The organism is Pseudomonas wadenswilerensis (genome assembly GCF_024749185.1).
GTDB classification, from domain to species: domain Bacteria; phylum Pseudomonadota; class Gammaproteobacteria; order Pseudomonadales; family Pseudomonadaceae; genus Aquipseudomonas; species Aquipseudomonas wadenswilerensis.
In genome coordinates, this window is sequence record NZ_CP087191.1 from 1874408 (window position 1) to 1930999 (window position 56592).

Annotated in this window: 51 protein-coding genes, 5 tRNA genes and 1 riboswitch (2 of these 57 only partly in view); of the genes, 34 read left to right on the forward strand and 22 right to left on the reverse strand. The window is 62.3% G+C overall.

What is annotated here, in order from left to right:
* The 8 genes from LOY45_RS08615 to LOY45_RS08650 form a co-directional block, all read left to right on the forward strand.
* Window positions 1-153, forward strand: partial view of a DUF4389 domain-containing protein gene (locus tag LOY45_RS08615; protein ID WP_010224647.1) — the end only. 195 nt of this gene lie to the left of the window's left edge; only the last 153 of its 348 coding nucleotides appear in the window; its start codon lies off the left edge, out of view; it ends in the stop codon at window positions 151-153.
* Window positions 150-605, forward strand: coding sequence for a phosphohistidine phosphatase SixA (sixA, locus tag LOY45_RS08620; protein WP_258578966.1), 456 nt, complete (start codon window positions 150-152; stop codon window positions 603-605). The genes LOY45_RS08615 and sixA overlap by 4 nt, the downstream gene beginning before the upstream one ends.
* 37 nt (window positions 606-642) lie before the next feature.
* Window positions 643-1086 (forward strand): hotdog fold thioesterase, encoded by a 444-nt coding sequence (locus LOY45_RS08625; protein WP_115087921.1) that lies wholly within the window; start codon window positions 643-645, stop codon window positions 1084-1086.
* 91 nt (window positions 1087-1177) lie between these two features.
* Complete coding sequence (locus tag LOY45_RS08630) at window positions 1178-1525, forward strand: hypothetical protein (protein ID WP_115087920.1); 348 nt, start codon at window positions 1178-1180, stop codon at window positions 1523-1525.
* A gap of 92 nt (window positions 1526-1617) precedes the next feature.
* Window positions 1618-2412, forward strand: a complete 795-nt coding sequence (locus LOY45_RS08635) for an alpha/beta hydrolase (RefSeq protein WP_115087919.1) — start codon at window positions 1618-1620, stop codon at window positions 2410-2412.
* Window positions 2409-3263 (forward strand): alpha/beta hydrolase, encoded by an 855-nt coding sequence (locus tag LOY45_RS08640; RefSeq protein WP_233674514.1) that lies wholly within the window; start codon window positions 2409-2411, stop codon window positions 3261-3263. Before LOY45_RS08635 ends, LOY45_RS08640 begins: the two co-directional genes overlap by 4 nt.
* Before the next feature lie 145 nt (window positions 3264-3408).
* Window positions 3409-4176, forward strand: coding sequence for a DUF4892 domain-containing protein (locus LOY45_RS08645; protein WP_115087917.1), 768 nt, complete (start codon window positions 3409-3411; stop codon window positions 4174-4176).
* 12 nt (window positions 4177-4188) lie between these two features.
* Window positions 4189-5241, forward strand: coding sequence for an AI-2E family transporter (locus LOY45_RS08650; RefSeq protein WP_115088498.1), 1053 nt, complete (start codon window positions 4189-4191; stop codon window positions 5239-5241).
* A gap of 8 nt (window positions 5242-5249) precedes the next feature.
* Here the strand turns inward: LOY45_RS08650 and LOY45_RS08655 are convergent, their stop codons facing one another.
* The 10 genes from LOY45_RS08655 to LOY45_RS08700 all read right to left on the reverse strand — a co-directional run bounded on the left by LOY45_RS08655 (window position 5250) and on the right by LOY45_RS08700 (window position 14711).
* Window positions 5250-5744, reverse strand: a complete 495-nt coding sequence (locus LOY45_RS08655) for an Lrp/AsnC family transcriptional regulator (protein ID WP_010224632.1) — start codon at window positions 5742-5744, stop codon at window positions 5250-5252.
* A 12-nt stretch (window positions 5745-5756) separates the two neighbouring features.
* The gene (locus tag LOY45_RS08660) at window positions 5757-6608 is read right to left on the reverse strand and encodes an ABC transporter ATP-binding protein (protein ID WP_233674513.1); all 852 of its coding nucleotides are present in this window, start codon (window positions 6606-6608) and stop codon (window positions 5757-5759) included.
* Window positions 6609-6611: 3 nt separating this feature from the next.
* The gene (locus LOY45_RS08665) at window positions 6612-7325 is read right to left on the reverse strand and encodes an ABC transporter permease (RefSeq protein ID WP_134063483.1); all 714 of its coding nucleotides are present in this window, start codon (window positions 7323-7325) and stop codon (window positions 6612-6614) included.
* Window positions 7322-8047 carry an ABC transporter permease gene (locus LOY45_RS08670; protein WP_258578967.1) on the reverse strand — a complete coding sequence of 242 codons (726 nt, stop codon included), beginning with the start codon at window positions 8045-8047 and terminating at the stop codon, window positions 7322-7324. Before LOY45_RS08670 ends, LOY45_RS08665 begins: the two co-directional genes overlap by 4 nt.
* A 75-nt stretch (window positions 8048-8122) precedes the next feature.
* A complete protein-coding gene (locus LOY45_RS08675) occupies window positions 8123-8902 on the reverse strand; it encodes an ABC transporter substrate-binding protein (protein WP_115087914.1) in 780 nt (259 codons plus the stop codon).
* A gap of 248 nt (window positions 8903-9150) precedes the next feature.
* Window positions 9151-10197 (reverse strand): ornithine cyclodeaminase, encoded by a 1047-nt coding sequence (locus tag LOY45_RS08680; RefSeq protein ID WP_258578968.1) that lies wholly within the window; start codon window positions 10195-10197, stop codon window positions 9151-9153.
* 20 nt (window positions 10198-10217) lie between these two features.
* Window positions 10218-11135, reverse strand: a complete 918-nt coding sequence (gene ctlX / locus LOY45_RS08685; RefSeq protein ID WP_233674512.1) for a citrulline utilization hydrolase CtlX — start codon at window positions 11133-11135, stop codon at window positions 10218-10220.
* Window positions 11136-11268: 133 nt separating this feature from the next.
* Window positions 11269-12201 (reverse strand): ABC transporter substrate-binding protein, encoded by a 933-nt coding sequence (locus LOY45_RS08690; protein WP_258578969.1) that lies wholly within the window; start codon window positions 12199-12201, stop codon window positions 11269-11271.
* The gene (locus LOY45_RS08695; protein WP_051636725.1) at window positions 12198-12584 is read right to left on the reverse strand and encodes a (2Fe-2S) ferredoxin domain-containing protein; all 387 of its coding nucleotides are present in this window, start codon (window positions 12582-12584) and stop codon (window positions 12198-12200) included. Before LOY45_RS08695 ends, LOY45_RS08690 begins: the two co-directional genes overlap by 4 nt.
* Window positions 12585-12690: 106 nt before the next feature.
* A riboswitch (cobalamin riboswitch) is annotated at window positions 12691-12894 on the reverse strand.
* A 5-nt stretch (window positions 12895-12899) separates the two neighbouring features.
* Window positions 12900-14711 carry a sigma-54-dependent Fis family transcriptional regulator gene (locus LOY45_RS08700; protein WP_258578970.1) on the reverse strand — a complete coding sequence of 604 codons (1812 nt, stop codon included), beginning with the start codon at window positions 14709-14711 and terminating at the stop codon, window positions 12900-12902.
* 244 nt (window positions 14712-14955) lie between these two features.
* On the opposite strand from LOY45_RS08700, the gene LOY45_RS08705 reads away from it, so the two are divergent.
* From LOY45_RS08705 to LOY45_RS08730, 6 genes are read left to right on the forward strand one after another with little or no spacing between them, the layout of a single operon-like run.
* Entirely contained in the window at window positions 14956-16050 is a 1095-nt protein-coding gene (locus LOY45_RS08705; protein WP_258578971.1) for an ABC transporter ATP-binding protein, read from the forward strand.
* Window positions 16050-17147 (forward strand): ABC transporter ATP-binding protein, encoded by a 1098-nt coding sequence (locus LOY45_RS08710; protein WP_258578972.1) that lies wholly within the window; start codon window positions 16050-16052, stop codon window positions 17145-17147. The genes LOY45_RS08705 and LOY45_RS08710 overlap by 1 nt, the downstream gene beginning before the upstream one ends.
* On the forward strand, window positions 17144-18007 hold the full coding sequence (locus tag LOY45_RS08715; protein WP_115087909.1) for a carbohydrate ABC transporter permease: 864 nt from the start codon (window positions 17144-17146) through the stop codon (window positions 18005-18007). The genes LOY45_RS08710 and LOY45_RS08715 overlap by 4 nt, the downstream gene beginning before the upstream one ends.
* A gap of 9 nt (window positions 18008-18016) precedes the next feature.
* Window positions 18017-18817, forward strand: a complete 801-nt coding sequence (locus LOY45_RS08720) for a carbohydrate ABC transporter permease (RefSeq protein ID WP_010224614.1) — start codon at window positions 18017-18019, stop codon at window positions 18815-18817.
* Window positions 18818-18827: 10 nt separating this feature from the next.
* Complete coding sequence (locus LOY45_RS08725) at window positions 18828-19100, forward strand: DUF2160 domain-containing protein (protein ID WP_115087908.1); 273 nt, start codon at window positions 18828-18830, stop codon at window positions 19098-19100.
* A gap of 50 nt (window positions 19101-19150) precedes the next feature.
* Entirely contained in the window at window positions 19151-20890 is a 1740-nt protein-coding gene (locus LOY45_RS08730; RefSeq protein WP_036994421.1) for an ABC transporter substrate-binding protein, read from the forward strand.
* 109 nt (window positions 20891-20999) lie between these two features.
* On the opposite strand, the gene folD is transcribed toward LOY45_RS08730, so the two are convergent.
* Window positions 21000-21854 carry a bifunctional methylenetetrahydrofolate dehydrogenase/methenyltetrahydrofolate cyclohydrolase FolD gene (gene folD / locus LOY45_RS08735; protein ID WP_115087907.1) on the reverse strand — a complete coding sequence of 285 codons (855 nt, stop codon included), beginning with the start codon at window positions 21852-21854 and terminating at the stop codon, window positions 21000-21002.
* 284 nt (window positions 21855-22138) lie between these two features.
* Between folD and LOY45_RS08740 the strand changes: the two genes are divergently transcribed.
* From LOY45_RS08740 to LOY45_RS08760, 5 genes are all read left to right on the forward strand, one after another.
* Window positions 22139-22215, forward strand: a tRNA-Arg gene (locus LOY45_RS08740).
* 41 nt (window positions 22216-22256) lie between these two features.
* Window positions 22257-22332 (forward strand) — tRNA-His (locus LOY45_RS08745).
* 53 nt (window positions 22333-22385) lie between these two features.
* Window positions 22386-22470: transfer RNA gene (locus tag LOY45_RS08750), tRNA-Leu, on the forward strand.
* Window positions 22471-22553: 83 nt separating this feature from the next.
* Window positions 22554-22629 (forward strand) — tRNA-His (locus tag LOY45_RS08755).
* Window positions 22630-22682: 53 nt separating this feature from the next.
* Window positions 22683-22767, forward strand: a tRNA-Leu gene (locus LOY45_RS08760).
* A gap of 183 nt (window positions 22768-22950) precedes the next feature.
* Here LOY45_RS08760 and LOY45_RS08765 read toward each other — a convergent pair.
* Complete coding sequence (locus LOY45_RS08765; RefSeq protein WP_115087906.1) at window positions 22951-23355, reverse strand: hypothetical protein; 405 nt, start codon at window positions 23353-23355, stop codon at window positions 22951-22953.
* A gap of 263 nt (window positions 23356-23618) precedes the next feature.
* Between LOY45_RS08765 and LOY45_RS08770 the strand changes: the two genes are divergently transcribed.
* The 7 genes from LOY45_RS08770 (at window position 23619) to LOY45_RS08800 (ending at window position 32669) form a co-directional block, all read left to right on the forward strand.
* On the forward strand, window positions 23619-23918 hold the full coding sequence (locus LOY45_RS08770; protein WP_115087905.1) for a DUF6388 family protein: 300 nt from the start codon (window positions 23619-23621) through the stop codon (window positions 23916-23918).
* Window positions 23919-24191: 273 nt separating this feature from the next.
* The gene (gene tig / locus LOY45_RS08775; RefSeq protein WP_134063468.1) at window positions 24192-25505 is read left to right on the forward strand and encodes a trigger factor; all 1314 of its coding nucleotides are present in this window, start codon (window positions 24192-24194) and stop codon (window positions 25503-25505) included.
* Between the two features lie 91 nt (window positions 25506-25596).
* Window positions 25597-26238, forward strand: coding sequence for an ATP-dependent Clp endopeptidase proteolytic subunit ClpP (clpP, locus tag LOY45_RS08780; protein ID WP_010224369.1), 642 nt, complete (start codon window positions 25597-25599; stop codon window positions 26236-26238).
* A 108-nt stretch (window positions 26239-26346) separates the two neighbouring features.
* Window positions 26347-27630, forward strand: coding sequence for an ATP-dependent Clp protease ATP-binding subunit ClpX (gene clpX / locus LOY45_RS08785; RefSeq protein WP_010224368.1), 1284 nt, complete (start codon window positions 26347-26349; stop codon window positions 27628-27630).
* A gap of 151 nt (window positions 27631-27781) precedes the next feature.
* The gene (gene lon / locus LOY45_RS08790) at window positions 27782-30178 is read left to right on the forward strand and encodes an endopeptidase La (RefSeq protein WP_115087903.1); all 2397 of its coding nucleotides are present in this window, start codon (window positions 27782-27784) and stop codon (window positions 30176-30178) included.
* A gap of 148 nt (window positions 30179-30326) precedes the next feature.
* On the forward strand, window positions 30327-30599 hold the full coding sequence (locus LOY45_RS08795; protein ID WP_115087902.1) for an HU family DNA-binding protein: 273 nt from the start codon (window positions 30327-30329) through the stop codon (window positions 30597-30599).
* A 198-nt stretch (window positions 30600-30797) separates the two neighbouring features.
* Window positions 30798-32669: a SurA N-terminal domain-containing protein gene (locus LOY45_RS08800; protein WP_115087901.1), complete on the forward strand. Its 1872-nt coding sequence runs from the start codon at window positions 30798-30800 to the stop codon at window positions 32667-32669.
* A 134-nt stretch (window positions 32670-32803) separates the two neighbouring features.
* Here the strand turns inward: LOY45_RS08800 and LOY45_RS08805 are convergent, their stop codons facing one another.
* From LOY45_RS08805 to gloB, 7 genes are all read right to left on the reverse strand, one after another.
* Window positions 32804-34411 carry an ABC transporter ATP-binding protein gene (locus LOY45_RS08805; protein WP_258578973.1) on the reverse strand — a complete coding sequence of 536 codons (1608 nt, stop codon included), beginning with the start codon at window positions 34409-34411 and terminating at the stop codon, window positions 32804-32806.
* A gap of 1 nt (window position 34412) precedes the next feature.
* On the reverse strand, window positions 34413-35432 hold the full coding sequence (locus LOY45_RS08810) for an ABC transporter permease (RefSeq protein ID WP_258578974.1): 1020 nt from the start codon (window positions 35430-35432) through the stop codon (window positions 34413-34415).
* Between the two features lies 1 nt (window position 35433).
* Window positions 35434-36507, reverse strand: a complete 1074-nt coding sequence (locus LOY45_RS08815) for a microcin C ABC transporter permease YejB (protein ID WP_134063464.1) — start codon at window positions 36505-36507, stop codon at window positions 35434-35436.
* Window position 36508: 1 nt separating this feature from the next.
* Window positions 36509-38362, reverse strand: coding sequence for an extracellular solute-binding protein (locus LOY45_RS08820; protein ID WP_258578975.1), 1854 nt, complete (start codon window positions 38360-38362; stop codon window positions 36509-36511).
* The gene (locus tag LOY45_RS08825; RefSeq protein ID WP_205125915.1) at window positions 38359-40191 is read right to left on the reverse strand and encodes an extracellular solute-binding protein; all 1833 of its coding nucleotides are present in this window, start codon (window positions 40189-40191) and stop codon (window positions 38359-38361) included. The genes LOY45_RS08820 and LOY45_RS08825 overlap by 4 nt, the downstream gene beginning before the upstream one ends.
* A 123-nt stretch (window positions 40192-40314) precedes the next feature.
* Entirely contained in the window at window positions 40315-41736 is a 1422-nt protein-coding gene (locus tag LOY45_RS08830) for a transglycosylase SLT domain-containing protein (protein ID WP_258578976.1), read from the reverse strand.
* Between the two features lie 99 nt (window positions 41737-41835).
* Entirely contained in the window at window positions 41836-42615 is a 780-nt protein-coding gene (gene gloB / locus LOY45_RS08835; protein ID WP_115087895.1) for a hydroxyacylglutathione hydrolase, read from the reverse strand.
* A gap of 79 nt (window positions 42616-42694) precedes the next feature.
* Between gloB and LOY45_RS08840 the strand changes: the two genes are divergently transcribed.
* From LOY45_RS08840 to LOY45_RS08855, 4 genes are all read left to right on the forward strand, one after another.
* Complete coding sequence (locus LOY45_RS08840) at window positions 42695-43453, forward strand: class I SAM-dependent methyltransferase (RefSeq protein ID WP_258578977.1); 759 nt, start codon at window positions 42695-42697, stop codon at window positions 43451-43453.
* 50 nt (window positions 43454-43503) lie between these two features.
* A complete protein-coding gene (rnhA, locus tag LOY45_RS08845) occupies window positions 43504-43950 on the forward strand; it encodes a ribonuclease HI (protein ID WP_115087893.1) in 447 nt (148 codons plus the stop codon).
* 37 nt (window positions 43951-43987) lie between these two features.
* The gene (gene dnaQ, locus LOY45_RS08850) at window positions 43988-44785 is read left to right on the forward strand and encodes a DNA polymerase III subunit epsilon (protein WP_134063460.1); all 798 of its coding nucleotides are present in this window, start codon (window positions 43988-43990) and stop codon (window positions 44783-44785) included.
* Between the two features lie 78 nt (window positions 44786-44863).
* The gene (locus tag LOY45_RS08855) at window positions 44864-47119 is read left to right on the forward strand and encodes an Orn/Lys/Arg family decarboxylase (RefSeq protein WP_134063458.1); all 2256 of its coding nucleotides are present in this window, start codon (window positions 44864-44866) and stop codon (window positions 47117-47119) included.
* Between the two features lie 6 nt (window positions 47120-47125).
* Here LOY45_RS08855 and LOY45_RS08860 read toward each other — a convergent pair whose 3' ends face one another.
* Window positions 47126-47344 (reverse strand): hypothetical protein, encoded by a 219-nt coding sequence (locus LOY45_RS08860; protein WP_115087890.1) that lies wholly within the window; start codon window positions 47342-47344, stop codon window positions 47126-47128.
* A gap of 150 nt (window positions 47345-47494) precedes the next feature.
* On the opposite strand from LOY45_RS08860, the gene LOY45_RS08865 reads away from it, so the two are divergent.
* Entirely contained in the window at window positions 47495-48049 is a 555-nt protein-coding gene (locus tag LOY45_RS08865; RefSeq protein ID WP_115087889.1) for an NADPH-dependent FMN reductase, read from the forward strand.
* Between the two features lie 65 nt (window positions 48050-48114).
* On the opposite strand, the gene phnX is transcribed toward LOY45_RS08865, so the two are convergent.
* Together phnX and LOY45_RS08875 are read right to left on the reverse strand one after the other, a co-directional pair.
* Window positions 48115-48942, reverse strand: coding sequence for a phosphonoacetaldehyde hydrolase (gene phnX, locus LOY45_RS08870; RefSeq protein ID WP_134063456.1), 828 nt, complete (start codon window positions 48940-48942; stop codon window positions 48115-48117).
* Window positions 48943-48998: 56 nt separating this feature from the next.
* Window positions 48999-50105: a 2-aminoethylphosphonate--pyruvate transaminase gene (locus LOY45_RS08875; protein ID WP_258578978.1), complete on the reverse strand. Its 1107-nt coding sequence runs from the start codon at window positions 50103-50105 to the stop codon at window positions 48999-49001.
* A 112-nt stretch (window positions 50106-50217) separates the two neighbouring features.
* On the opposite strand from LOY45_RS08875, the gene LOY45_RS08880 reads away from it, so the two are divergent.
* The 3 genes from LOY45_RS08880 to LOY45_RS08890 form a co-directional block, all read left to right on the forward strand.
* Window positions 50218-51081 (forward strand): LysR substrate-binding domain-containing protein, encoded by an 864-nt coding sequence (locus LOY45_RS08880; protein ID WP_258578979.1) that lies wholly within the window; start codon window positions 50218-50220, stop codon window positions 51079-51081.
* Window positions 51082-51154: 73 nt separating this feature from the next.
* Window positions 51155-52192, forward strand: a complete 1038-nt coding sequence (locus LOY45_RS08885) for an AraC family transcriptional regulator (RefSeq protein ID WP_258578980.1) — start codon at window positions 51155-51157, stop codon at window positions 52190-52192.
* 44 nt (window positions 52193-52236) lie between these two features.
* A protein-coding gene (locus LOY45_RS08890; RefSeq protein WP_258578981.1) for an NEL-type E3 ubiquitin ligase domain-containing protein crosses the window boundary here: on the forward strand, window positions 52237-56592 show its 5' portion. It continues 183 nt past the right edge of the window; the window shows 4356 of its 4539 coding nt (coding positions 1-4356); its start codon is at window positions 52237-52239; the stop codon falls past the right edge of the window.

Below are 56592 nucleotides of genomic sequence, written 5' to 3' on the forward strand. Positions count from 1 at the left end.
CTGGCCCAGATCGGCCGCTTCGGCAGCTTCCACAGCGACCAGAAGCCCTGGCCGTTCGCCGACTGGCCAACCCCGCGCGCGCCGGAAGGCGAAGCCGCGCACAGCGTACCGCCTGCGCCGCATCCGGTACGCGACGAAGAGCCGAAGCTGTGAAGCTCTGGGTTCTGCGTCACGGCGAGGCCGAGCAGCGGGCCAACACCGATGCCGAGCGCCGGCTCACCGCCCATGGCCGCGAGCAGGTGCTGCGCAGCGCGGCGGTGTTGCTTGGGCAGCCGCTGCAGGTGATCCTCGCCAGCCCCTATGTACGTGCCCAGCAGACCGCTGCCCTGGTCCATGAAGCGCTCGGGTTTGCCAAACCGGTGCAGACCGTGTCCTGGCTGACCCCCGACAGTGACCCGCAAGCGGTCATCGCCGAGCTGGACAAACTGGGCGTGGAGGAGGTGCTGCTGGTCAGTCACCAACCGCTGGTGGGCAACCTGGTCGGCTTGCTGGAACATGGTAACTACCGGCACCCGGCGGCAATGAGCACCGCCAGCCTGGCGCAGCTCGAAGGCGAATGGCCGCTGGCCGGGCTGATGACCCTGAGTAACCTGCATCACCCATGAATCACCCGCTACAACAATGACAAGAAGGATTGATCCCATGAGCCTGTGGCACACCCAGCCTGATATCGATCACCTCAACGCGTTGCTGAAAAACACCATCGGCGAAGTGCTGGACATCCGCTTTGAGGCCTTCAGCGAGGACTCACTCAGCGCCAGCATTGTCGTCGATCACCGCACCCACCAGCCTTACGGCCTGCTGCACGGCGGCGCCTCGGTGGTGCTGGCCGAAACCGTCGGCTCGATGGCCAGCTACCTGTGCATCGACCCGCAGAAGTTCTACTGCGTGGGCCTGGAAATCAACGCCAACCACCTGCGCGGGATCCGCAGCGGGCGGGTGACGGCGACGGCCAAGCCGGTGCACATCGGCCGCAGCACCCACGTCTGGGATATTCGCTTGAGCAGCGACGAGGGCAAGGCCAGCTGCATTTCGCGTCTGACTATTGCCGTGATTCCCCTGGGCCAGGACGCACCGAGCCGCTGATCGACCTGACATTTTTACCAGTTGTCGTGCTCCGTGCAGCTTGTTAGCGTGCGTTGAAGTTGCGGGGCAGGGTGTCCCAGGGAATTCGACTATGAGCAGTAGACATCTGGATCTGGTGTACTCGGCCGATGTGCAGCCGACGCTCGACAAGGTGCGCAAGCACCAGGCGCTGGATTTTGCCGAGTACCGCATGCTGCAGGACAGCGCCGACGCCAAGCTCGACTACCTGCTGCGCAAGTTCGAAGGCCAGTACGAGCTGGAGCAGCTGCGCCAGGCCAGCATCCGTATGTCACACCTGCTGCAGACCAGTTGCCTGGCCTTGCGTCGGCTCGAGCTCGATGCCGAAGACAAACGCCGTGCCCGCGAAGCCCTGGAGCAGCAGCTGGCCTATATGCAGGCCTGCCTGCGCCGCTCCATGGCCAGTTTCGGCGAGTATTGACCTGATTGCCGTCGCCGATGGCCTTTCCGGACATTGCCGCAGCGGGTGCGGTTGCCGACAATGAGCCATCACTTCCCTCTGGATTGGCGGCCATGTCGCAGCAGATCTTCTTCGCCCATGCCAATGGCTTCCCCTCGGCCACTTACGGCAAGCTCTTTGCTGCGCTGGCCCCCGACTATCAGGTGACCCACCTGGCCCAGCACGCCCACGATCCGCGTTTTCCGGTCAATGACAACTGGCAGAACCTGGTCGACGAACTGATCCATCACCTGGAGCAACAACCCGGCCCGGTCTGGGGCGTCGGTCATTCCTTGGGTGGCGTGTTGCACCTGCATGCGGCCATGCGCTGCCCGCAGTACTACCGTGGTGTGGTGATGCTCGATTCGCCGGTATTGACCCGGGTCGATCAGTGGCTGATCCAGGCAGCCAAGCGCATGGGTTTCATCGATCGCATCACCCCGGCCGGGCGCACGATGGGTCGCCGCGAAGCCTTTGCCGATCGTGACAGCGCGCGGGCCTACTTTGCTGGCAAGACGTTGTTCCGGCATTTCGACCCGGAATGCCTGGACGCCTACCTGGAGCATGGACTGCAGCCTGACGAAGACGGCTTGCGCCTGCGCTTTGATCCGGCCACGGAGATCAGCATCTACCGCAGCCTGCCGCACACCAGCCCAAGCCCGGCCAAACAGTTGCAGTTGCCCCTGGCCATGGTCCGTGGCAGTCATAGCCGAGTGGTCAAGCGTCATCACGCCCTGGCCGTGCGTGGCATGCCGAAAGGCGAATACCACAGTCTGCCCGGCGGCCATATGTTTCCGCTGGAGCACCCCACCGATACCGCGAGCCTGATCAAGGACCTGTTCGACCGCTGGCAGGACACCCCGGCATGAGTAGCGAAATGGAAGAAGTTCGCCTGAACCTGGGTCATATCGAGCTGGCCGCACACTTGTTCGGGCCCGCCGATGGCCTGCCGGTAATCGCCTTGCACGGCTGGCTCGACAACGCCAACAGCTTTTCCCGCCTGGCGCCCCGGCTCAAGGGCCTGCGCATCCTGGCCCTGGACCTGGCCGGCCATGGCCATTCCGACCATCGCCCGGCTGGCGCCGGCTATGCCCTGGCCGATTACGCCCACGATGTGCTGCGGGTCGCCGAGCAGATGGGGTGGGCGCATTTTGCCCTGCTCGGGCATTCGCTTGGGGCGATCATTTCGGTGCTGCTGGCCGGTTCGCTGCCCGAACGGGTCACTCGCCTGGCCTTGATCGACGGGGTGATCCCGCCCACCAGCGGCCCTCAGGATGCCGCCGAACGCATGGGCATGGCCCTGCAGGCGCAACTGCGCCTGGACAGTAAACGCAAGGCGGTGCACCCGACCCTCGACCAGGCAATCGAGGCGCGCATGAAGGGCCTGGTGGCGGTCAGCCGCGAAGCCGCCGAGCTGCTCGCCCAGCGTGGGCTGATGCCGGTACCCGGTGGTTTCAGCTGGCGCAGTGACAGCCGCCTGACCCTGCCATCGCCCACCCGGCTCAACGAAGCCCAGGCCATGAGCTTTGTGCAGCGCATCGCCTGCCCGGCGAAACTGGTGGTGGCAGCCGAGGGCATGCTGGCGCGCCACGGCGCGTTGCTTGAGCAGCTACCCTTTGAGCGAGAACAACTGCCGGGCGGCCATCACCTGCACCTGAATGACGAGGCCGGCGCAACCCTTGTTGCAGACTGTTTCAATCGCTTCTTTGGCATTCCTTGACTTGTGGCGGGCAACTGTCGAGGCTTGGCGGGTTGAACAGGGAGACAACCATGAACGAGCAAGACAACGCCACATCCGTTGACCACCTTGACGCCCCGCGCTCGGTGGCGTGCCTATGAGGCTCAAACCTTTTATCCAGGCGGTGATGGCCGGGCTCGGCGTTCTCGCCAGCGCGCCGTTGCTGGCCGAGGGGTTGCCGGTGCCGCTGGACGCCAAAGTGGTCGATCAGCGCCCTCCAGTGTTGCAGGAGCGCATCTACCCGCTGGGCGGCCTGCGCAAGATCAGCAACCAGCTGCGGGTCGACGGCAAGATCGAGAGCCGTGGCCAGGTCAGCTCGACCACCTACGAGCTGCCTCGCGAGCGCAGCGCCAACGAAGCCTTCACCGCAGCCCGCGAAGCCTTGCAGAAGGATGGCGGTTATCCGTTGTTCTGGTGCCAGGCCCGCGATTGTGGCGAGAACAGCCTGTGGGCCAACGAGGTGTTCAAGAACCGCACGCTGTCGGGCGCCGACGAGCAACAGGCGTTCATCCTGCTGCGCCGCTCCGCCGAGCAGAGCAACACCCTGATCGCGCTGTACAGCGTCACCCGTGGCAACAAGCGCGCCTACCTGCATGTCGAAGAGTTTGTCGCCGAGGCGCCCCTGGGCGAGTTGCTGCCAACTGCAGCGACCTTGATGCGCGAACTGCTCGACACCGGCAAGCTCGACTACCCTGACTTGAACGGCGAGCCAGCGCAGGCTTGGGTCAACCTGATCGGGCGCAGCCTGAACAACAACACCACCTTGCGCGTGAGCCTGAGCGGGGCCAAGGCCGAAGCCTGGCGCGAGCAGTTGGTAAAGGCCGGAGTACTTTCGGCGCGACTGGAAGTGGGTAGCGCAGAGACCGATGGTTTCCACGTCGAACTGATTCGTTGATCGAGAAGCATGATGCCAAATAATGACCGCCTGCTGGTGCAGATAATCCTGCTGGCGCTGCTTGGCGCCGGCCTGTGGGTGATGGCGCCGTTTATTTCGGCGCTACTTTGGGGCGCCATCCTGGCCTATGCCAGCTGGCCGCTGATGCGCCTGTTGACCCGCCTGCTCGGCGGTCGCGAAACCCTGGCCGCAGGCTTGCTGACCACCTTGTGGATCTTGCTGGTGGCACTGCCGCTGGTGTGGCTGGGCTTCAACCTGGCCGACCATATTCGTGATGCCACCGCCTTCGTACGCGACGTGCAGGTCGACGGCCTGCCCGATGCACCGAGCTGGCTAGGTGGCGTGCCGTTGGTGGGCGAACGTCTGGTGGGCATGTGGGACACCATCGACCAGCAGGGCGCGGCCTTGCTGACCACCATCAAGCCGTACCTGGGCCAGGTCGGCAATTGGCTGCTGGCGCGCAGCGCGCAGATCGGCAGCGGCATTCTCGAGCTGACCCTGAGCCTGGTCTTCGTGTTCTTCTTCTACCGTGACGGGCCACGGCTGGCGGCTTTCGTGCTGCGCCTGCTGGACCGGCTGATCGGCGAGCGTGCCGAGTACTACCTGGACCTGGTGGCCGGTACCGTGCAACGGGTGGTCAACGGCGTGATCGGCACGGCAGCGGCGCAAGCCGTACTGGCGCTGATCGGCTTTTTGATCGCCGGTGTACCGGGGGCGCTGGTGCTGGGGATCGTCACCTTCATGCTCAGCCTGATCCCCATGGGCCCGCCACTGGCCTGGGTCCCGGCCACCGCCTGGCTGGCCTGGCAGGGCGAATACGGCATGGCGGTGTTCCTCGGCCTCTGGGGTACCTTCATCATCAGCGGCGTCGACAACGTGCTCAAACCCTACCTGATCAGCCGTGGCGGCAACCTGCCGCTGGTGATTGTCCTGCTTGGGGTATTTGGCGGCCTGCTGGCCTTCGGCTTTATCGGCCTGTTCATCGGCCCGACCTTGCTGGCGGTGGCCTACAGCCTGTTGCTGGACTGGTCGCGCAGCGGGCCGGTGGCGCCGCCGCGTACCTGATTGCGGGGTTAGAGCTGGGGGGCGGTGTTCTTCACCACCGCCAGCTCCGGGTGGGCGACCAGCTTGTCGATGTGCAGCTCGTCGTTGTTCATCCAGGTCTCGGTCAGCACCCGATAGTGCTCCATGTCACGGCAACGCATGCGCAGGCTGTAGTCGAAGTGACCACTGATCAGCTGGCAGTCGAACACCTGCGGGCAGGCGCGCACGCAGGCTTCAAACGCCTTTTGCGCCGCGCGCCCGCTCTGGTTGGAGAGGGCCACCAGCACCAGCAGCGACAAACCGGGCGAAACCATCTGCACATCGATGATCGCGCCATAGCCGCGAATCACCCCGCGCCGTTCCAGCTTGCGCACCCGCTCCAGGCACGGGCGTGGGGTGAGGTGCACCAGCGATGAGAGCTTTTCATAGGTGATGCGCCCGTTATGGCGCAGCACGTCGATGATCGCTTCGTCGATCCGGTCCAGGGGCGGCGTGGTCTGTGGGCTGTTGACCTTGGTATCCATGCAGGTTCGGCTTCACTTCAAACGGTTGGAAAGAAATTGCTGCAGGCGCTCGCTCTGCGGCTGGTCAAGTATCTCGGCGCTTCCCTGTTCCTCGACCCGGCCCTGATGCAGAAACAGCACCTGGCTCGACACCTGGCGGGCAAAGCCCATCTCGTGGGTGACCATGAGCATGGTACGGCCTTCCTCGGCCAGCGTCTGTATGACTTTCAGCACTTCACCGACCAGCTCCGGGTCCAGGGCCGAGGTCGGTTCATCGAAGAGAATGATTTCCGGCTCCATGGCCAGGGCCCGGGCTATCGCCACCCGCTGTTGCTGGCCACCGGAGAGGAACGCCGGGTACTGGTCGGCAGCCCGCGGCGGCAGGCCGACCTTGTCCAGGTACTTGCGCGCCCGGGCTTCGGCTTCCTGGCTGCTGACCCCGAGCACCCGCCGCGGCGCCATGCAGATGTTCTCCAGCACGGTCATGTGGCTCCACAGGTTGAAGTGCTGGAACACCATGGCCAGGCGCGTGCGCAGGTTCTGCAGTTGCGCCGGATGCGGCGCGCGCGTGCCGGCGCGGCCCTGGCGCATTTCGATCGTCTGTTCATCGAGGGTGATGACCCCGGCATCGGGTTGCTCGAGGAAGTTGATGCAGCGCAGCATGGTGCTCTTGCCCGAGCCGCTGGCGCCGATCAGGCTGATCACGTCGCCTTTGCGCGCCTGCAGCGAGACGCCCTTGAGCACTTCATGTTCACCATAGCGTTTGTGCAGGTCGGCAACGCTCAGCTTGACCGTGGCATCGGCGGCAACGCTGGCGATGCGCGGGCTTGGGCGGCTGCGGGGAGTGGGCTCGGCGGTCGCCAGGGCGTGTGCGGTAGTGGTCATGAATTAGCCTCGGGCAGGAACAAGAAAACCCATCCAGCGCCGCTCGGCCAGGCGAAACAGCCCGACCAGCGCGAAGGACAGCAACATGTACAGAAGCGCCGCCGTTCCGAAGGCCTGAAAGGTCAGGAAGGTGGCGGCGTTGGCATCGCGGGCGACCTTGAGGATGTCGGCGATGGTGGCGGTGAAGGCCAGCGACGTGGCGTGCAGCATCAGGATCAGTTCGTTGCTGTAGGCCGGCAGCGAACGGCGCAGGGCTGCGGGCAAGACCACGAACAGGTTCAGCTTCCAGCCGTGCAGGCCATAGGCCTGGGCCGCTTCGATCTCGCCATGGGGAATGTTGCGAATCGCCCCGGCGAAGATCTCCACGGTGTAGGCACAGGTATTGAGCACGAAGGCCAGCAGGGTGCAGTTCAGCGCATTGCGAAAGAACTGGTCGAGCAGGGCGTGATCGCGCACCACCTCCAGCCCGTACAGGCCGGTGTAGCAGATCAGCAACTGGATGTAGAGCGGCGTGCCGCGAAACACGAAGGTGTAGAACTCCACCGGCCAGCGCAGCCACAGGTTGCGCGACACCCGCGCCAGGGCCAGCGGCAGCGACAGGAAAAAGCCCAGGACCATGGTGATGACGAACAGCCACAGGGTCATGGCCAGCCCGGAAAGCCCGGCGCCATCGCTGTAGAGGTAGGCCTGGCCGTACTGTTCAAAGAGTTCGATCATCGTGCCAGCCCCTTGATGCCGGTGTTGTAACGCCGCTCCAGGTGCTTGAACAGGCGGTTGGAGAGGGTGGTGATCAGCAGGTACACAAGCCCGGCGATGATCAGGAAGTACAGGGTGTTGTTGGTGGTCTTGCCGGCGTTCTGCGCGGCCTTGACCAGGTCGGCGAGGCCGATGATCGACACCAGCGCGGTGGACTTGAGCAGCACCAGCCAGTTGTTGCCCAGGCCCGGCAGGGCGAAGCGCATCAGTTGCGGGAACAGCACCAGGCGAAAGCGTTGCGCCTTGCTCAGCCCATAGGCTGTGGCTGCCTCCAGCTGCCCGGCCGGGACGCTGAGGATCGCGCCGCGAAAGTTCTCGGTGAAGTAGGCGCCGTAGATGAAGCCCAGGGTGATGACCCCGGCAGTAAACGGGTCGATTTCGAAGTAGTCCCAGCCGAGCAGTTCGGTCAGGTCGTTGAGCCACAGTTGCAGGGTGTAGAAGATCAGCAGGATCAGCACCAGGTCCGGCACGCTGCGAATCAGGGTGGTGTACAGGGTTGCCGGCACGCGCAGCAGTTTCAGCCGCGAGAGCTTGGCGCTGGCGCCGAACAGGCCCAGGGCCAGGCTCAGGCCAAGCGACAGCAGCGCCAGTTTCAGGGTCATCCAGGTCCCTTGCAGCAACAGCGGGCCGAAGCCCTGCAAGCTCAGGGCCTGCCAGCCATGGGAGTGAAGGAAGTCGTTCACGGGAAAAATCTCGGTAGGACGCAGGGCAAATGCGGCCGTGATCAGCTCAGGGCGAACCGATCACGACGACACGGCTTACTCGTTGTAGATATCCAGGTCGCCGACGTACTTCTTCTGGATGGCGGCGAAGGTGCCATCGGCATGCACCGCAGCAATGCCTTTGTCGAGCAGGGCCTTGAGCTCGCTGTCGTTCTTGCGCAGGCCCATGGCGATGTCCAGGGGCAGGGTGGGGTCCTTGATCGCCGGGCCGCTCTTGAAGTCGGCGCCTTCGGGCTTGGTGAGGAAGTTCAGCTGGGCTTCGAGCTTGTCGGTCAGGGTGGCGTCGAGGCGGCCGTTGATCAGGTCGGCGTAGTTCTGGTCCTGGGCCTGGTAGGCCTTGACCTGGGCCCCCAGCGGCGCCAGCTTGGCACGGGCATACGCTTCCTGCAGCGAGCCCTGCAATACGCCGACCTGCTTGCCCTTGAGCGATTCGGGGGTGTCGCCGAAGTCGGCGTTCTTGCGCACGATCACCGAAGTCGGGCTGAGGAACAGCCGGGCGCTGAAGTCGATCTGTTTCTGCCGCGCCGGGGTCACCGCCATCGACGACATGATTGCGTCGAACTTGCGTGCCCGCAGGGCCGGGATCATGCCGTCGAATTCGTTGTGCACCCAGGTGCATTTGACTTGCAGCTTGGCGCAGATGGCGTTGCCCAGCTCGATGTCGAAGCCTTGCAGGCTGCCATCGGCGGCAACGGATTCAAAAGGGGGGTATTCGGGGTAGACGCCGAAACGGATCTCGGTCCATTCCTTGGCCTGCACCGCACTTGCGCACAGTGGCAGGAGCAGCACGCTGAGGAGCTTTCGCAGCGAAGTCATATGAGTATCCCTGAGTTTTATAGTTGATGTAGGGCAGTGGTGCGCTTCTGGTCTTTTAGTGACTCTCTGGTCGGGCTCAGAATGCGCGATGACGACGTTTTTTTTGTGTCGTTTGCGCCGGCGTCGGCTGCCGGATTTTGCTGTTAACGCGTGTATGGCAGCCGAATCGGCTGAGGCACCTCCTGTTTAAGCTTCCCTTGCAGCAGTTTCCGATCTGCCGCGCGGTGGCACGGCAGAATCGGTCGGGTTCAGGCGCGTTTTTTCTGCAGGTTTTCAACCGGTGCACGCAGCAGCGCGAACAGGTCTTTCGGGTCCTTGAGTTCCGGCACCAGGGCGATCTCGCTGCCGATGTCCAGGGCCTTGGCCACGTCCAGCACATAACGCAGCGCCGAGTAATCTTCGAGGGCGAAGCCGACCGAGTCGAACAGCGTCACTTGCGCGGCGTTTTCGCGACCGGCCACCTGGCCGTTGATCACTTGCCAGAATTCGGTGGTCGGCGAGTCGGCGGGCATTTGCTGGATTTCGCCTTCGATGCGGCTTTGCGGTTCGTACTCGACGATCACCCGCGCGCGCTCGACGATCTCGCGGTGCAGTTCGGTCTTGCCCGGGCAGTCACCGCCGACGGCATTGAGGTGCATGCCCGGCTCGATCATCTCCGGCGTGAGGATGGTGGCGTAGGCCTTGTCGGCGGTCACCGTGGTGACGATGTCGGCGCCGCGCACCGCTTCGGCGACGGAACCGGCGACGGTTACCTTGATTGCAGGGAAGGCGCTGAGGTTGGCGACCAGTTTGGCGCTGGCGGCCGGGTCCAGGTCATACAGGCGAATGTCTTCGATGCCCAGCAGGGCGTGGAAGGCCAGGGCCTGGAACTCGCTTTGCGAGCCGTTGCCGATCAGCGCCATGCTGCGGCTGTCCTTGCGCGCCAGGTAGCGGGCGGCCAGGGCCGAGGTCGCGGCGGTACGGATAGCGGTGGTCAGGGTCATTTCGCTGAGCAGCACCGGCGCGCCGGTATCGACGTCGCCCAGGGCGCCGAAGGCCATTACCGTGAGCATGCCGCGATGGGTATTTTTCGGGTGGCCGTTGACGTACTTGAAGGCGTACAGGTTGGCGTCGGACACCGGCATCAGCTCGATCACGCCATCGGGCGAGTGGTTGGCCAGGCGTGCGCATTTTTCGAAGTCCTGCCAGCGCAGGTAGTCCTCACGGATGTACTCGGCCATTTCGCTGATGCAGGTGCTCAGGCCTTTGCATGCCACCAGGCGGCTGAGGTCGGTAACGTCGATATAGCGGGTCATGATGAACTCCTTTGTTGTAATCAGTGACGGACGGGCAGGTGCACTTCGGCGAGCATGCAGCGCGCGCTGCCGCCGCCAATGCGCTCGATATGGTCGATGTTCACCACCACCGGGTGGCTGTGCTGTTCGACCTGCCGGCGCTGTTCGGGGCTGAGCGAGCGCCAGGCGCTGCGCGACATCACCAGCAGCGGCTGGCCTTGCTTGTCGTGGACTTCAAGCATGTTGCCGGCGAAACCTTCGAGCTGGTCGAAATCCAGGGTCAAAATGTCCTTGCCGGTGTCGCGCAGCGAATGCTCCAGGGCGCGGCGCTCGGCGGCCTCGGGCAGGGCCTGCAGGCAGACCACCGAGAGCCCGCGGCCAACGCTCATCATCACATTGCAGTGATAGATCGGCGCCTGGTGGCGGTCGACGGCGTGGAACAGGCACAGGCGATAGTCGAGCTGTTCGGCGAACAGGCGCAGGGCCTGGGTGTGGGTGCGCCCGGAATGGCAGGCATAGCTGATCCGGTGCTCGCGATCCAGGACCATGCTGCCGGTCCCTTCCAGATACATACTCTGCTGTTCCAGGGGGCTCAGATCGATGGTCTGACGGACGGCAAAACGCTCTTCGAGCACCTTGAGCACGCCCTTGCTGCGCTCCAGGCGGCGGTTCTGGCCTTCCATCGGGTAGAGCACCAGGCTGCCGTCGGCGTGGCTGCTCCACCAGTTGTTGGGGAAAATCGAGTCAGGGGTGTGCGGCGCCGGGGTGTCCTGCACCACCAGCACTTCGACGCCGTGCTGGCGCAGGGTGTCGACATAACCATCGAACTCTTCCAGCGCTTTCTGCTGTGCCTGCTCCGGCTCGAGCAGGGCTTGCTGGAAACGGTTGTTGAGGGCGGTATCCGGGTTGAAGGCGAACCGCGCCGGGCGGATCATCAAGACTGTATTTGTTGTTTGCATCGAGGCACGCATCCGGGGTTGGCTGTGTGCTTATTGTCGACGTGATCAATGATAAATCCCGGCTGAAGCGCGTTGGGCGCTCAGCCGGTAAAGCTGAAATAGTGGGTTTGACAGCGGAATCTGCTGTGATGACTCAAGGTAGGTCTTGCTTGAAGGCGCGCAGCTGCCGCGCCAGGCTCAGCGCGGTGCTGGCGCTGTGTTCGCCGGCAAGGATGTGGGTGAAGGGCAGGTCGATCAGGCGATTGTTGCGCACGGCTTGCAAGTGCGAGAGCGCCGGGTGCTTGCGCAGGTAAGCGCGCTTGCCGGCGGCGGGCGACCACACTGCATCGGCAAGGATGATGACGTCGGGGTCGGCGCGCAGCAGGCTTTCGGCATCGACCGTGACCCGGTTCAGCTCGACCTCGGCGTAAAGGTTGCGGCCGCCCGCCGCGTCGATCAGCTGGGTGATGAAGCCGCGCTTGCCTTCGCTGTGCAGGCCGTTGACCTCGTTGTCGAGGTAAAACACCGACAGCGGCTGCCCGTGCCCGGCGATGGCTTTAGCGGCGGCCAGATCCTGGTGCTGGCGGGCGATCAGGTGGCTGGCCTGGGCGTCGCGCTGCAGCAGACGGCCGAGGACACGCAGGTCTTGTTCAACGGCGGCAAAGCCGTTTTCGGTCGCTGGCGCGCAGGCGTTCTCCAGCAGGTAAGTGCCGATGCCGTTGGCTTTCAAGGTCGTGCGCAGGGCTACGCCGTCGCTGTCGCGAAAGGCACTGGCAAAACCGCCGACCAGCAGGTCGTAACCCTGGGCATAGACGACCTCGGTTGCCGGGTAGCGGCGTGACAGCAGGGGGACGCCGCGATAGCGTCCGCTGGCCAGGGCTTGCGGGTCGTCATCGATATAGCTGACCGCGGCCAGGGTTGGGCCGGCTTCAAGGGCCAGCAGCAGGTCGGCGGCGTGCTGGTTGAGGGCCAGGATGCGTTGTGGACGGTCATGTGGCAGTTGCCAGGTCTGCCCGCAGTTTTGATAGTCCAGGGCCAGGGCGCTGCTGCTCAATACGGCCAGCAAGCTGGCGCCGAACCACCTCATGACACCTGGCCATTGAGCAGCAGATCGGGCACCGGCTGGCCCTCGATCAGGTGTTCGCGCACCAGCCGTTGCGCGTCTTCGGCGTTGGCTACCCGGTACCAGCAACGGTCCGGATACACCGTCAGCACTGGGCCGAGGTTGCAGGGGAACTGGCAATGGCTGCGGGTCAGCAGCACGCCGTCAGTGGTTTCGATACGGTTGGCCACCAGCAGCTCGCGGCGCAGGACTTTCCACAGCGGCAGGGCACCGCGTTGCACGCAGCGAGGGCCGGTGCAGAGCATCACGTGGCGGGTATGCTCGGGGATCTGCGACCACTCGGGCTTGCTCTGGATTTCATCTTCGGCGACGCGGCCGCGGCGACGCTTGGGGGTTGTTGCTGTCATGGACTTCTCGAAAAACATTCGCGAAGCGCACAGGAGGGCCCCAGCCAACACGCGCCAGGCAGCCGGCTCGTGCCCGCCCTCCGCAGGTTTGCCTAAATGACTGCGTGCAGTCGTGGGGCTTCAGGCCGGTCTCCGGGCTTGCGAGGCTTGAAGCCATTCGCCTTCCCATGCCTGTGGGCACAGTGGCGGGTTGAATGCTTCACTCGCTTACCGTTGCGGGGGCAGCGCCGGACTGGTCGATAACGACGCACCGGCTTCCCGTTTCACCTGACGCACGGCGGCGGCAGGCACCTGAAACTGGCAGGCATCTGACCATCAGCCCAGGCGTTCGTCAACTGTACCGGCCTGGCCCTGGGCGTGCAGGCGCTTGTACAGGGTGGTGCGGCTGATGCCCAGGGCCCGGGCCAGGGCCGAGATATTGCCGTTGAGGCCTTGCAGGCGCTGGCCGAGGTCGTCAGCGCTAGCTGGTGACGGCAACACGGGGGGCTGCGGCCTGGAGGCGGGCAGATCGGCAAAGAAACTGTCCGGCAGGTGCTCCACAGCAATCGGCCGCCCGCCCGCCAGCGCCAGTGCGACCTGGAGCACGCTGGCCAGCTGGCGCAGGTTGCCCGGCCAGGGGTGCTGGAGCAGCAGTTCCAGCACCTTGCCGGGCAGTTGCGTCGGCGCCCCGGGCTCGCGGTGCTGCTGGTGGAGCTGTTCGATCAGGGCCAGGCGGTCGCTGCGTTCGCGCAAGGGCGGCAGCATCAGGCTGAGACCGGCGATGCGGTAGTACAGGTCCTGGCGAAAGTGGCCCAGACGTACTTGGTCGGCGAGGTTCTGGTTGGTCGCCGAGACCACGCGGATATCCACCGGGATCGGTTCACCACTGCCCAATGGCTGGATGTTGCGGGTCTGCAGAAAACGCAGCAGGCGTGCCTGGGTCGGCAGCGGCATGTCACCGATTTCATCGAGAAACAGGATGCCCCGGTCGGCCTTGCGGATCAGGCCGATATTGCCCTTGTGATGGGCGCCGGTGAATGCGCCTTTCTCGTAGCCGAACAGCTCCGACTCGACCAGCTCGGCCGGAATCGCTGCGCAGTTCACCGCAATCAACGGCTGGCCGGCGCGGCTGCTGGCGCGGTGCAGGGCATTGACGAAGACTTCCTTGCCGGCTCCGGTTTCGCCCTCGATCAATAGCGGAATGTCCTTTTCCAGCAACAACCCGGCCTGGTGCAGGGCCTTGTCGATACGCGGGTCGCAGGTGGTTTGCGCATGGCTGACCGGTGTGGCCCGCGGGGCTTGGGTGGGGGCATGCAACAGGCAATGAAAACGGTTGCGCCCGGTCACCTGCACGGCGAACGGTTGCTCTGCGCTGTGGCCGAGCAGTTGCACCAGGGGCGTCCTGAACAACTGCTCCAGGTTCAGTTGCAACGGATTCTGGCCGAGCAAACTGTCGGCCCGGCGATTGGCCGCCAGCACCCGGCCCTGGTCATCGAACACCAGCAGCCCGGCCCATTGGCTGTCGAGGTTGTTGGCGCCGGTATTGAAGCTCAGTTGCCGGTAATCCCCGGCAAAGCGCGCCAGGATCAGGCGGTTCTCCAGGCTCTGGCTCATCATCCGCACCAGGCCCTGGGTTTGCGCCGCCGGCAGGTAGCTGTCGCTGGACACATCGAGTACGCCGATCAACTGGCGCTCGGCGTCGAACAAGGGGGCGGCGGCGCTGGCCATGAAGCGGTTGAGCTTGAGGAAGTGCTCATCCTGGCTGACATGCACCGCCTCGCCGGTAGCCAGGGCGGTGCCGATGGCATTGGTGCCCACCCCTTGTTCCCGCCAGCAGGCGCCGGCGACAAAGCCGTGGCGCTGGCGCGGGTCGATAAAGCGGCGGGTGCCCCAGGCATCGAGCAACTGGCCCTGATGGTCGCTGAGCATGATCAGGTAACTGGAGTTGCCGAGCAGGTGCGCGTATTGCGGCAGCACCTCGTCGCGGGTGGTGCCCAGCAGTGAATGCTCGCGTTCGAGCAGTTCGCTGACCTGGGCGGCGGATGCTTCGCCGAACTGCGGTTGTGACTGGTGATCCAGGCCGTAGGCGCGGCAGCGCTGCCAGGAGGCCTGGATCAGTTGCGCATGGGCGCTGGTGGATGCGGCCATGGGCCCGTCCTCTGCCGGCGGCAGTGTTGTTGTTTTTGTCTGATCCAGTGTTGTTCAGTCCTGTTCATTGTCAATGCCGCGGCTGTTCAACTGTGCAGCGAAGGCTGTTCATTTCTGTTCAGGTGTGAACCCCGGCCATCGGTCAGTTCGCTGAATTGCTTTTGCCGGCAAAGGCTTGGCAACCGCTGGCACGAATCTGGCTCTGCCTTGTGCGCCTGCTCGATAACAACAAGAAGGCCGCGCCATGTCGCTCACGCTCGAACATGTCAGCCGTACCGTGGATAACCAGGTGTGCATCGACGATGCCTGCCTGAGCTTCGAGCCCGGCTCGTTCAATGTGCTGCTTGGCCGCACCCTGGCCGGCAAGACCAGCCTCATGCGCCTGATGGCCGGGCTTGATCGGCCGGACCGTGGCCGGGTGCTGATGAATGGCGAAGATGTCACCGGCCGCCCGGTGCGCCAGCGCAATGTGTCGATGGTCTATCAGCAGTTCATCAACTACCCGACCCTGAGCGTGTTCGAGAACATTGCCTCACCCTTGCGCCAGGCGCGCATGGCCGAAGCGCTGATCCGCGAGAAAGTCCAGCAGACCGCGCAGATCCTGCGTATCGAGCCGTTTCTGCAACGCTTGCCGCTGGAGCTGTCGGGCGGTCAGCAGCAACGCACGGCCATGGCTCGGGCACTGGTCAAGGACGCCGAACTGATCCTGTTCGATGAGCCGCTGGTGAACCTCGACTACAAGCTGCGTGAAGAGTTGCGCCAGGAGATGCGCGAGCTGTTCGCCGCCCGCCATTGCATTGCCGTGTACGCCACCACCGAACCCAACGAAGCCCTGGCCCTGGGTGGCACCACCACCATCCTCCATGAAGGGCGCATCGTGCAGAGCGGGCCCACTGCCCAGGTCTATCACCAGCCGCGCACGGTGCTGGCCGCCGAGCTGTTTTCCGAGCCGCCGATCAATCTGATGCCCGGGCGTATCAGCGGCAATGAGGTGAGTTTTGCCGGTGCCGTGCATTTCGCCATGAACGCCGATCTGCGCCGCATTGGCGATGGCGATTACCGCTTTGGCGTGCGCCCGAGCCATATCAGCCTGGTGCCGTCCAACGACGATGACCTGGAGCTGGCAGTGCTGGTGGAACTGGCGGAAATCAGCGGCTCGGAAACCTTCCTGCATGTGCGCAACGAGCACTTTCGCCTGGTCCTGCACCTGCCTGGCGTGCACGAGTACCACGTCGATGCGCCGATCCGGGTGTTCATCCCCACCCACAAGCTGTTTGTCTTCGACACCGCCGGGCAGCTGGTGCAGGCGCCGGGCCTGCGTGAAGCGAGGGTCGCCTGATGGCCGAGATTCGCCTGCAACAGCTGGCGCACAGCTACAGCCGTGACCCGCAGGGCGCTGACGACTATGCCTTGCGCGAGCTCGAACATGTCTGGGAGCAGGGCGGTGCCTATGCCTTGCTCGGGCCTTCGGGGTGCGGCAAATCCACGTTGCTCAATATCATTTCCGGGCTGCTCAGCCCGTCCCAGGGCCAGGTATTGTTTGATGGCAAGGTGGTCAACGCGCTGTCGCCGCAGGCCCGCAACATCGCCCAGGTGTTCCAGTTCCCGGTGGTCTACGACACCATGACAGTGTTCGACAACCTGGCCTTTCCGCTGCGCAACCAGGGCCTGGATGACGTGCGCATCGGCAAGAAGGTGGCAGAGATCGCCGAGGTGCTCGACCTGGGTAACCTGTTGAAGAAGAAAGCCCGCAACCTCAGCGCCGATGAGAAGCAGAAGGTCTCCATGGGCCGCGGCCTGGTGCGCGACGACGTCTCGGCGATCCTCTTCGACGAGCCGCTGACGGTGATCGACCCGCACCTTAAATGGAAGCTGCGGCGCAAGCTCAAGCAGATCCATGAGCAGTTCAACATCACCATGATCTACGTCACCCACGATCAGCTCGAAGCCTCGACCTTCGCTGACAAGATCGCGGTGATGTATGGCGGGCAGATCGTCCAGTTCGGCACCCCCCGCGAGTTGTTCGAACGGCCGCGCCACACCTTTGTCGGCTACTTCATCGGCAGCCCGGGGATGAACCTGATCCCGGTGCAGGTGCAGCCCGGCGGGGTCGGCTTTGCCGGCATCCACCTGCCATTGCCTGGGGATCTGCAGGAGCGCCTGGCAGCGAGCAACACCACGCACCTGCAGGTGGGCATCCGTCCGGAATTCGTCCAGGTCTGGGACGCGCCGTTCGACGAAGGCTTCAGCGCCAGGGTGGTGGATGTCGAAGACCTGGGGACCTACAAGATTCTCAGCCTCGACCTGCAAGGCGTGCCGCTCAAAGTGCGCCTGGGCGAGGACCGCGCCTTGCCGGTGGGCCAGGCCTGGATCAGTTTTCCGGCGCAGTGGCTGATGCTCTATGCCGATGACGTGCTGCTGGAGGCCCGGCCATGAACAAGGTGCCCAACAACAAGGCCTGGTGGCTGGTGCTGCCGGTGTTTTTGCTGGTGGCCTTCAGCGCCGTGGTACCGATGATGACCGTGGTCAACTACTCGGTGCAGGACATTTTCGACCAGTCCAGCCGCTACTTCGTTGGCGCCGACTGGTACCGCCAGGTGCTGCAGGACCCGCGCCTGCACGACTCCCTGCTGCGCCAGTTCATCTACTCGGCCTGCGTGCTGCTGATTGAAATCCCCCTGGGGATCGCCGTCGCCCTGACCATGCCGACCAAGGGCCGCTGGTCGTCCCTGTGCCTGATCGTCATGGCCATTCCGCTGCTGATCCCGTGGAACGTGGTCGGCACCATCTGGCAGATTTTCGGCCGTGCCGATATCGGCCTGCTGGGTGCTTCACTCAACCAGCTGGGCATCAACTACAACTATGCCGCCAACACCATGGACGCCTGGGTCACAGTGCTGGTGATGGACGTCTGGCACTGGACCTCGCTGGTGGCGCTGCTGTGTTACTCCGGCCTGCGCGCAATTCCCGACGTGTATTACCAGGCGGCGCGCATCGACCGCGCTTCGGCCTGGGCGGTGTTCCGGCATATCCAGTTGCCGAAGATGAAGAACGTGCTGTTGATCGCGGTGATGCTGCGCTTCATGGACAGCTTCATGATCTACACCGAGCCGTTCGTGCTCACCGGTGGCGGGCCGGGCAATGCCACTACTTTCCTCAGCCAGACCCTGACGCAGATGGCGGTCGGGCAGTTCGACCTGGGACCTGCGGCGGCGTTCTCGCTGGTGTACTTCCTGATCATTCTGCTGGTGTCATGGCTGTTCTATACCGCCATGACCCATGCCGACAAACAGTAGGGGCCGCCCATGAACCTGCGCAAGACGCTGCCGCTGCTGCTGTACATCCTGTTCCTGCTGGTGCCGATCTACTGGCTGCTGAACATGTCGTTCAAGAGCAACACCGAGATCCTCGGCGGCCTGACCCTGTGGCCGCAGAACTTCACCTTCGACAACTACCGGGTGATCTTCACCGACCCCAGTTGGTACAGCGGCTACATCAACTCGCTGTACTACGTGTGCCTGAACACGGTGATCTCCCTGAGCGTGGCCTTGCCGGCAGCCTATGCCTTCTCGCGCTACCGCTTTCTTGGCGACAAACACCTGTTCTTCTGGCTGCTGACCAACCGCATGGCGCCACCGGCAGTGTTTCTCCTGCCGTTCTTCCAGCTGTATTCGTCCATCGGCCTGTTCGATACGCACATTGCCGTGGCCCTGGCCCACTGCCTGTTCAACGTTCCGCTGGCGGTGTGGATTCTCGAAGGCTTCATGTCCGGAGTACCGAAGGAAATTGACGAAACCGCCTACATCGACGGCTACAGCTTCCCGCGGTTCTTCGTGAAGATCTTCGTGCCGCTGATTGGCTCCGGCATCGGCGTCACGGCGTTTTTCTGCTTCATGTTTTCCTGGGTCGAACTGCTGCTGGCACGCACCCTGACCTCGGTGAACGCCAAGCCGATTGCCGCGGTGATGACCCGAACGGTGTCGGCCTCGGGAATCGACTGGGGCGTGCTGGCCGCTGCCGGGGTACTGACCATTCTGCCGGGCATGCTGGTGATCTGGTTTGTCCGTAACCATGTCGCCAAGGGCTTTGCCCTGGGCCGGGTCTGAGGAGCGCGCTATGGACTGGATGGCCTGGACTTTGCCAACAACGATCTTCTTCGCCTCGATCGGCCTGTTGCTGCTGGGCATGACGCTGTATGAGCTGCGCCGGCCGTGCGTCGAGCGTCGTGGTTTTCTGCCGATCGCCACCAGCCGTGGCGACCGGTTGTTCATTGGTTTGCTGGTCAGCGCTTACCTGCACCTGCTGGTAATCGGGCTCAGCGACTGGAACCTGTGGGTAGCCTCGCTGCTGTCCCTGGCCTGGCTGTTGGTGGTGATGCGCTGGGGTTAGCCGAGGGCAATCGGCAGGGCTCCGGGAAAATACTCAATCGGGAGATCACAATGTTCGACAACAACAAGAACCGGCGACATTTGACCCTGGCAGCCCTGCTGGTGCTTGGCAGCTTTCACGCCAGTGCCTGGGCCGATGCCTATGAAGATGCCGCCAAGAAGTGGATCGGCAGCGAGTTCAAGCCTTCGACCCTGACTCCCGAGCAGCAGCTTGAAGAGTTGAAGTGGTTCATCAAGGCGTCCGAGCCGTTTCGCGGGATGAAGATCAACGTGGTGTCGGAAACCATCGCCACCCATGAGTACGAGGCCAAGGTGCTGGCCAAGGCATTCAGCGAGATTACCGGGATCAAGCTGACCCACGACTTGCTGCAGGAAGGCGACGTGGTGGAAAAACTGCAGACGCAGATGCAGTCGGACAAGAATATCTACGACGGTTGGGTCAATGATTCCGACCTGATCGGTACCCACCTTCGCTATGGTAAGACTGAATCCATCACCGACCTGATGGCCAACGAAGGCAAGGACTACACCTCGCCGACCCTGGACCTTAAGGACTTTATCGGCATCTCCTTCACCACCGCGCCGGACGGCAAGATCTATCAACTGCCTGACCAGCAGTTCGCCAACCTCTACTGGTTCCGCGCCGACTGGTTCGACCGCCCCGACCTCAAGGCCAAGTTCAAGGAAAAGTACGGCTACGAGCTGGGCGTGCCGGTGAACTGGTCGGCCTATGAAGACATCGCCAAGTTCTTCAGCGAGGACGTCAAGGAAATCGACGGCAAACGCGTTTACGGGCACATGGACTACGGCAAGAAAGACCCTTCGCTGGGCTGGCGCTTCACCGATGCCTGGTTCTCCATGGCCGGTGGTGGCGACAAGGGCCTGCCCAACGGCTTGCCGGTGGATGAATGGGGCATTCGCGTCGAAGACTGCCATCCGGTCGGCTCCAGCGTTACCCGTGGCGGCGACACCAATGGCCCGGCTGCGGTCTACGCCACGCAAAAATATGTCGACTGGATGCGCGCCTATGCGCCGCCAGAGGCCCAGGGCATGACTTTCTCCGAATCCGGGCCGGTGCCGTCCCAGGGCAACATCGCCCAGCAGATTTTCTGGTACACCGCCTTTACCGCCGACATGACCAAGCCAGGCCTGCCGGTGATGAATGCCGACGGCACACCGAAGTGGCGCATGGCACCGTCGCCCAAGGGGCCGTACTGGGAGGAGGGCATGAAGCTTGGCTATCAGGATGCTGGCTCCTGGACCTTCCTCAAGTCGACGCCAGAGAAGCAGCGCCTGGCCGCCTGGCTATACGCCCAGTTCGTCACCTCCAAGACCGTCTCGCTGAAAAAGACCATTGTCGGGCTGACGCCGATCCGCGAGTCGGACATCAACTCCCAGGCCATGACCGATCTTGCGCCCAAGCTCGGTGGGCTGGTGGAGTTCTACCGCAGCCCGGCGCGGGTGCAATGGACTCCGACCGGCACCAACGTGCCGGACTACCCGCGGCTGGCGCAGCTGTGGTGGAGCCATATCGCCGAGGCGGCGAGTGGCGAGAAGACCCCGCAGGAGGCGCTGGATGGCCTGGCCAAGGATCAGGACCGCATCCTCGAGCGTCTGGAGCGCTCCAAGGCTCAGGCGACTTGCGCACCCAAGCTGAACAAGGAGCGTGATGCCCAGTACTGGTTCGACCAGCCGGGGGCACCGAAGCCGAAACTGGCCAACGAGAAGCCCAAGGGCGAAACCGTGAGCTACAGCGAACTGCTCAAATCCTGGGAGGCTGCACGCAAGTAACCACGCAGGTTGGGTGTAGGAGCGGGCTTGAGCCGCGATGAGCCCCTGACGCCAGGCACAAAAAAAACGGCACCTTCACCGGTGCCGTTTCTTATCCCGCCATCAGCACTTACTTATGCAGTGCTTCGGCCGCATACAACGTGTTCTCCAGCAGGCACGCGCGGGTCATCGGCCCGACGCCACCCGGCACCGGAGTGATCCAGCCAGCGCGGGGCAGGGCAGTCTCGTAGACCACATCGCCAACCAGCTTGCCATCTTCCTGACGGTTGATGCCGACGTCGATGACGATCGCGCCTTCCTTGATCCACTCGCCCTTGACCAGGCCCGGCTTGCCGGCGGCGACTACCACCAGGTCGGCACGGCCAACGTGGCCGGCCAGGTCCTTGGTGAAGCGGTGGGTGACGGTCACGGTGCAACCGGCCAGCAGCAGTTCCATCGCCATCGGCCGGCCAACGATGTTGGAGGCGCCGACGACAACCGCGTTCATGCCGTACAGGTCCTGACCGGTGCTTTCCAGCAGGGTCATGATGCCTTTTGGCGTGCACGGGCGCAGCAGCGGGATTCGCTGGGCCAGGCGGCCGACGTTATAAGGATGGAAACCGTCGACGTCCTTGTCCGGGCGAATGCGCTCGAGCAGCAGCGAGGCGTCCAGGTGCGCCGGCAGCGGCAGCTGCAGGAGGATGCCGTCGATGTTCGGGTCATCGTTAAGGCGATCGATCAGCTCGGTCAGGGCTTGCTGCGTGGTATCGCTGGGCAGGTCGAAGGCCTGGGAGATAAAGCCGACCTCTTCGCAATCCTTGCGCTTGTGCGAGACATAGACTTGAGAAGCGGGGTCGGTGCCGACCAGGATCACCGCCAGGCCAGGCGTACGCAGGCCTTGCTGGCGACGCTCCACGACACGTTGGGCGATCTGCTGGCGCAGGCTGGCGGCGATCGCCTTGCCGTCGATAAGGTGTGCAGTCATGACGCGTGATTAACCATCGAGAGGGAATAAAAAGAGCGCGCATTCTCGCATGAAGGGGCCCGAGGGCAAAGGCGCTTGGTCCGGCAATTGCCCTAAGCCCTTCAATAAAATGAATTTTTTTCAAAAAATAGTTGACGACTTTGCCACTCGTCTATAACATTCGTCGCACTTGTCGGGCAGAGCCTAGCACTGGTTAGCAAGGTCAGGCAGAATGAGCGGATTTTTAGCTTGTTCGGTACGGCTAAAAGTTAATTTGTAATCGTAACAGAAAGCAGATTAAATATGCGCCCGTAGCTCAGCTGGATAGAGCATCCGCCTTCTAAGCGGATGGTCGCAGGTTCGAGTCCTGCCGGGTGCGCCAATCGGCAGCTTTGGCACAAGTAAAGCGGTAACTGCAATATGGTGGACGTAGCTCAGTTGGTAGAGCGCAGGATTGTGATTCCTGTGGTCGTGGGTTCGATTCCCATCGTCCACCCCATATTCCAAAAGGCGCCCGATGAAAATCTGGCGCCTTTGCTTTAAAAGCTTCATGCGGACGTGGTGAAATTGGTAGACACACTGGATTTAGGTTCCAGCGGCGCAAGCTGTAAGAGTTCGAGTCTCTTCGTCCGCACCATCCAAACTTCACCGCCCTTCGCTGAAGTGCGTGAATGTACCAACAGGCGGCTTTGACACAAGCAAAGCGGCCAATGCAATATGGTGGACGTAGCTCAGTTGGTAGAGCGCAGGATTGTGATTCCTGTGGTCGTGGGTTCGATTCCCATCGTCCACCCCATATTCCCAAAGGCGCCCGATGAAAATCCGGCGCCTTTGTTTTAAGCGTTTCATGCGGACGTGGTGAAATTGGTAGACACACTGGATTTAGGTTCCAGCGGCGCAAGCTGTAAGAGTTCGAGTCTCTTCGTCCGCACCATCCAAGCTTTCACCGCTCTTCGTTGAAGTGCGTGAACGCCTCGAAAAAGCCGCCTTGTGCGGCTTTTTTCGTTTCTGGGGTTCATGCCTCGGTGCAATTAACGAAGGTCATTGAGTGCTGCCAGGGCGACGGGCGCCATACGGTTCGGGCGGGTGTTGATCGCAACCTGGGGTGGGTGCTGCGTTATTGGGCTTCGACAGCAGGTTCAGTGCCAGAGGTCACGGTGCTGCTCACGACAGTGTCTGGCCCGCTCGTTTCACCGCAGGCTTCCTCGCTGATGGCCCTGGCCAGCGATCCCTTGAAGATAGGGGTGGATTCCTTGTCGGCGACTGCGCTTTTCAGGTCCTCCAGCGAAGTACCTGAGCCCAGGAAGCGTACGGTGCGGTTTGTGCAATCGATCTGGCGAGCGCTGTAGCTGGTGCCGCTCAAGCCGACGCGCTGGGTGATGACTGTGCGCTCGGCCGCATCCCCGGTCATGCTCACGATCGAATAGCGTGCATCAGGGTCGAATGACGCCTCCAGCAAAGTGGCGTTGGCAGTTAGGCAGGTGAGTGCCAGGCAGCTGGCGGCGAGCAGTTTGTTCGGCACGGGGGTCATCCTTGCAGTGGTGCTGGTCATTCCATTGAGTTGGTAGGTAGGAATGAAAAGTATTACCGATATGGCGTATTGCTAGCTTATCGGGCTGTCGGGGCCTGGACAATTGGTCGAGGCGTCGGCCTCGGGTATTTCCGACAGCCGGAATGGATTATTCTGACATCTTTTTACGCTCTGGTGACAATCGACCAAAAGCTGATAGATTTCAGCCGGTTGAAACAGTGATCGGGCGTCCGGTCGCAGGAAGGAAGAGCAAGATGATTTCACTTGAACGCCAGGCCATCGCCCTGCAGCGCTATCTCGATGCCAATCCGCAGATGCGTGAGGAAATCGCCGGGCTTAGCGAGCACGAGCAGGCTCAGCAGGTCCTTTGGGCCTTCGAGGATGCCGCGCAGGAGCAGGGGGTTGAACCTTGGGAGTTGACCCTGCAACTGATCGCCGAATCCCCTGAGGAGCTTGAGGTCATGCGCCTTGAGGTGCACCGCGAAGCTGCCGAAGCCTTGGGGATGGACTGGGAAGGGTATTGCGTGATCAACGAAATCGAGCTGAAGCCATAACGCCGTCGCTCGGTTTTGTAGTGTTTTGACAAGAATTATCAGCGGGCCCGCAGGCGGGGCGGTCACGACTGCAAGTGTGCTGTCCAGGCCTTTGCCTGCTTGTGTTGAGGGGCTTCAGGCAGGGTTTTTGCCGAGGCCTGTAAATGAAATGGACCGGCGTGCTTTCCCGTCGTCCTGAACGGGGTGACTTCTGGCCTTTGAGCCACTAGAATGCTTGCCCTTGATTCTGGAGTCGGGTATCGCCGGCTAACGTCTGTGCAACGAGGAATATCCATGCAAGTTTCTGTTGAAAATACTTCTGCTCTCGAGCGCCGCATGACCATCGCCGTTCCGGCCGAGCGCGTCGAGACCGAAGTCAACAAGCGTCTGCAACAGACTGCCCGTCGTGCCAAGGTCCCAGGCTTCCGTCCTGGCAAAGTGCCGATGAGCGTGATCCGTCAGCGCTACGAAGACGCCGCCCGTCAGGAAGCCTTCGGCGACCTGGTACAGGCTTCCTTCTACGAAGCCGTGGTCGAGCAGAAGCTGAACCCGGCTGGCGCCCCTGCCGTCGAGCCAAAATCGTTCGAAAAAGGCAAGGACCTGGAATACGTCGCCATTTTCGAAGTGTTCCCTGAGTTCACCGTTGCCGGTTTCGAGTCGATCGCCGTCGAGCGCCTGAGCGCCGAAGTGGCTGACGCCGACCTGGACAACATGCTGGAAGTGCTGCGCAAGCAGAACGTTCGTTTCGAAGCCGCCGACCGCGCTGCCCAGAACGAAGACCAGCTGAACATCGATTTCGTCGGCAAGGTCGACGGTGAAGTGTTCGCTGGTGGTTCGGCCAAGGGCACCCAGCTGGTGCTGGGTTCCGGCCGCATGATCCCGGGCTTCGAAGAAGGCCTGGTTGGCGCCAAGGCCGGTGAAGAGCGCGTTCTGAACCTGACCTTCCCAGAGGATTATCAGAACCTCGACCTGGCTGGCAAGACCGCTGAGTTCACCGTGACCGTCAATAGCGTTGCCGAGCCAAAGCTGCCTGAGCTGACCGAAGAGTTCTTCGCCCAGTTCGGCATCAAGGAAGCAACCCTGGAAGGTTTCCGCACCGAAGTTCGCAAGAACATGGAGCGTGAACTGCGTCAGGCGATCAAGACCAAGGTCAAGAACCAGGTAATGGACGGCCTGCTGGCTGCCAACCCGATCGAAGTGCCAAAAGCCCTGCTGGAAAACGAAGTGAACCGCCTGCGCGTTCAAGCCGTTCAGCAGTTCGGTGGCAACATCAAGCCTGAGCAACTGCCGGCTGAACTGTTCGAAGAGCAAGCCAAGCGCCGCGTCGTGCTGGGCCTGATCGTCGCCGAAGTGGTCAAGCAATTCGACCTCAAGCCAGACGACGCCCGCGTTCGCGAGATGATCCAGGAAATGGCCTCGGCCTACCAGGAGCCTGAGCAGGTCGTGGCTTGGTACTACAAGAACGACCAGCAACTGAACGAAGTCCGTTCGGTTGTGCTGGAAGAACAAGTTGTGGATACTGTTCTGCAGAAAGCGACTGTGACCGACAAATCGGTCTCGTACGAAGACGCCGTAAAACCAGCCCAGGCCCCTGCCGCCGCTGAGTAATACGCCAGCTTCGTAGGAAAACACCACAAGCCAGCCTTCGAGCTGGCTTGTGCGTATTCAAGACATGACTATTTGGGAGTGAGTGCAGGACATGTCCCGCAATTCTTATTATCAGCAGAGCTCTGACATCCAGGCCGCAGGCGGCCTGGTCCCGATGGTTATCGAGCAATCCGCTCGTGGCGAACGCGCCTATGACATCTACTCGCGCCTTCTTAAGGAGCGGGTGATCTTCCTGGTCGGCCCGGTAGAGGACTACATGGCCAACCTGGTTGCGGCGCAGATGCTGTTCCTTGAAGCGGAAAACCCGGACAAGGATATCCATCTCTACATCAACTCGCCGGGCGGTTCGGTGACTGCCGGTATGTCGATCTACGACACCATGCAGTTCATCAAGCCGGACGTCTCGACCATCTGCATCGGCCAGGCCTGCAGCATGGGCGCCTTCCTGCTGGCTGCGGGTGCCAAAGGCAAGCGTCATTGCCTGCCGAACTCGCGGGTGATGATTCACCAGCCACTGGGCGGTTTCCAGGGTCAGGCGACGGATATCGAGATCCACGCCAAGGAAATCCTTTCCATCAAGTCGCGTCTGAACGAATTGCTGGCCTACCACACAGGTCAAGACCTGGAGACCATCAAGCGTGACACCGAGCGCGACAATTTCATGAGCGCCGAGCGCGCAGCCGAATACGGCTTGATCGACTCGGTCTACGACAAGCGGCAACTGGCCTCCTGAATCCGGGTGCCAGAGCAGGCGGGCGCGCATTGCGCCTACCTGCGGACTTGAAAAAGCCCGCAATTGCCTTCATCTTGTGTTGCAAGCCTACCGGATTGGATCGATCGAATGACTGACACCCGTAACGGCGAGGACAACGGCAAATTGCTCTATTGCTCCTTCTGCGGCAAAAGCCAGCACGAAGTGCGCAAGTTGATTGCCGGCCCCTCGGTATTTATCTGCGACGAGTGCGTCGACCTGTGCAATGACATCATCCGTGAGGAGGTGCAGGAAGCCCAGGCCGAAAGCAGCGCGCATAAACTGCCTTCGCCGAAAGAAATCAGCACCATCCTGGACCAGTACGTCATTGGTCAGGAGCGTGCGAAAAAGGTACTGGCGGTAGCGGTATACAACCACTACAAGCGCCTGAATCAACGCGACAAGAAGAACGACGATGTCGAGCTCGGCAAGAGTAACATCCTGCTGATCGGTCCGACGGGCTCGGGTAAGACCCTGCTCGCCGAAACCCTCGCGCGTCTGTTGAATGTACCGTTCACCATCGCCGACGCCACCACCCTGACCGAAGCCGGTTACGTGGGTGAAGACGTCGAGAACATCATTCAGAAACTGCTGCAGAAGTGCGACTACGACGTGGAAAAGGCCCAGATGGGCATTGTCTACATCGACGAGATCGACAAGATCTCGCGCAAGTCGGACAACCCCTCGATCACCCGTGACGTTTCGGGCGAGGGCGTGCAGCAGGCGCTGCTCAAGCTGATCGAAGGCACGGTCGCTTCGGTTCCGCCGCAAGGTGGCCGCAAGCACCCGCAGCAGGAATTCCTGCAGGTCGATACGCGTAACATCCTGTTTATCTGTGGCGGTGCGTTCTCCGGCCTCGAAAAGGTCATCCAGGCACGCTCCACCCGCGGCGGCATCGGCTTTGGTGCCGAAGTGCGCAGCAAGCAGGAAGGCAAGAAGGTTGGCGAGTCGCTGCGTGAAGTCGAGCCTGACGATCTGGTCAAGTTCGGTCTGATTCCGGAGTTTGTCGGTCGTCTGCCGGTTCTGGCTACACTCGACGAGCTGGACGAAGCGGCATTGATGCAGATTCTGACCGAGCCGAAGAACGCCCTGACCAAGCAGTACGCCAAGCTGTTCGAAATGGAAGGCGTGGACCTGGAGTTCCGCAGCGATGCGCTCAAATCAGTGGCCCGCAAGGCCCTGGAGCGCAAGACCGGGGCCCGTGGCCTGCGTTCGATCCTCGAAGGCATTCTGCTCGACACCATGTACGAGATTCCTTCGCAGAAGGATGTCAGCAAGGTGGTGATCGACGAGAGCGTCATTGATGGCTCTTCGCAGCCGCTGTTGATCTACGAGAACAGCGAGCCGCAAGCCAAGGCTGCACCCGACGTCTGAGTCGCCATGCGGCTCGATTCAAGCAAGGGGCCTTCGGGCCCCTTTGCTTTTCCTGTCGCAGAGCTTGTTTTTTTGCGGGCCTGCCCCCACATTAACTCCACGCTCAAATTCCATCGGTTTCCGGCCATAAGGCCGCTGTAGAGGCGAAATCATGAAGACCACCCTCGACTTGCCTCTCCTGCCATTGCGCGATGTCGTCGTCTATCCGCACATGGTCATCCCACTGTTCGTGGGGCGCGAGAAGTCCATCGAGGCCCTTGAGGCCGCGATGACGGGCGAGAAGCAGATCCTTCTGCTGGCCCAGAAGAACCCCGCTGACGACGATCCAGGCGAAGATGCCCTGTACCGCGTCGGTACCATCGCCACCGTCCTGCAACTGCTGAAACTGCCCGATGGCACCGTCAAGGTGCTGGTCGAAGGCGAACAGCGCGGTGCGGTCGAGCGTTTCAACGAAGTTGACGGGCACATTCGTGCCGAAGTCTCGCTGATCGACGAGTCCCAGGCTGCCGAGCGCGAGTCTGAAGTCTTCGTCCGTAGCTTGCTGTCACAATTTGAACAATATGTTCAGCTGGGCAAGAAAGTCCCGGCTGAAGTCCTTTCGTCGCTCAACAGCATCGACGAACCCGGTCGTCTGGTCGACACCATGGCAGCGCACATGGCGCTGAAGATCGAACAGAAGCAGGAAATCCTCGAAATCCTCGACCTGTCTGCCCGTGTCGAACACGTGCTGGCGCTGCTGGATGCCGAAATCGACCTGCTGCAGGTCGAGAAGCGTATCCGTGGCCGGGTCAAGAAACAGATGGAGCGCAGCCAGCGCGAGTACTACCTGAATGAGCAGATGAAGGCCATTCAGAAAGAGCTCGGCGACAGCGAAGAAGGTCACAACGAAGTCGAAGAGCTGAAAAAGCGCCTCGACGCCGCTGGCCTGCCAAAGGATGCCTATGCCAAGGCCCAGGCCGAGCTGAACAAGCTCAAGCAGATGTCGCCGATGTCGGCCGAAGCCACCGTGGTGCGTTCCTACCTCGACTGGCTGGTGCAGGTGCCGTGGAAGGCTCAGAGCAAGGTGCGCCTGGACCTGGCCAAGGCCGAGGAAATCCTCGACGCCGACCACTACGGGCTGGAAGAGGTCAAGGAGCGCATCCTTGAGTACCTCGCCGTGCAGAAGCGGGTGAAAAAGATCCGTGGCCCGGTACTGTGCCTGGTAGGGCCGCCTGGCGTGGGTAAAACCTCGCTGGCCGAGTCGATCGCCAGTGCCACCAACCGCAAGTTCGTGCGCATGGCCCTCGGTGGCGTGCGTGATGAAGCCGAGATTCGCGGCCACCGCCGTACCTACATCGGTTCGATGCCCGGTCGTCTGATTCAGAAAATGACCAAGGTTGGCGTGCGCAACCCGCTGTTCCTGCTCGACGAAATCGACAAGATGGGCAGCGACATGCGTGGCGATCCTGCCTCGGCGCTGCTGGAGGTACTCGACCCCGAGCAGAACCACAACTTCAACGATCACTACCTGGAAGTCGACTACGACCTCTCGGACGTGATGTTCCTCTGCACCTCCAACTCGATGAACATCCCGCCAGCGTTGCTGGACCGGATGGAGGTCATCCGTCTGCCGGGTTACACCGAGGACGAGAAGATCAACATCGCGGTCAAGTACCTGTCGCCCAAGCAGATCAAGGCCAACGGCCTGAAGAAGGGCGAGCTGGAGGTAGACGTCTCGGCAATCCGCGACATCATCCGCTATTACACCCGCGAAGCCGGTGTGCGGGGCCTGGAGCGCCAGATCGCGAAGATCTGCCGCAAGGTGGTCAAGGAGCACTCCGGGCTCAAGCAAGTGGCGGTGAAGGTCACGGGCGAGCAGCTCGAGCACTACCTTGGCGTGCGCAAATACCGTTACGGTCTGGCCGAGCAGCAGGATCAGGTCGGTCAGGTCACTGGTCTTGCCTGGACCCAGGTGGGCGGTGAGCTGTTGACCATCGAGGCCGCGGTCATTCCGGGCAAGGGCCAGCTGATCAAGACCGGTTCGCTCGGTGATGTGATGGTCGAGTCCATCACTGCCGCGCAAACCGTCGTGCGCAGCCGGGCCAGGAGCCTGGGGATTCCTGCTGACTTCCACGAGAAGCGCGACACCCACATCCACATGCCCGAAGGTGCCACGCCCAAGGATGGTCCAAGTGCCGGTATCGGCATGTGCACCGCTCTGGTCTCGGCCCTGACCCAGATCCCGGTGCGTGCCGATGTGGCGATGACTGGCGAGATTACCCTGCGTGGTCAAGTGCTGGCGATTGGCGGTTTGAAGGAAAAACTGCTGGCCGCGCACCGTGGTGGAATCAAGACGGTGATCATTCCGGAAGAGAATGTGCGTGATCTGAAGGAAATTCCTGAGAATATTAAGCAGGATCTGCAGATTAAACCGGTCAAATGGATTGACGAAGTCCTCCAAATTGCGCTGCAATACGCCCCGGAGCCCTTGCCCGATGTGGCTCCGGAGATTGTCGCCAAGGATGAAAAGCGCGACAGCGATTCCAAGGAAAGAATCAGCACACATTAGTACGTATTTGGCTGGGGGGCTTTCTTGACAGTATTTTCAGGCCCTTGTTATAAAGCGGCACTTAAGTGTCAACAGGCCACCCAGCGCTCGTTTAGCTTTTCATTACATACTTAGAAACAAACTCAATAGAGATATAAGGGGACTTAGAGTGAACAAGTCGGAACTGATTGACGCTATCGCCGCATCTGCTGATATTTCGAAAGCTGCCGCTGGCAAAGCGCTGGACGCAGTAATTGATTCCGTCACCGGCGCCCTGAAGGCAGGTGACTCCGTGGTACTGGTAGGTTTCGGTACCTTCTCCGTCACCGACCGTCCAGCTCGCACCGGCCGCAACCCGCAAACCGGCAAGACTCTGGAAATCCCTGCCGCCAAGAAGCCTGGCTTCAAGGCTGGCAAGGCACTGAAAGAAGCCGTCAACTAAGTCGCTTCCTTCAGGCTCACGCCTAACCGAGCCAGGCTCACGCCTGGGCCGGCTGCCGAGCGCCGGGAGGCCTGATATCAGGTTCCCGGCGCTCGGCCAGTTACGAGAAGGCGCATCCTCGGATGCGCCTTTCTTCTATCAGGACTCTACCCACGCTCCACGGTTGGTTCATTCAGTACAACCGTTTCTGGGGGACGCATGCTGCAGAATATCAGGGACAATTCACAAGGTTGGATTGCCAAGACCATCATCGGTGTCATCGTAGCCTTGATGGCACTGACCGGCTTCGATGCCATCTTCCAGGCCACCACCAACAGCCAGGACGCTGCCAAGGTCAATGGCGACACGATCAGCCAGAACGAGCTGAGCCAGGCCGTCGACATGCAACGTCGGCAGCTGATGCAACAGCTGGGCAAGGATTTCGATCCGGCCATGCTCAACGAGCAAATGCTGCGTGAAGCCGCGCTCAAGGGGCTGATCGATCGCAAGTTGCTGCTCCAGGGCGCCGAAGACGCCAAGTTCGCTTTCTCCGAGGCGGCCCTCGACCAACTGATCCTGCAAACGCCTGAGTTCCAGGAAGATGGCAAGTTCAGCGCCGAGCGTTTCGACCAGGTCATTCGCCAGATGGGCTACGGCCGTCTGCAATTCCGCGAAATGCTGGCCCAGGAAATGCTCATCGGCCAACTGCGCACCGGCCTTGCCGGCAGCGGTTTTGTCACCGATGACCAGGTCGACGCCTTTGCCCGCCTGGAAAAGCAGACCCGTGATTTCGCCTCGCTGACGTTCAAGGCCGACCCGGCCGCGGTCAAGGTCACCGACGAGCAGATCAAGGCTCACTACGACGAGCACGCCAAGGAATTCATGAGCCCCGATCAGGTCGTCATCGACTACATCGAGCTGAAGAAATCCGCGTTCTTCGACCAGGTTGAAGTCAACCAGGACGAGCTCAAGGCACTGTATGAGAAAGAAATCGCCAACCTCGCCGAGCAGCGTCATGCCGCGCATATCCTTGTCGAAATCAACGACAAGGTGAACGAGGGCCAGGCCAAGGCCAAGATCGAAGAGATCCAGGCGCGTCTGGCCAAGGGCGAAAGCTTTGCCACCCTGGCCAAGGAATTCTCCCAGGACCCGGGCTCGGCCAGCAACGGCGGTGACCTCGGCTATGCCGGGCAGGGCGTCTATGATCCGGCCTTCGAAGATGCGCTGTATGCGCTGAACAAGGACCAGGTCTCGGGGCCGGTGCGTACCGAATACGGTTTCCACCTGATCAAGCTGCTCGATGTGCAGGCGCCTGAAGTGCCAAGCTTCGACAGCCTGAAAGACAAGCTGACCCGTGAGCTCAAGACCCAGCAGGTCGAACAGCGCTTCGTCGAAGTGACCAAGCAACTGGAAGACTCGGCATTCGAAGCCTCCGACCTGGCCCAGCCGGCTCAGGAACTGGGCCTCAACGTGCACACCTCGCCAGCGTTCGGTCGCGAAGGCGGCGAAGGCATCACTGCCAACCGTGCCGTGATCCAGGCCGCGTTCAGCACCGAAGTGCTGGAAGAGGGTTCCAACAGCACGGCGATCGAGCTGGATCCGGAAACCATCGTGGTGCTGCGCGTCAAGGAACACCGCAAGCCTGAGCAACTGGGCCTTGAAGTCGTCTCCGAGAGCATCCGCAAGCACCTGGCCAAAGAGCAGGCGACTGCCGCTCTGAAGACCAAGGCCGATGCCCTGATCGCCGGTCTGCGCGATGGCAAGATTGCCCTGGCGGCCAGCCAGGATGGTCAAGCCTGGAAGGTCCAGGAAGCGGTGTCGCGCAGCCAGGAAGGTATCGACCCGGTCGAGCTGCAGGCGGTGTTCCGCATGAGCAAGCCAGAAGCCAAGGACAAGCCGGTGTACACCAGCGTCACCCTGGCGGACGGTAGCCTGGTGGTACTGCGCCTGAACGGCGTCAACGAAGGCGCTGCGGCCACTGAAGAAGAGAAGGCGACCTACCGCCGCTTCCTCGCTTCGCGTGCTGGCCAGCAGGACTTCGCGGCGTACCGCAAGCAGTTGGAAGCCAAGGCGGATATCACTCGCTACTGAGTGCTTGATGCTTGAAACAGAAAAGGCCGCTGATGCGGCCTTTTTTGTTTTCAGGGTCTAGGAATGTACTGGCCCCTGTGGGAGCTGGCTTGCCAGCGATCGAGCGCGAAGCGGGCGCAATCCAGGCGACGCGACTAGGCCGGTGTTGGCGCCAGAAACGCTGCCTCCAGCAACTGCCGTGTATACGCATGCTGCGGATCGGCAAAGATATCCGCCGCCACCCCTTGCTCCACCACCTGACCTTGCTTGACCACCATCAGCTGATGACTGAGCGCCTTGACCACCGCGAGGTCGTGGCTGATGAACAGGTAGGTGAGGTTGTATTTGCTCTGCAATGAGCGCAGCAGTTCCACCACCTGGCGCTGCACGGTACGGTCCAATGCCGAGGTGGGCTCATCAAGCAGGATCAGCGCAGGCTTGAGCACCAATGCCCGGGCGATGGCAATCCGCTGACGTTGACCGCCGGAGAACTCGTGCGGATAACGATGCCGCGCCTGCGGGTCGAGCCCTACTTCCTGCAAGGCGGCAATGATCGCCTGTTCCTGCTCGGCGGCGCTGCCCATGCGGTGGATGCGCAGGCCTTCGCCGACAATATCGCTGACGCACATGCGCGGGCTGAGGCTGCCGAACGGGTCCTGGAAAACCACCTGCATCTGCCGGCGCAGGGGGCGTATCTGTTGCTGGGTCAGGTTTTCCAGGGCCGTACCCTGGAAGCGGATGCTGCCCTGGCTGCCGAGCAGGCGCAGGATCGCCAGGCCCAGGGTCGACTTGCCCGAGCCGCTCTCGCCAACGATGCCCAGGGTCTGGCCCTGGGGCAGATCGAAGTTGATGCCGTCGACCGCCTTGACGTAATCGACGGTGCGCCGCAGCAGGCCCTTCTTGATCGGGAACCAGACGCGCAGGTCCTCGACCTGCAGCATCGGTGCGCCAGGCGGGTTGCCGGCCGGGCCGCCGCTGGGCTCGGCTCCGAGAAGCATCTGCGTGTAGGGGTGTTTGGGGTTGCGGAACAGTTCTTCGCAATCGGCCTGTTCGACGATCTGGCCCTTTTGCATCACGCAGACCCGGTGGGCGATGCGCTTGACCAGGTTGAGGTCGTGGCTGATCAGCAGCAGGGCCATGCCCAGGCGGGCCTGCAGCGATTTGAGCAGTTCGAGGATCTTCAGCTGCACGGTGACGTCCAGCGCCGTGGTCGGTTCGTCGGCGATCAGCAGGTCCGGCTCGTTGGCCAGGGCCATGGCGATCATCACACGCTGCCTCTGGCCGCCTGAGAGCTCGTGTGGCAGCGCTTTGAGGCGTTTGTGGGGCTCGGGTATGCCGACCATCGCCAGCAGCTCCAGGGTGCGCTCAGTGGCCGCCTTGCCGCGCAGGCCCTTGTGCAGCAGGAGGATCTCGTTGATCTGCTTTTCGATGTTGTGCAGCGGGTTGAGCGAAGTCATCGGCTCCTGGAAGATCATCGCCACGCGGTTGCCGCGAATGCGCCGCATCTTTTTCTCGTCGAGGGTCAGCAGGTCGTTACCCTCGAACAGGATGCTGCCGCTCGGGTGCCGGGCCAGGGGGTAGGGCAGCAGGCGCAGGATCGAGTGCGCTGTCACCGACTTGCCCGAACCGCTTTCGCCGACCAGGGCCAGGGTTTCGCCGCGGCGGATGTCGAAGCTGACGCCTTCGACCACCCGCTGGGATTGATCGCCGGTGACGAACTCGACGGCCAGGTCGCGGACTTCGATCAAGGTTTCCTTGCTCATCTCATTTCCTCGGGTCGAAGGCATCGCGGGCGGACTCGCCGATGAACACCAGCAGGCTGAGCATCAGCGCCAGCACGGCAAACGCGCTCATGCCCAGCCAGGGCGCTTGCAGGTTGGACTTGCCCTGGGCTACCAGCTCACCCAGCGATGGCGCACCGGGCGGCAGGCCGAAGCCGAGGAAGTCCAGGGCGGTCAGGGTGCCGATGGCGCCAGTGAGAATGAACGGCATGAAGGTCATGGTCGAGATCATTGCGTTGGGCAGGATATGCCGGTACATGATCGCGCCGTTCTGCATGCCCAGTGCCCGCGCCGCACGCACGTATTCAAGGTTGCGTCCGCGCAGGAACTCGGCGCGTACCACATCCACCAGGCTCATCCACGAGAACAGCAACATGATCCCCAGCAGCCACCAGAAGTTCGGTTGCACGAAACTGGCGAGGATGATCAACAGGTACAGCACCGGCAGTCCCGACCAGATTTCCAGGAAGCGCTGCCCGACCAGGTCCACCCAGCCGCCGTAAAAGCCCTGCAGGGCGCCGGCGATCACGCCGATGATCGAGCTGAGGATGGTCAGGGTCAGGGCAAACAGCACCGAGATACGGAAACCATAGATGACCCGTGCCAGCACGTCGCGGCCCTGGTCGTCGGTGCCCAGCAAGTTCTGCGCCGACGGCGGGGCAGGGGCCGGGACCTTGAGGTCGTAGTTGATGCTCTGGTAGCCGAACGGGATCGGTGCCCACAGCACGAAGCTGTCCTTGGCGGCGAGCAGCTCGCGGATGTACGGGCTCTTGTAGTTGGCTTCCAGCGGGAACTCGCCGCCGAACGTGGTTTCCGGGTAGCGCTTGAGCGCCGGGAAATACCATTCGCCGTCGTAGCGCACGGCCAGGGGCTTGTCGTTGGCGATCAGTTCGGCGCCCAGGCTCAGGCCGAACAGGATCAGGAACAGCCACAGCGACCACCAACCGCGGCGGTTGGCCTTGAAGCGCTCGAAGCGCCGGCGATTCAGAGGTGACAGGTTCATCTCAGTGCTCCCGGCTGTCGAAGTCGATGCGTGGGTCGACCAGGGTGTAGGTCAGGTCGCCGATCAGCTTCACCACCAGTCCGAGCAGGGTGAAGATGAACAGGGTGCCGAAGACCACCGGGTAGTCGCGGTTGATCGCCGCCTCGAAACTCATCAGGCCCAGGCCGTCGAGGGAGAAGATCACCTCGATCAGCAAGGAGCCGGTGAAGAAGATACCGATGAACGCTGAGGGAAAGCCGGCGATCACCAGCAGCATGGCATTGCGGAAGACATGACCGTAGAGCACGCGGTTGGGGCTCAGGCCCTTGGCCTTGGCGGTGACTACGTACTGCTTGTTGATTTCGTCGAGGAAGCTGTTCTTGGTCAGCAGGGTCATGGTTGCGAAGTTGCCGATCACCAGCGCGGTTACCGGCAGCACCAGGTGCCAGAAGTAGTCGAGCAACTTGCCGGTGGTGCTCAGCTCGTCGAAGTTGTTCGAGGTCAGGCCGCGCAACGGGAACCAGTCCAGGTAGCTGCCGCCGGCGAACAGCACGATCAGCAGGATGGCGAACAGGAAAGCGGGGATGGCGTAGCCGATGATGATCGCCGAGCTGGTCCAGACATCGAAGTGGCTGCCGTGACGGGTGGCCTTGGCGATTCCCAGGGGGATCGACACCAGGTACATGATCAGCGTGCTCCATAGCCCCAGGGAGATCGACACCGGCATCTTTTCGATGATCAGGTCGATGACCTTGGCATCGCGAAAGAAGCTGTCGCCAAAATCCAGCCGGGCGTAGTTCTTGATCATGATCCACAAGCGTTCCGGCGCCGACTTGTCGAAGCCGTACATCTGCTCGATTTCCTTGATCAGTGCCGGGTCCAGGCCCTGGGCGCCGCGGTAGTTGGAGCCGGCCACGGAGACTTCGGCGCCGCCACCGGCGATACGACTGGTGGCGCCCTCGAAGCCTTCGAGCTTGGCGATCATCTGTTCCACCGGGCCGCCGGGGGCGGCCTGGATGATGATGAAGTTGATGATCAGGATGCCCAGCAGGGTCGGGATGATCAGCAGCAAACGGCGAAAGATATAGGCCAGCATGCTATTGCGCCCCTTCGGCCGGTTGTGCATCGGGTGCCGGGTTCAGCGGCACCACCGGCTCGACATCCGGCTTGATCCACCAGGTGTTGATGCCGATGTCGTACTTGGGCGAAACCTTGGGGTGGCCAATGTGGTTCCAGTAGGCCACGCGCCAGGTCTTGATGTGCCAGTTGGGGATCACGTAGTAGCCCCATTGCAGCACCCGGTCCAGGGCCCGTGAGTGCTCGATCAGGCTTTGCCGCGAGTCGGCGTTGATCAACTGCTCGACCAGGGTGTCGATGGCCGGGTCTTTCAGGCCGATGAAGTTGCGGCTGCCGGGATTGTCGGCGGCGGCGCTTTGCCAGAACTCGCGTTGCTCGTTGCCCGGGGAGTTGGACTGCGGGTAGCCGCCGACGATCATGTCGAAATCCCGCGAGCGCAGGCGGTTGATGTACTGGGAGACGTCCACGCGGCGAATCACCAGGTCGATACCCAGGTCCGCCAGGTTGCGCTTGAACGGCAGCAGGATGCGCTCGAATTCGGTCTGCGCCAGGAGGAATTCAATGGACACCGGCTTGCCCTGGGCGTCGACCATCTTGTCGTCGACAATGCGCCAGCCAGCCTCCTGCAGCAGCTTGTAGGCCTTGCGCTGCTGTTCGCGGATCATGCCGCTGCCATCGGTAACCGGGTTGGCAAAGGCGCGGGTGAACACCGGGTCGGGGATCTTGCCGCGCAGCGGTTCGAGAATCATCAGCTCGGCGGCGTCGGGCAGGTCGCGGGCGGCCATGTCGGAGTTCTCGAAGTAGCTGCGGGTGCGGGTGTAGGCACCGTTGAACAGCTGCTTGTTGGTCCATTCGAAGTCCAGCAGCAGGCTCAGTGCTTCACGTACCCGTACATCCTGGAACAGCGGGCGGCGAATGTTGTAGATAAAGCCCTGCATGCCGGTCGGGTTGCCGTTGGGCAACTCTTCGAGGATCAGGCGCTTCTGCCGCACTGCCGGCACGTCATAGGCGGTGGCCCAGCTCTTCGCTGCGGTTTCCAGGCGGTAGTCGAACTGGCCGGCCTTGAGCGCTTCGAGGGTGACTGCGCTGTCGCGGTAGTAGTCGGTGGTCATCTCGTCGAAGTTGTAGAAACCACGGTTGACCGCCAGGTCCTTGCCCCAGTAGTCCTTGACCCGCTCGTAGCGGATCGAGCGCCCCGGCTTGACCTCGGCGACCTTGTACGGGCCGCTGCCCAGGGGGATTTCCAGGTTGCCCTTGGTGAACTCGCGGCTTTCCCAGAAGTGCTTGGGCAATACCGGCAACTGGCCGAGGATCAGCGGAAGTTCGCGGTTGTTGCTGTGCTTGAACTTGAACAACACCCGCTGCGGGTCTTCGGCGATCACTTCGGCGACATCGGCGTAGTAGCCGCGGTACAGCGGTGCGCCGTGCTTGATCAGGGTGTTGAAGGTGAACACCACGTCTTCGGCGTGCATCGGGTGGCCGTCATGAAAACGCGCTTCGGGGCGCAGGTAGAAGCGCACCCAGCTGTTGTCCGGGGCTTTTTCGATCTTGCCGGCGACCAGGCCGTACTCGGTGAAAGGTTCATCCAGGCTCTGGGTCATCAGGGTGTCGTAGATCAGGCCAATGTCGTCGGCGGCTACGCCCTTGTTGATGAACGGGTTGAGGCTGTCGAAACCGCCGAAGCCGGCCTGGCGAAAGGTGCCGCCCTTGGGCGCGTCGGGGTTGACGTAGTCGAAGTGCTTGAAGCTGGCCGGGTATTTCGGCGCTTCGTCGTAGAGGGTCAAGGCGTGTTGCGGTGCAGCCAGTGCCTGGCCGCCAAGGCAGGCCAGCAGCAGTGCGCAGGCCTTCAGGCGCAGGCGGGACATTGGCATCATTGGGCTTTCTCCGAAGGCTTGATCCACCAGCTGTTGAGCCCCAGGGTGTAGGGCGGCGTGGCCACAAAGGCAAAGCGATTGCGGTAGGCCAGGCGGTGGTTGTCGAGATACCAGTTGGGAATCATGTAGTACTGCCACAGCAGCACCCGGTCCAGGGCGCGCGCCGCAGCCACTTGGTCTTCGCGACTCTGGGCGGCCAGCAGGGTGTCGAGCAGGTGATCGACCACCGGGTCTTTCACGCCAGCATAGTTCTTGCTGCCCTTGGTCGAGGCCTGGCTTGAGTGAAAGTACAGCCATTGTTCAAGGCCCGGGCTCAGGGTCTGGTTCAGGGTCATCAGAATCATGTCGAAATCGAACTGGTCCAGGCGTTGTTTGTACTGGGCCCGGTCTACGGTGCGCAAGCGCGCTTCGATGCCGATACTGGCGAGATTTTCGACATAAGGTTGCAGGATCCGTTCAAGGTTCGGATTGACCAGCAACAGCTCCAGCTTCAAGGGTTGCCCGGCACTGTTGAGCAGGCGCGGCCCTGTGAGCTTCCAGCCGGCCTGGCCGAGCAAGTCGAGGGCCTGGCGCAGGGTCTGGCGGTTGATGCCACGCCCGTCGGTGTGGCTGACCTTGTACGGCTCGGTGAACAGCGCCGTGGGCAGTTGCTTGCGGTAAGGGGCCAGCAGCAGCCACTCCTTGCCCACCGGCAGGCCGCTGGCAGCGAACTCGCTGTTGGGGTAGTAGCTGCTGGCGCGTTGGTAGGCGCTGCTGAACAGGGCGCGGTTGGTCCATTCGAAGTCGAGCATCAACCCCAGTGCCTGACGCACCCGCGCATCGCTGAAGGTCGCCCGGCGGCTGTTCATGAACAGGCCCTGGGTCTGGGTCGGGATCTTGTGCGGGATCTGCGCCTTGATCACATCGCCGCGACGTACCGCCGGGAAGTTGTAGCCGTTGGCCCAGTTCTTCGCCTGGTGCTCGATGTAAATGTCGAACTCGCCGGCCTTGAAGGCTTCGAAGGCCACCGCGCTGTCGCGATAGAACTCGTACTCGACGCGGTCGACGTTGTACTTGCCGCGGTTGACCGCCAGGTCCTTGCCCCAGTAGTTCTTTACCCGCTCAAACACCAGGCGCCGCCCCGGCTGCACCTGGGTGATGCGGTACGGGCCGCTGCCCAGCGGCGGCTCGAAGGTGGTGGCCTTGAAGTCGCGGCCTTTCCAGTAATGCGCCGGCAGCACCGGCATCTCGCCCAGGCGCAGGATCAGCAGCGGATTGCCGGCGCGCTTGAAGACGAAGCGGATGCGTCGCGGGTTGAGGATGTCGACGCGCTGTACTTCCTGCAGGTTGGTCCGGTAGATCGGGTGACCTTCCTTGAGCAGGGTGCGATAGGAGAACGCCACGTCGGCGGCGGTGATCGGCTTGCCATCGTGAAAATGCGCCTCGGGGCGCAGGTTGAACACCACCCAGCTACGGTCGTCGCTGTATTCGACGGAGCCTGCGATCAGGCCATAGCTGGACGTGGCCTCATCGCCGGACGGGTCGTACTGGCCGGTGCCGACCATCAGGGTTTCGTTCAGCTCGCTCACCCCGTACTGCAGGAAGTTCGGCGTGGTGACCGGGCTTGAGCCCTTGAAGGTATAGGGGTTGAGGGTGTCGAAGGTGCCAAATGCCATGGCCCGCAAGGTGCCGCCCTTGGGCGCTTGCGGATTGACCCAGTCGAAGTGGGTGAATTTGGCTGGATACTTGAGCGTGCCGAACTGGGCGTAACCGTGGCTTTCGCTGATTGTCGCGCCCGCGGGAAAGCTCAAGGCCAGGCTGAGTGACAGCAACAGGAGGGGACGTATCAAGTCGAGATCCGATCCAGGCGGCTTGGGCTTTATTCCAGCTACAGTAACAGCTTGTATCGACTGGAAAAAGAGTGCCGCGTGGGGCGGGGCAGGCGGCTCCGGTCACTGACCGGAGCGCGGACCTCAATGGTTGAGGTAGACGGTCAGGGTCTGGCCCGGCTTGAGGGCGTGGCCGCTGCGTGGATTCCAGCGCTTGAGGTGCTGCATCTCGACGTTGAAGCGCTTGGCCACCAGGTACAGCGAGTCGCCTTTGCGCACCTTGTACTGGGTGGATTTCTTCTGGTTCTTCGCGCCAACCGGCTGGGTGCTCTGCATCACCAGGGTCTGGCCGGCCTTGAGGTTTTTGCCGGAGAGCTTGTTCCAGCGTTGCAGGTCCTTGACGCTGACCTTGTTGGCCTTGGCGATGCTGGCCAGGTTGTCGCCACGCTTGACCCGGTAACGGCTGTTGCGGATCGTGGTGGTGCGCGGCGCAGCCTCGGCCAGGGCGGCTTCGAATACGGCTTTTTTCGGCTGCAGGCTGAGCAGCTCTTCAGGCTTCATGTTCGACAGCGAGGCGGTCAGCAGTTGCGCCTTGGCGGTCGGCACCAGCAGCTGCTGCGGGCCGTCGACGGTCATGCGCTTCTTGAACGCCGGGTTGAGCTGGAACAGTTCGTCTTCGTCGATCTCGGCCAGGGCGGCGACTCGCGACAGGTCGAGGCGATCCTTGATCGCCACGGCCTCGAAGTAGGGTTCGTTGGCAATCGGGTTGAGGTTGACGCCATAGGCCTGCGGTGTCATCACCACCTGCGACAGGGCCAGCAGCTTGGGTACGTAGTCGCGGGTTTCCTTCGGCAGCGGTAGGTTCCAGTAGTCGGTTGGCAGGCCGAGCTTCTCATTGCGCTCGATGGCGCGGCTGACCGTGCCTTCACCGGCGTTGTAGGCCGCCAGGGCCAGCAGCCAGTCACCGTTGAACATGTCGTGCAGGCGGTTCAGGTAGTCCAGCGCGGCGTTGGTCGAGGCGGTGATGTCGCGACGGCCATCGTAGAAGCGGGTCTGGCGCAGGTTGAAGTAACGCCCGGTGGAGGGGATGAACTGCCACAGGCCTACCGCATGGGCCCGCGAATAGGCCATGGGGTTGTAGGCGCTCTCGATCGCCGGCAGCAGGGCCAGCTCCAGCGGCATGTTGCGCTCTTCGAGGCGTTCGACGATGTAGTGGATGTACAGGCTGCCACGGTCGCCGGCGTTCTCGAGGAACGAGGGGTTGCTGGCGAACCACAGGCGCTGCTGTTCGATACGCGGGTTGACCGCAACGCCGTCCTGCAGCACAAAGCCCTGGCGCATGCGTTCCCAGACGTCCTGAGGCGCCTGCTCGACCGGCTTGACCGGTACGATCAGCGGTTTCTGCTTGGCCCGTGCCTGGTAGTTGTGCGCGCGAACGCTGTCGGATTCGTCGACTTGACGGGTGCTCTGGCAGCCCACGAGAGTGGCGGCCAGGGCTAGCGCACTGGCTTGGGCCAGGCGCGTCAGGGCGACGGAATTGAAGGTTCTGCGGCTATTGGACGACATTGGCTGGGACGAAGTTCCGGGCAAAAATGTCGGGCGATTCTAGAAAGCGGCCCCCCAACGGTCAACCTTTCAGAACTTTCCGTCACCAGCAGGGGCTGTTTAGAACCTATCTTTCCAAGCACGTAACCCAGCAAAAACAGCACTTGGCGTGGGGTTTATCGGGCCATTCCGTTCGTCTAGTTTTTCTTTAACGGATGTTTCGGTGGTCCGCAGGAAAGGGTTTGTCAGCTTTTCCAGGTCCAGGGTTGACGGCAACGTGATGCGATCCTGCGCCCTTAACTGGGTAACGTCGGCAAAGCGTTGGGCAATGTGCGGGTTGCCAGGCTCCACGGCCTGGGCAAAGCGCAGGTTGCTGAGGGTGTACTCGTGAGTGCAATACACCAGGGTCTCGCCAGGCAGGGCGGCCAGGCGTTGCAGGGAGTGGTGCATCTGCTCCGGCGTGCCTTCGAAGAGGCGCCCGCAACCGGCGGCGAACAGGGTATCGCCACAGAACAGCACGGGCGTGGCCGTCTGCTGGCAATAATAGGCAATGTGTCCCAGGGTGTGTCCAGGCACGGCGATGATCTGGAAATCCAGACCCAGAACGCGCACGCTGGCGTTGTCGTCGAGGGCCTGGTCGCGGCCGGGGATGCGCTCGTGGGCAGGGCCGTACACGGTGGCGCCGGTTTGCGCCTTGAGCTGCTCGACGCCACCGACATGGTCGTGATGGTGATGGGTAACGAGGATGTCGCTCAGTTGCCAGCCGGGATGGCGTTCAAGCCAGCCCAGTACCGGTGCTGCATCGCCCGGATCGACCACCGCGCAACGCTGGTTGGCAGAATCTTGTAACAACCAGATGTAGTTATCGTTGAAAGCGGGCAGGGCATCGATCTGTATCATGGTGCGATTCGCCAAACGGTGGACATGGGTGCATCTTAGTAGCTATGCGCGCTGTCGAGAACCTTCAAGGGAGACTGCAATGACCGATCAAGCCTTCGCCCAGGCCGATCCGCAGTGGCTGGAGCTGATCAACCTGGCCCGCGACTGGTTCGCCGGCCCCCTCGGGCAACTTATGCTCAAGGAGGAACAACGCCTGCTCGAGGAAGAACTGGGGCGTTACTTCGGTGGTTACCTGGTGCACTACGGCCCCTGCGCCGAAGCGCCGCCCAAGGCCCCGCAGGTGCAGCGCAACGTGCGCTTGGGCGCGCCGCTGCCCGGGGTCGAGATTGTCTGCGAAGAACAGGCCTGGCCACTGAGCGAGCATGCCGCCGATGTCGTGGTACTGCAGCATGGCCTGGACTTCAGCCTGTCGCCCCATGGCCTGCTGCGTGAAGCCGCGAGCAGCGTGCGCCCGGGCGGCCATCTGCTGATCGTCGGTATCAACCCCTGGAGCAGTTGGGGCGTGCGCCGGGTGTTTGCCCATGATGCCCTGCGCAAGGCGCGCTGCATTTCCCCGTCGCGGGTTGGCGACTGGCTCAACCTGCTGGGCTTCGCGCTGGAGAAACGCCGCTTCGGGTGCTATCGTCCGCCGCTCGCATCCCCCGCCTGGCAACAGCGCTTGGCCGGTTGGGAGCGGATCGCCGGTGGCTGGCAGAGTGCCGGTGGCGGTGTCTACCTGCTGGTGGCGCGCAAGATGGTGGTCGGCTTGCGGCCCCTGCGCCTGGAGCGCCGTGAGCCGATGGGCAAGCTGCTGCCGCTGCCGATGGCCAAGGTCAACCGGCGCCATTCCGAACCCTGAGCTCCGGGCCCCAAGGGCACGGGGTCAAATCATTGATGAAAAGGCTGTAAATGAGCGATAGCGTCGAGATCTTCACCGATGGTGCCTGCAAGGGTAACCCTGGCCCGGGCGGCTGGGGCGTGCTGATGGTATGCAAGGGCGTCGAAAAGGAACTGTGGGGCGGCGAACGCGAGACCACCAACAACCGCATGGAACTGATGGCGGCGATCAAGGGCCTGGAAGCACTCAAGCGCGAGTGCGAAGTGCTGCTGGTCACCGACTCCCAGTACGTGATGAAAGGCATCAACGAATGGATGGTCAACTGGAAGAAGCGCGGCTGGAAAACAGCCGCCAAGGAACCGGTAAAGAATGCCGACCTCTGGCAGTTGCTCGATGAGCAGGTTGGCCGTCACAAGGTGACCTGGAAATGGGTACGCGGGCACATTGGCCACCATGGCAACGAGCGCGCCGACCAGTTGGCCAACCGTGGTGTTGACGAGGTCCGTGGCCTGCGCTGAGCACACCGGCCGCCACTCCTCCTTGAGCTGAGGTAGAATGGCCGGCTTTTCACCAGACTGTACGCGGCAGGAGACCATCGGCGTGGAGATTCAGAACAACAGGTCGGTCGTCCTCGACACCGAAACCACCGGTATGCCGGTGACTGACGGACACCGGGTCATCGAGATCGGGTGTGTCGAGCTGATGGGGCGGCGCCTGACCGGACGGCACTTCCACGTCTATTTGCAGCCGGACCGCGAAAGTGACGAGGGGGCCATCGGCGTCCACGGTATCACCGACTCCTTCCTGCTCGACAAGCCGCGATTCGCCGAAGTCGCCGATGAGTTCTTCGAGTTCATCCAGGGCGCCCAGCTGATCATCCACAACGCGGCGTTCGACGTTGGCTTCATCAACAACGAATTCGCCTTGCTCGGCCAGCACGACCGCGCCGACATCTCCCAGCACTGCACCATCCTCGACACCCTGATGATGGCCCGCTCGCGCCATCCGGGACAGCGCAACAGCCTCGACGCGCTGTGCAAACGTTATGGCGTCGACAACTCCGGCCGTGAGCTGCACGGCGCACTGCTCGACTCCGAACTGTTGGCCGACGTCTACCTGAGCATGACCGGTGGCCAGACCAGCCTGTCGCTTGCCGGGCATGGTGCCGATGGTGAGGAAGAGGGTGACGACAACCGCGGCAGCGAGATCCGCCGCCTGCCCGCCAGCCGCCAGCCAGGGCGGATCATTCGCGCCACCGAGCAGGAGCTTGAACTGCACATGGCGCGTCTGGAGGCCATTGCCAAGTCAGCCGGTGGCCCGGCGCTGTGGCAGCAGCTGTCCGAAGCAAACTGAGGCAATTTGCCGCGCAGGGGCGCTGGCGACCTTCTACCCTGAGGTGACAAAGCTGTTACCCGGAGGAAGCGCCCGCCCATGTACAAGGACCTCAAGTTCCCCGTCCTGATCGTGCATCGCGATATCAAGGCCGATACGGTCGCAGGCGAGCGTGTTCGCGGTATTGCCCAGGAGCTGGCCCAGGACGGCTTCACCATCCTGCCGGCCGTCGATTACGCCGAAGGCCGCCTGGTCGCCGCGACCCATCATGGCCTGGCGTGCATGCTGATTGCCGCCGAAGGTGCTGGCGAAAATACCCACCTTTTACAGAACATGGTCGAGCTGATTCGCCTGGCCAGGGTGCGCGCACCGCACTTGCCGATCTTCGCCCTGGGCGAGCAGGTGACCCTGGAGAATGCTCCCGCCGATGTCATCAGTGAGCTTAACCAGCTGCGCGGCATCCTCTACCTGTTTGAAGACACCGTGCCGTTTCTCGCCCGCCAGGTGGCGCGGGCTGCGCACAGTTATCTGGATGGCCTGCTGCCGCCGTTTTTCAAAGCGCTGGTGCAGCACACCGCGCAATCGAACTACTCATGGCACACTCCCGGCCATGGCGGTGGCGTGGCCTATCGCAAAAGCCCGGTCGGCCAGGCCTTTCACCAGTTCTTCGGGGAGAACACCCTGCGCTCGGACCTGTCGGTGTCGGTCCCTGAGTTGGGCTCGCTGCTCGACCACACCGGGCCCCTGGCAGCTGCCGAGGCGCGGGCGGCAAAGAACTTCGGCGCCGACCATACTTTCTTCGTGATCAACGGCACTTCGACCGCCAACAAGATCGTCTGGCACTCGATGGTCGGCCGTGATGACCTGGTGCTGGTGGACCGCAACTGCCACAAGTCGGTGGTCCACGCGATCATCATGACCGGGGCCATCCCCTTGTACCTGTGCCCCGAACGCAACGAGCTGGGCATCATCGGGCCGATCCCGCTGAGTGAGTTCAGCCCGGTATCGATCCAGGCCAAGATCCAGGCCAATCCTTTGGCCCGGGGTCGCCCGCCCAAGGTCAAGCTGGCGGTGGTGACCAATTCCACCTACGACGGGCTGTGCTACAACGCCGAGCTGATCAAGCAGGAACTGGGCAACAGTGTCGAGGTGTTGCACTTCGATGAGGCCTGGTATGCCTATGCGGCGTTTCACGAGTTCTTCCGCGGGCGCTACGCCATGGGCACTTCGCGCAGCGCCGACAGCCCGCTGGTGTTCAGCACGCATTCGACCCACAAGCTGCTGGCGGCCTTCAGCCAGGCTTCGATGATCCATGTGCAGGACGGCGGTGCCCGGCAGCTGGACCGCGATCGCTTCAACGAAGCCTTCATGATGCACATTTCCACGTCGCCGCAGTACAGCATCCTCGCCTCGCTGGATGTGTCGTCGGCGATGATGGAAGGCCCGGCCGGGCGCTCCTTGCTGCAGGAAATGTTCGATGAGGCGCTGAGCTTTCGCCGGGCCATGGCCAACCTGCGTGAGCACATGGCTGCGGATGACTGGTGGTTCAGCATCTGGCAGCCACCGCTGGGTGAGGGTGCAAGGCAGGTCAAGACCGAAGACTGGCTGCTGCAGCCCCAGGCCGACTGGCATGGTTTTGGCGATGTCAGTGACGACTACGTGCTGCTCGACCCGATCAAGGTCACCCTGGTGATGCCGGGCCTCAGCGCCGGCGGTGCCTTGAGCGAGCACGGGATTCCGGCCGCGGTGGTCAGCAAGTTTCTCTGGGAGCGCGGCCTGGTGGTGGAGAAGACCGGGCTTTACACCTTCCTGGTGCTGTTCTCGATGGGCATCACCAAGGGCAAATGGAGCACGCTGCTGACCGAGCTGCTCGAGTTCAAGCGTAACTACGATGCCAATACCGATTTACTCGAAAGCCTGTCCTGTGTCGCCGGTCTCGATCCTGTGCGCTACCAAGGGTTGGGGCTGCGGGATTTGTGTGACCAACTGCATGCCTGTTACCGCAGTAATGCCACTGCCAAGCAGCTCAAACGGCTGTTCACGCGCTTGCCTGAAGTGGTGATGAAACCCGCCGATGCCTATGACCGGATGGTGCGCGGGGAGGTCGAAGCGGTACCGATCGAGCAGTTGCTCGGGCGAATCGCTGCCGTGATGCTGGTGCCCTATCCGCCGGGAATTCCGTTGATCATGCCGGGGGAGCGCTTTACCGAGGCGACGCGTTCTATCATCGACTACCTGGCTTTTGCCGCCGCCTTTGACAGCGGTTTTCCCGGGTTTGTCGCGGATGTGCATGGGCTGCAGCATGAAACCACAGCGCAGGGGCGGGTCTATACCGTCGATTGCATCAAGGTGTGAGCAGGGTCAGGGAATACGGATGATTTCCACACCACTCTGTACCAGCTCGAAGCGATCTTCACCCAGGTGGTTGACCCGGTCGCCGATTGCCAGCCTATAGGTAGTAATCGGCAGGGGTGCGCCACTACCGTCGGCCTGCAGGGTGGCTTCCTGGAACTCATGAACGGGATAGATGCGGCCCTCTGCGTCCCGTGCATGAAACTGTCCGACCAGTACTGCTGTCATTTACCGTGCAACCTCTGAAGAAATAAGGATCTGTCAGGCATAGACCACTGTTTTGCCTGGTAAGTTTTGCCCGCCTGGAAAAAAACTTCAGGGCCGCACGGGATCATCTATACCTACAACTCCCTTTGTTCTCCACGTCAGGAAATTGCCATGAGCCAGGTGTACTCAGTCGCCGTCGTCGTCGGCAGCTTGCGCAAGGAATCCCTCAACCGCAAGGTCGCCCGTGCGCTGGCGGAGCTCGCGCCGTCCAACCTCAAACTGCACAACGTCGAAATCGGCGAGCTGGCCTTGTACAACGAAGATATCGACGCCAATCCGCCACAGGCCTACAAGACCTTCCGCGAGCAGATTCGCAGCAGTGATGCGGTGCTGTTCGTGACCCCGGAGTACAACCGCTCGGTGCCGGGGGTATTGAAAAATGCGATTGATGTGGGCTCGCGGCCTTATGGCCAGAGCGCCTGGAGCGGCAAGCCGGGGGCAGTGATCAGCGTGTCGCCGGGGGCGGTGGGCGGCTTTGGCGCCAACCATCACCTGCGCCAGTCGCTGGTGTTCCTCGATGTGCCGTGCATGCAGCAGCCGGAAGCGTACATCAGCGGTGCAGGGACGCTGTTCGATGAGCACGGAAAGCTGTCGGAGAAGACCCGGCCATTCCTGCAGACCTTTATCGACAAGTTTGCCGTGTGGGTCGAGCGTCACCAGAAGTGAGGCAGCTAATCGCGGGGCAAGCCCGCTCCTACCTGTAGGAGCGGGCTTGCCCCGCGATGGTGGGGTTACACCGCCTGCGGCATCTCGCCTCGCGCCAGGCGCTTGTTGATGTCGGCAATCACTTGCGGCAACTCGTTGATGGTGTCGATCAGGTAGTGCGGGCGCGAGCCTTCGAACAGCGCATGAATGCGCTTGCGCTCGCTGTCGAGCGTCTCCAAGGCCAGGGCGCGGTAACCTTCGTAGGTCAGGCCCAGGGCGTTGCCCGAACACACCAGCGCCACCGTCCACATGCCGGCACGACGGCCTTCGAGGATGCCCGGCACAGTGTCATCGACCTTGACGCAGGCGGCGACATCATCGATCCCCAGGGCAATCACATTGGCCAGGGCCTGGGCCGGCCATGGGCGGCCGTTCGGAGTTTCGTCGGTAGCCACCACATGATCGGCCACGTAGCCGTTCTGCGCGGCCAGCTCCACTACCTTGTCCATCACCACTTTCGGGTAGCCCGAGCACGAGCCGATCTTCAGGCCATCTTTGCGCAGCCCGGTCAGGGTCTCGAGGGCGCCTGGGATCAGCGCCGAGTGCACGGCAATCTTCTCGATCTGCAGGGGCATGAAGCGTTCGTAAAGGGCAGTGACGTCAGCATCGGTCGGCGTGCGGCCGAACACCTTGCGGTAGCGCTCGGCGATCTGTGGCTGGTCGCACAGGGTGCGGATGTGGTCCCACTTGCCCATGCCCATCGGGCCGCGGGCTTCTTCGATGGACACCTCGACATCGAATTCGGCGAAGGCCTCGACGAAGATCTGGGTCGGGGCGAAGGAGCCAAAGTCGACCACGGTGCCGGCCCAGTCGAGGATCGCGGCTTGCAGGTGCGTCGGGTTGCTGTAGTTCATGTTCAGGGTTCCTTGAGCGGGTGGTTTCGCTGATCAGGTAGAAAGAATTCGAGGTGTCAGATGTCCAGCACTTCCATTTCCCGCAGGACCTCGGCGACGGCGTTGACCGCAGCCTGCATGCCGTCCGGGCCAACGCAACCGATGCAGCCGACGCGGAAGGTTTCGACCTGGGTCAACTTGCCCGGGTAGAGGATGAAGCCCTTGGCCTTGACCCGCTCGTAAAAGTCCTTGAACTGGTAGCGCGGATCGTTCGGGGCATGAAAGGTGACGATGATCGGCGCCTGGATCTCGGCTGGCAGGAAGCTGTGCAAACCGATGGCGGCCATGCCGTCGAGCAGGGTCTTGCAGTTGCTGGCGTAACGCCGATGACGCGCGGGCAGGCCGCCTTCTTCGTTGTATTGCAACAAGGCTTCGTGCAGCGCCGCCACCACGTGGGTCGGCGGGGTGAAGCGCCATTGGCCGGTTTTGGCCATGTAGGCATGTTGGTCCTGCAGGTCCATGGCCAGCGACGGTGAGTTGCCTGCGGCGGCGGCCAGCGACTGTTTGTTGGCAAACACGAAGCCCATGCCGGGTACGCCTTCCAGGCATTTGCCGGAGGCGGCGATCAGGGCATCGAACGGCACTTGGCGGGCATCGATCGGCAAGGCGCCGAACGAACTCATGGCATCGATGATCAGGCGCTTGCCGTGGCCGGCGATAACCCGGGCGATCTCAGGCAGCGGGTTGAGAATGCCGGTACTGGTTTCGCAATGAATCAACGCCACGTGGGTGATGCTGCTATCGGCGGCCAGCAGGCGATCGACGTCAGCAGCTGTAGTGGGCTCGTCTTCGGCGGTTTCGAAAGTGCTGTAGGCGCGCCCCAGCACCTTGCAGATCTTCGCCAGGCGCTGGCCATAGGCGCCATTGATCAGCACCAGGACCTTGCCGTCGCGAGGCACCAGGGTGCCGATGGCGGCTTCAACGGCAAAGGTGCCGCTGCCTTGCAGGGGCACGCAGTGGTGGCTGTCGGCACCGTTGACGATGGCCAGCAGTTGCTCGCAGAGGCTTGCGGTCAGCTGGTTGAAATCGCGGTCCCAGGAGCCCCAGTCGACCATCATCGCTTGGCGGGTACGGGCCGAGGTGGTCAGGGGGCCGGGGGTCAGCAGGATAGGGGCGTTACTCATTCCGGTAATCCTCACAAGCGGTGGGCTGAATCTACGGGGCCTAAGTTGCAATTCCGTGCGCTATCAATCAAATTGTTTGTTGTTATGCCAGCCATAAGTCAGGCCGATAGATATGAACCTGTTCCAGCTCCGCGCCTTCGATGCAGTGGCCCGTGAGGGCAGCTTTACCCGCGCCGCCAACCGCCTGTTCATCAGCCAGCCGGCGGTGACCGGGCATATCAAGGCGTTGGAGGAGCATTACCAGATCACCCTGCTGCGCCGCACCGCCCGGCGGGTAGAACTGACCGAGGAGGGCATACGCCTGGCGGCCATCACCCGCGCCATGTTCGGTCTGGTCGAAGAAGCGCAGGTGATGCTTGAGGCCAACCGGCAGTTGCTCACCGGGCGTCTGGAAGTGGCCGCTGACGGCCCGCACCGGGTCATGCCGATGCTGGCGCAACTGCGTGCGGCTTACCCGGGCATCACCGTCAACCTGCGCCTGGGCAACGCCCAGGAAACCCTGGCGGCGCTGCTCTGCGAGCATGCCGATGTGGCGGTCCTGACCGAAGTCGAACCGCGCAAGGGCCTGTACCTGCAAAGCCTCGGTGATTCACGGATCTGCGCTTTGCTACCGGCCGGGCACGTTTGGGCGGGCAGTACAGGTGAGCTGCAGTTGAGGGAACTGGACGCACAGATCATGGTGCTGCGCGAACCCAGCTCGATCACCCGCCGCACGTTCGATCAGGCCTGCAGTGAGGCCGGTGTTCAGCCGCGGGTGCTGCTGGAGCTCGACAGCCGCGAAGCAGTGACTGAAGCCGTGGCGGCCGAGCTTGGCATTGGCATCGTATCTTCGATGGAAATCAGCCATGACCCGCGGGTGGTGGCGCGGCCCATTGCCGGAGCGGGGCTGGTCAACCAGCACATGATCGGTTGCTTGCAGCGGCGCCGCGAACTGCGCCTGATCCAGGCTTTTCTCAACCTGGCTCCGGTACGCTGAACCGGGGCTGGTTTTTTCCCGGCAGGCTCCTAAGATGGCGATCAAATAACACAGGCAAGGCGAAATACTGCTGATGACGGAGAAAGACACCATCTCCATGCAACTGGTGCGTGAAGCGCTGCTGCAGAGTTATGACCCGGGTGCACCCAGCCAGGCCTTGCTCGGCCGCGTGGGGATCGATCCCGGGCAACTGCACGAAGCTGACGCACGGGTGCCGGCCAGTGCCTACGCGCAGCTCTGGCGCTTGCTCGCCCGCCGTTGCCACGATGAATTCTTCTGCATGGACCCGCGTGGCCTGCGCACCGGCAGCCTGGCCTTCCTGTGCCGTTCTTCCATGGCCCAGCCAACCCTGGGCGCGGCGCTGGAGAACGCCCTGGCGTTTCTCGGACTAATGCTCGAGCACCTGCAGCCGGTTCTGGTGCGCCAGCAGAGCCTGGCGGAAATCGTCATCGGTGAGCCGCTGGATGAGCCGCGCCGGGCCTTCACCTATTTCACTTTCTGGATGATTGTCCATGGGGTTGCCTGCTGGCTGGCCGGGCGGCGCATTCCGATCCTGGCCATCGAGTTGCGTTGCGCTGAACCGCCATTTTGCGATGACTACCGGGTGATGTTCTCGGAAAACCTGCAGTTCGGCCGCCCGCGTACGCGGATGATCTTCGCTGCCGATTGCCTGGACCTGCCGCTCAAACGTACGCCGGAAGAGTTGCAACGCTTTCTGGCCGAGGCGCCGGCCAACATTCTGGTCAAGTACCGTGACCCGGCCAGCCTCGCGCGACGGATCAAGGAAACGCTGCGCCAGCTACCCGCCGGCGAGTGGCCAGAAACCGACACCCAGGCCCAGCAGCTGTGCATATCGGCCTCGACCCTGCGTCGCCGTCTGGCCGAAGAAGGCACGACCTACCAGGGCCTCAAGGACAGTGTGCGCAAAGAGCTGTCGATTGCCTGGCTGGCAGAGGCGCAGGTGAGCTTCGCCGAGATTGCCGAGCGTCTGGGGTTCGCCGACAGCAGCTCGTTCTACAAGGCGTTTCGCAAATGGTATGGCTGCAACCCTGGCCACTATCGGACACTGATCGGGCAGGGTGAAACCCATCCCGCTGCAAGAGATGGTTAACAGTTTTTAGGCTGGAGGATTCCCACATCACCAGGACGTGAAACGTGACTATTCCTGTGCCCGAGTCCCCGGCCGCACTGCCTGCCATCACCCAGCCAGGGGTGACCGACGAGTTCATTGGCCAGATCCTGCCCGACTGGCTCAAAACGGCCTCTGTTACCCAGATAAGCGGTCTGCGCGATGATTTTTTGCGGCTCTGGCGATGTCAACAAACGGTCCACGCAATCCTTGATGAACTCACGGCGATCGATGCCTTTGCCAGGCCCTGGCTGCTGAACACGTTGTGGGAAAAACTCAAGTACCAGGGCAGTATCGACAGCGACCGGTGGCGTGAAGTGTTACGTGACTTCAGGCCCAGCCAGGGGATAGGCCTGCCCGTGGACGATACGATTGTCATCAGGCAACCGTTGTTGCAGCGCCTGCTGCAGGGCTTTACCGCTCGCCAGACAGTGGCCAGCAGTTATTACTCGGGCACTGCCATCGTTTCCGGGCGTGGACCCGAAGCGGTACTGATCGATACGCCTGACCAGGTGGCCAGCGTCTGTCGTGAACTGGATGTGGGCAAACGCTACCAGCAGCACCTGGATGATGTGTTCATTGCGAACGGGCAGGACCTGGCCGAGGAAAAGCGCCTGGCCTTGCAGGTGGCTGCGCGGGTTGCGCACTTGCGTGGGCAGATCGATGCAACAGCCTATGAGATGTTGGATCAAGTCGTCTCGGAAGCCGCCCAGATAAACCATGGCGGGCTAGAAGTGCGCCTGTATCAGCTGAACGCGCTGAACTGCCAGGTCAGTACCACGGTGGTTTTCGAAGTGCGCGGCGAACCGCCGGCAGGGGCACTGCGCTGGACCGAAGCGAGCCTGATTCGTGCGTTGATCGTGTATCTGCCGACTGATCCGCTGCAACCTTTGCGCTGTTACAGTTCCTGGTTTGCCTTTAACGCGGAGTTGGCTGAACTGCTCAAGGGTAGCCAGGCCTATAGCGCGTACTTCAGTTCTCTGATCGGCCTGCAGCAGCGCCCAGGTTTTACCTCATTGCTGGCGACCCGGCTCACGGACTCCAGCGTTGACCTGGCCTTGAACGGTACGCTGTTACGCGGTGAGCTGTTCACCGGGCTCTGCCAGTTGCAACTGGCGCGGATCAAGGCCGACGCACGAGTACTGGCGGTGCCGACCTCGGATGTCGACACCGCAGATGCCCAGGTATGGCGCACAGGGCTGGTATCGGCCGGTTGGGCAGTACTGAATCTGGCAGGCCTGTTCGTTCCCACTGTGGGGGCTTTGTTGCTCGGGCATCTGGCGGTTCAGACCCTGGGCGAAGTGTTCGAGGGCGCTGAGGACTGGCTGCGTGGGCATCGCCGCGAAGCGCTGGAACATATGTTCGGGGTTGCCGAAACCATTGCGGTGACGGCAGCGCTGGGGGCGGGTATTCACGTGGTGGCACGCGGATTCAGACGCAGCGATTTTGTCGAGTCACTGTTGCCGATTACCCTCGACAATGGCCAGCCCCGTCTATGGCAAAACGAACGATCGCCTTACCGGCTGGCGCAAATCCCTGCCGATTCGCACTTGACCAGTGACGGCCTGCAACTGACCGAAGGGCACAGTTACCTGCCGCTGCGAGGTGAAGCTTACGAAGTTCGTCAGGCGCCTGAGCACGGCTCCTGGCGCCTGGTCCACCAACGCCGGCCGGACGCCTACGGGCCGGTTGTCGAATTCAACGGTGAGCGTGCCTGGCGCCTGGGTGATGAGCGGCCCCTGGCCTGGCAGGGGAAGCCCCACCTGTTGGAGCGCTTGTGGCCGGATGCTGCGCAGATGAACGTCAGCGAGGTGGCGGCCGTTCTACAGGTGGCGGAGATCGATGAGGAGGAGTTGCGCGGTCTGCTGGTGGAAAATCGGCGAATGCCGGCCAGTCTGCGTGACACCCTTGAGCGCTTTGCCGTCGATCTGCGTATCGGCCACTTCATCCAGCAGCTACAAGGCACTGAGGCCGAACAGGCGCTGGACGCTGAGCTCTACGGCTATGCTTTGACGTACCTCAAGCTCGCTGGCCAGGCTCAAGCACGCAGGCAACTACAGGCTGCGGCTGTTTCGCTGCGAGTGGCCTTGTTCGAGCATTTCTCCACGCAGTACTTGACCGCCGATCCCCTGCTGGCAACGATCCAGCGTGATTTCCCCCACTTGCCGGATGCCTACGGCCTGGCCTTGCTTGAGCAGGCCAGCGATGACGAGCGGGCAGTGCTTGCGGCCGAGGCGCGCATCCCCCTGGGCTTGGCGGAGCAGGCACGGATGCTGGCGAGGCTAGCGCGCCTGACCCGGGCACGCGAAGGTCTGGTGCTGGGCTACGGAGGCTCGCTGGACAGTGCGCACCTGGCGTTCTATGCCCTCAGACGCCTGGCTGGCTGGCCGCAGGCAATGAACCTGACACTGCATGACCGCCTGCCCTATAGCCGCTTGCTGGATCGATTGCAGCCCGAGGGGAGTTCGTCAGTGCTCAGGGTGATCGTTCATCAGCAAGGCGTTTACCAGCTTTATGGCGATCAGGGGGCCACTGCTCAGCGAATACAGCTGACCGGGAGCCTGACCCAGGTGATTGTGGCTTCGTTGAGCCAGGCTCAACGTGAGCACCTGGGTTGGCACGGTCCTGACGGGGCAAGACAGCTTCGCACGGATCTGTTTGCACAGTTGTCGGCAGGCTCAAGCACGCTTGAAGGTATCCTAGGCCTGGTGCCGATCAGGCGCTGGTTCAACCCTGGGCATCGGCTGGCGGACGGACGCGTGGGTTATCTGCTCAGCGGCCGGGGGGCAGGGCGGGCGATGGCGCAAAGCGTCATCGATCGTCTGTGCGCCTTGTTTCCCGGTCTCGATGCCCGGCAACGCGAAACATTCATTGCCGGTTTGCGCGAAAGCGGAGCTCCCGTGCTACTTGAATTGCACAGGCTCGAGCAGGAGTACCAGTTGCTGGACCGGACCTTGCGCACCTGGGAGGCTGCAGCGCCTGCGCAAGCAAGTGGTAGCGCTACCGTCCTTTTGTCGCCGCGTAATCGCGTGGCCGACGCCCTGCGTCGCTGCTGGCGTCGTCAAAGTGAGCCGATTATCGATGGCAACGGGATTCTCCAGGGGTATCGTTTGAGCATTGTCGGCCTGCGTATCCCGACCTTTCCCAACCTGCCGAGCGAGATCAGCTTCGCCCATGTGGTTGATGTGGCCATGGTCGGCATGCGCATGCGCATGCGCAGGCTGCCGGCTTCGTTTTTCCGTGCCTTTGCGAGCACTCGCTGGTTGAACCTTAGCAACAACTTTTTTGACGAGCTGCCGTCGGGCCTTGAGTACATGTCGGCCTTGCGCACCCTCAGGCTGGAACACAATCACATCAGCCTGCAGGCCGCGGATGTCGATGCGCTGGCGCGTTTGAGTCAGGTGCGCATGCTGGTCATGGACAACAATCCGCTGCGGCGCAACCTGAACCTGCGCCCCTTGCACCGCCTGCGCGAGCTGAGCCTGCGCAATACCAGCCTGCAAGCCTTGCCGCGCGGATTGCTCAGCCGAACATTCCTGATACAGGCGGACTTGCGCAACAATCGAATCGCCACCTTGCCTGAACGTTTTTTCAATGCTTCCGGGGTGATCCGTGACGTCATCTACCTGCAGGGCAATCCCTTGCCGCAGGCGACCTGGCAGCGCTTGGCCGATCTCGATGGCATGCAACTGCCAGAAGAGGATGAGCAGGCGTTGCAGGTCGATGCTCGCGCACTCTGGTTGGCTACCCTGGATGAGCGCGTATACGAAGTGCGTGCGAGGCAATGGGATGAACTATCACAGACAGAACACAGCGCAGATTTTTTGCGTTTACTGGGCGATCTGACCGGCACCGCAGACTATCGAATGAACCGCGAGGCCCTGAGCCGAAGGGTCTGGGAGCTCATAGAGGAGGCGGTGGACAGCGCGGTGCTGCGTTCGAAGCTCTTCAAGTTGGCCTCGGCACCGAGGACGTGCGTCGACAGTGTCGCGGATTGCTTCAGTAACCTCGAAGTGGGCTACTTTTTGTGGCAAGCCGAGCAACAGCCTGGCCTGGCGTCCGAGGCCAGCCGTCTGCTCGGCGTGGCCAGGCGCTTGTTTCGCCTCGAACGTGTCGAACGGGTTGCCCGTGAGGACATCCGCGCTCGCCGGGAGTACGAGCTTGGAGTCGATGAGATAGAAGTCAGCCTGGCCTACCGGGTTGGCCTTGCCGAGGAACTGGACCTGCCCGGCCAGCCACGTTACATGCAGTTTGGCGGGGTGGCGGGAGTGACCCAGCGTCAACTCGACGAAGCGGCCAGGGCGGTGCGCATGGCTGAAGCCGGTGATGAACTGCTGGACTTCATTGTTTCCCGGGATTTCTGGATTGAATATCTGCGTGCC

What these genes read in the sequence shown, in the direction of transcription:
- LOY45_RS08625 (WP_115087921.1), top strand. Translation starts at nt 643, where the DNA reads ATGAGCCTGTGGCACACCCAGCCTGATATCGATCACCTCAACGCGTTG.
- LOY45_RS08630 (WP_115087920.1), top strand. Translation starts at nt 1,178, where the DNA reads ATGAGCAGTAGACATCTGGATCTGGTGTACTCGGCCGATGTGCAGCCG.
- LOY45_RS08635 (WP_115087919.1), top strand. Translation starts at nt 1,618, where the DNA reads ATGTCGCAGCAGATCTTCTTCGCCCATGCCAATGGCTTCCCCTCGGCC.
- LOY45_RS08640 (WP_233674514.1), top strand. Translation starts at nt 2,409, where the DNA reads ATGAGTAGCGAAATGGAAGAAGTTCGCCTGAACCTGGGTCATATCGAG.
- LOY45_RS08645 (WP_115087917.1), top strand. Translation starts at nt 3,409, where the DNA reads ATGGCCGGGCTCGGCGTTCTCGCCAGCGCGCCGTTGCTGGCCGAGGGG.
- LOY45_RS08650 (WP_115088498.1), top strand. Translation starts at nt 4,189, where the DNA reads ATGCCAAATAATGACCGCCTGCTGGTGCAGATAATCCTGCTGGCGCTG.
- LOY45_RS08655 (WP_010224632.1), bottom strand. Translation starts at nt 5,744, where the DNA reads ATGGATACCAAGGTCAACAGCCCACAGACCACGCCGCCCCTGGACCGG.
- LOY45_RS08660 (WP_233674513.1), bottom strand. Translation starts at nt 6,608, where the DNA reads ATGACCACTACCGCACACGCCCTGGCGACCGCCGAGCCCACTCCCCGC.
- LOY45_RS08665 (WP_134063483.1), bottom strand. Translation starts at nt 7,325, where the DNA reads ATGATCGAACTCTTTGAACAGTACGGCCAGGCCTACCTCTACAGCGAT.
- LOY45_RS08675 (WP_115087914.1), bottom strand. Translation starts at nt 8,902, where the DNA reads ATGACTTCGCTGCGAAAGCTCCTCAGCGTGCTGCTCCTGCCACTGTGC.
- LOY45_RS08680 (WP_258578968.1), bottom strand. Translation starts at nt 10,197, where the DNA reads ATGACCCGCTATATCGACGTTACCGACCTCAGCCGCCTGGTGGCATGC.
- ctlX (WP_233674512.1), bottom strand. Translation starts at nt 11,135, where the DNA reads ATGCAAACAACAAATACAGTCTTGATGATCCGCCCGGCGCGGTTCGCC.
- LOY45_RS08690 (WP_258578969.1), bottom strand. Translation starts at nt 12,201, where the DNA reads ATGAGGTGGTTCGGCGCCAGCTTGCTGGCCGTATTGAGCAGCAGCGCC.
- LOY45_RS08695 (WP_051636725.1), bottom strand. Translation starts at nt 12,584, where the DNA reads ATGACAGCAACAACCCCCAAGCGTCGCCGCGGCCGCGTCGCCGAAGAT.
- LOY45_RS08700 (WP_258578970.1), bottom strand. Translation starts at nt 14,711, where the DNA reads ATGGCCGCATCCACCAGCGCCCATGCGCAACTGATCCAGGCCTCCTGG.
- LOY45_RS08705 (WP_258578971.1), top strand. Translation starts at nt 14,956, where the DNA reads ATGTCGCTCACGCTCGAACATGTCAGCCGTACCGTGGATAACCAGGTG.
- LOY45_RS08710 (WP_258578972.1), top strand. Translation starts at nt 16,050, where the DNA reads ATGGCCGAGATTCGCCTGCAACAGCTGGCGCACAGCTACAGCCGTGAC.
- LOY45_RS08715 (WP_115087909.1), top strand. Translation starts at nt 17,144, where the DNA reads ATGAACAAGGTGCCCAACAACAAGGCCTGGTGGCTGGTGCTGCCGGTG.
- LOY45_RS08720 (WP_010224614.1), top strand. Translation starts at nt 18,017, where the DNA reads ATGAACCTGCGCAAGACGCTGCCGCTGCTGCTGTACATCCTGTTCCTG.
- LOY45_RS08725 (WP_115087908.1), top strand. Translation starts at nt 18,828, where the DNA reads ATGGACTGGATGGCCTGGACTTTGCCAACAACGATCTTCTTCGCCTCG.
- LOY45_RS08730 (WP_036994421.1), top strand. Translation starts at nt 19,151, where the DNA reads ATGTTCGACAACAACAAGAACCGGCGACATTTGACCCTGGCAGCCCTG.
- folD (WP_115087907.1), bottom strand. Translation starts at nt 21,854, where the DNA reads ATGACTGCACACCTTATCGACGGCAAGGCGATCGCCGCCAGCCTGCGC.
- LOY45_RS08770 (WP_115087905.1), top strand. Translation starts at nt 23,619, where the DNA reads ATGATTTCACTTGAACGCCAGGCCATCGCCCTGCAGCGCTATCTCGAT.
- tig (WP_134063468.1), top strand. Translation starts at nt 24,192, where the DNA reads ATGCAAGTTTCTGTTGAAAATACTTCTGCTCTCGAGCGCCGCATGACC.
- clpP (WP_010224369.1), top strand. Translation starts at nt 25,597, where the DNA reads ATGTCCCGCAATTCTTATTATCAGCAGAGCTCTGACATCCAGGCCGCA.
- clpX (WP_010224368.1), top strand. Translation starts at nt 26,347, where the DNA reads ATGACTGACACCCGTAACGGCGAGGACAACGGCAAATTGCTCTATTGC.
- lon (WP_115087903.1), top strand. Translation starts at nt 27,782, where the DNA reads ATGAAGACCACCCTCGACTTGCCTCTCCTGCCATTGCGCGATGTCGTC.
- LOY45_RS08800 (WP_115087901.1), top strand. Translation starts at nt 30,798, where the DNA reads ATGCTGCAGAATATCAGGGACAATTCACAAGGTTGGATTGCCAAGACC.
- LOY45_RS08805 (WP_258578973.1), bottom strand. Translation starts at nt 34,411, where the DNA reads ATGAGCAAGGAAACCTTGATCGAAGTCCGCGACCTGGCCGTCGAGTTC.
- LOY45_RS08810 (WP_258578974.1), bottom strand. Translation starts at nt 35,432, where the DNA reads ATGAACCTGTCACCTCTGAATCGCCGGCGCTTCGAGCGCTTCAAGGCC.
- LOY45_RS08815 (WP_134063464.1), bottom strand. Translation starts at nt 36,507, where the DNA reads ATGCTGGCCTATATCTTTCGCCGTTTGCTGCTGATCATCCCGACCCTG.
- LOY45_RS08820 (WP_258578975.1), bottom strand. Translation starts at nt 38,362, where the DNA reads ATGATGCCAATGTCCCGCCTGCGCCTGAAGGCCTGCGCACTGCTGCTG.
- LOY45_RS08830 (WP_258578976.1), bottom strand. Translation starts at nt 41,736, where the DNA reads ATGTCGTCCAATAGCCGCAGAACCTTCAATTCCGTCGCCCTGACGCGC.
- gloB (WP_115087895.1), bottom strand. Translation starts at nt 42,615, where the DNA reads ATGATACAGATCGATGCCCTGCCCGCTTTCAACGATAACTACATCTGG.
- LOY45_RS08840 (WP_258578977.1), top strand. Translation starts at nt 42,695, where the DNA reads ATGACCGATCAAGCCTTCGCCCAGGCCGATCCGCAGTGGCTGGAGCTG.
- rnhA (WP_115087893.1), top strand. Translation starts at nt 43,504, where the DNA reads ATGAGCGATAGCGTCGAGATCTTCACCGATGGTGCCTGCAAGGGTAAC.
- dnaQ (WP_134063460.1), top strand. Translation starts at nt 43,988, where the DNA reads ATGGCCGGCTTTTCACCAGACTGTACGCGGCAGGAGACCATCGGCGTG.
- LOY45_RS08855 (WP_134063458.1), top strand. Translation starts at nt 44,864, where the DNA reads ATGTACAAGGACCTCAAGTTCCCCGTCCTGATCGTGCATCGCGATATC.
- LOY45_RS08860 (WP_115087890.1), bottom strand. Translation starts at nt 47,344, where the DNA reads ATGACAGCAGTACTGGTCGGACAGTTTCATGCACGGGACGCAGAGGGC.
- LOY45_RS08865 (WP_115087889.1), top strand. Translation starts at nt 47,495, where the DNA reads ATGAGCCAGGTGTACTCAGTCGCCGTCGTCGTCGGCAGCTTGCGCAAG.
- phnX (WP_134063456.1), bottom strand. Translation starts at nt 48,942, where the DNA reads ATGAACTACAGCAACCCGACGCACCTGCAAGCCGCGATCCTCGACTGG.
- LOY45_RS08875 (WP_258578978.1), bottom strand. Translation starts at nt 50,105, where the DNA reads ATGAGTAACGCCCCTATCCTGCTGACCCCCGGCCCCCTGACCACCTCG.
- LOY45_RS08880 (WP_258578979.1), top strand. Translation starts at nt 50,218, where the DNA reads ATGAACCTGTTCCAGCTCCGCGCCTTCGATGCAGTGGCCCGTGAGGGC.
- LOY45_RS08885 (WP_258578980.1), top strand. Translation starts at nt 51,155, where the DNA reads ATGACGGAGAAAGACACCATCTCCATGCAACTGGTGCGTGAAGCGCTG.